This is a genomic window from Sinomonas mesophila (genome assembly GCF_001999765.1).
Taxonomy (GTDB): domain Bacteria; phylum Actinomycetota; class Actinomycetes; order Actinomycetales; family Micrococcaceae; genus Sinomonas; species Sinomonas mesophila.
In genome coordinates this window covers 341,077-398,747 of record NZ_KV908323.1, presented here as the reverse complement: position 1 = coordinate 398,747, position 57,671 = coordinate 341,077, and the positions used below count along the sequence as shown (strand labels likewise).

At 72.5% G+C, this 57,671-nt stretch carries 42 protein-coding genes and 1 tRNA gene (2 of these 43 only partly in view); 14 read left to right on the top strand and 29 right to left on the bottom strand.

The window, feature by feature from the left end; genetic code table 11:
* Window positions 1-13,664, bottom strand: partial view of a hypothetical protein gene (locus BV907_RS03710; protein ID WP_139346584.1) — the 5' end (the start) only. Its footprint begins 18,421 nt before the window's first position; 13,664 of the gene's 32,085 nt are visible here — the first part of the coding sequence; the start codon lies at window positions 13,662-13,664; the stop codon falls past the left edge of the window.
* Between the two features lie 579 nt (window positions 13,665-14,243).
* On the opposite strand from BV907_RS03710, the gene BV907_RS03705 reads away from it, so the two are divergent.
* Window positions 14,244-14,813, top strand: coding sequence for an AMIN-like domain-containing (lipo)protein (locus BV907_RS03705; protein ID WP_077488327.1), 570 nt, complete (start codon window positions 14,244-14,246; stop codon window positions 14,811-14,813).
* Between the two features lie 86 nt (window positions 14,814-14,899).
* On the opposite strand, the gene arfA is transcribed toward BV907_RS03705, so the two are convergent.
* Window positions 14,900-16,441: an arabinosylfuranosidase ArfA gene (gene arfA, locus BV907_RS03700; protein WP_077488325.1), complete on the bottom strand. Its 1,542-nt coding sequence runs from the start codon at window positions 16,439-16,441 to the stop codon at window positions 14,900-14,902.
* A gap of 212 nt (window positions 16,442-16,653) precedes the next feature.
* Between arfA and BV907_RS03695 the strand changes: the two genes are divergently transcribed.
* On the top strand, window positions 16,654-17,550 hold the full coding sequence (locus tag BV907_RS03695) for an arginase family protein (RefSeq protein ID WP_077488323.1): 897 nt from the start codon (window positions 16,654-16,656) through the stop codon (window positions 17,548-17,550).
* A 199-nt stretch (window positions 17,551-17,749) separates the two neighbouring features.
* Here the strand turns inward: BV907_RS03695 and BV907_RS03690 are convergent, their stop codons facing one another.
* Window positions 17,750-18,820 (bottom strand): LacI family DNA-binding transcriptional regulator, encoded by a 1,071-nt coding sequence (locus tag BV907_RS03690; RefSeq protein WP_245827771.1) that lies wholly within the window; start codon window positions 18,818-18,820, stop codon window positions 17,750-17,752.
* 81 nt (window positions 18,821-18,901) lie between these two features.
* On the bottom strand, window positions 18,902-19,294 hold the full coding sequence (locus BV907_RS03685) for an isochorismatase family protein (protein WP_077488321.1): 393 nt from the start codon (window positions 19,292-19,294) through the stop codon (window positions 18,902-18,904).
* Window positions 19,295-19,508: 214 nt separating this feature from the next.
* On the opposite strand from BV907_RS03685, the gene BV907_RS03680 reads away from it, so the two are divergent.
* From BV907_RS03680 to BV907_RS03670, 3 genes are read left to right on the top strand one after another with little or no spacing between them, the layout of a single operon-like run.
* Window positions 19,509-20,966 carry a glycogen synthase gene (locus BV907_RS03680; RefSeq protein ID WP_245827783.1) on the top strand — a complete coding sequence of 486 codons (1,458 nt, stop codon included), beginning with the start codon at window positions 19,509-19,511 and terminating at the stop codon, window positions 20,964-20,966.
* A gap of 23 nt (window positions 20,967-20,989) precedes the next feature.
* Window positions 20,990-22,438: a glycosyl hydrolase family 57 gene (locus BV907_RS03675; RefSeq protein WP_077488319.1), complete on the top strand. Its 1,449-nt coding sequence runs from the start codon at window positions 20,990-20,992 to the stop codon at window positions 22,436-22,438.
* Entirely contained in the window at window positions 22,438-23,589 is a 1,152-nt protein-coding gene (locus BV907_RS03670; protein ID WP_077488317.1) for a polysaccharide deacetylase family protein, read from the top strand. Before BV907_RS03675 ends, BV907_RS03670 begins: the two co-directional genes overlap by 1 nt.
* Before the next feature lie 65 nt (window positions 23,590-23,654).
* On the opposite strand, the gene BV907_RS03665 is transcribed toward BV907_RS03670, so the two are convergent.
* A tRNA-Lys gene (locus BV907_RS03665) sits at window positions 23,655-23,727 on the bottom strand.
* Between the two features lie 162 nt (window positions 23,728-23,889).
* Between BV907_RS03665 and BV907_RS03660 the strand changes: the two genes are divergently transcribed.
* The 3 genes from BV907_RS03660 (at window position 23,890) to BV907_RS03650 (ending at window position 26,560) form a co-directional block, all read left to right on the top strand.
* Window positions 23,890-24,546: a hypothetical protein gene (locus tag BV907_RS03660; protein WP_077488315.1), complete on the top strand. Its 657-nt coding sequence runs from the start codon at window positions 23,890-23,892 to the stop codon at window positions 24,544-24,546.
* 388 nt (window positions 24,547-24,934) lie between these two features.
* Entirely contained in the window at window positions 24,935-25,552 is a 618-nt protein-coding gene (locus BV907_RS03655) for a nuclease PIN (protein ID WP_077488314.1), read from the top strand.
* On the top strand, window positions 25,553-26,560 hold the full coding sequence (locus BV907_RS03650; RefSeq protein ID WP_077488312.1) for an inorganic phosphate transporter: 1,008 nt from the start codon (window positions 25,553-25,555) through the stop codon (window positions 26,558-26,560).
* A gap of 191 nt (window positions 26,561-26,751) precedes the next feature.
* On the opposite strand, the gene pstB is transcribed toward BV907_RS03650, so the two are convergent.
* From pstB to pstS, 4 genes are all read right to left on the bottom strand, one after another.
* Window positions 26,752-27,531, bottom strand: a complete 780-nt coding sequence (gene pstB, locus BV907_RS03645; protein WP_077488311.1) for a phosphate ABC transporter ATP-binding protein PstB — start codon at window positions 27,529-27,531, stop codon at window positions 26,752-26,754.
* Window positions 27,532-27,574: 43 nt separating this feature from the next.
* Window positions 27,575-28,681, bottom strand: coding sequence for a phosphate ABC transporter permease PstA (gene pstA, locus BV907_RS03640; protein ID WP_077488310.1), 1,107 nt, complete (start codon window positions 28,679-28,681; stop codon window positions 27,575-27,577).
* A gap of 1 nt (window position 28,682) precedes the next feature.
* On the bottom strand, window positions 28,683-29,594 hold the full coding sequence (gene pstC / locus BV907_RS03635) for a phosphate ABC transporter permease subunit PstC (protein ID WP_077488416.1): 912 nt from the start codon (window positions 29,592-29,594) through the stop codon (window positions 28,683-28,685).
* Between the two features lie 253 nt (window positions 29,595-29,847).
* Complete coding sequence (pstS, locus tag BV907_RS03630; protein WP_077488308.1) at window positions 29,848-30,963, bottom strand: phosphate ABC transporter substrate-binding protein PstS; 1,116 nt, start codon at window positions 30,961-30,963, stop codon at window positions 29,848-29,850.
* 237 nt (window positions 30,964-31,200) lie between these two features.
* Here pstS and BV907_RS03625 point away from each other — a divergent pair, with 237 nt between their 5' ends.
* The 3 genes from BV907_RS03625 (at window position 31,201) to disA (ending at window position 35,083) form a co-directional block, all read left to right on the top strand.
* A complete protein-coding gene (locus tag BV907_RS03625; protein ID WP_425441597.1) occupies window positions 31,201-32,343 on the top strand; it encodes an FUSC family protein in 1,143 nt (380 codons plus the stop codon).
* Window positions 32,344-32,433: 90 nt separating this feature from the next.
* Complete coding sequence (gene radA / locus BV907_RS03620; protein WP_077488305.1) at window positions 32,434-33,852, top strand: DNA repair protein RadA; 1,419 nt, start codon at window positions 32,434-32,436, stop codon at window positions 33,850-33,852.
* Between the two features lie 154 nt (window positions 33,853-34,006).
* Window positions 34,007-35,083, top strand: a complete 1,077-nt coding sequence (disA, locus tag BV907_RS03615) for a DNA integrity scanning diadenylate cyclase DisA (RefSeq protein WP_077488303.1) — start codon at window positions 34,007-34,009, stop codon at window positions 35,081-35,083.
* Window positions 35,084-35,132: 49 nt separating this feature from the next.
* Here disA and BV907_RS03610 read toward each other — a convergent pair whose 3' ends face one another.
* A complete protein-coding gene (locus BV907_RS03610; protein ID WP_077488302.1) occupies window positions 35,133-35,876 on the bottom strand; it encodes a hypothetical protein in 744 nt (247 codons plus the stop codon).
* 200 nt (window positions 35,877-36,076) lie between these two features.
* Between BV907_RS03610 and BV907_RS03605 the strand changes: the two genes are divergently transcribed.
* Entirely contained in the window at window positions 36,077-37,069 is a 993-nt protein-coding gene (locus BV907_RS03605; RefSeq protein WP_245827781.1) for an HhH-GPD family protein, read from the top strand.
* A 361-nt stretch (window positions 37,070-37,430) separates the two neighbouring features.
* Entirely contained in the window at window positions 37,431-37,901 is a 471-nt protein-coding gene (locus BV907_RS03600; protein ID WP_077488298.1) for a hypothetical protein, read from the top strand.
* Between the two features lie 63 nt (window positions 37,902-37,964).
* Here the strand turns inward: BV907_RS03600 and BV907_RS03595 are convergent, their stop codons facing one another.
* The 12 genes from BV907_RS03595 to lysS all read right to left on the bottom strand — a co-directional run bounded on the left by BV907_RS03595 (window position 37,965) and on the right by lysS (window position 51,067).
* Complete coding sequence (locus BV907_RS03595; RefSeq protein WP_077488296.1) at window positions 37,965-38,540, bottom strand: amino-acid N-acetyltransferase; 576 nt, start codon at window positions 38,538-38,540, stop codon at window positions 37,965-37,967.
* Between the two features lie 9 nt (window positions 38,541-38,549).
* Window positions 38,550-39,137 carry a GNAT family N-acetyltransferase gene (locus BV907_RS03590; RefSeq protein WP_077488295.1) on the bottom strand — a complete coding sequence of 196 codons (588 nt, stop codon included), beginning with the start codon at window positions 39,135-39,137 and terminating at the stop codon, window positions 38,550-38,552.
* 153 nt (window positions 39,138-39,290) lie between these two features.
* A complete protein-coding gene (locus BV907_RS03585; protein ID WP_077488294.1) occupies window positions 39,291-41,471 on the bottom strand; it encodes a S9 family peptidase in 2,181 nt (726 codons plus the stop codon).
* Between the two features lie 138 nt (window positions 41,472-41,609).
* Window positions 41,610-42,284 carry a dihydroxyacetone kinase phosphoryl donor subunit DhaM gene (dhaM, locus tag BV907_RS03580; protein ID WP_245827770.1) on the bottom strand — a complete coding sequence of 225 codons (675 nt, stop codon included), beginning with the start codon at window positions 42,282-42,284 and terminating at the stop codon, window positions 41,610-41,612.
* Window positions 42,281-42,940 carry a dihydroxyacetone kinase subunit DhaL gene (dhaL, locus tag BV907_RS03575; RefSeq protein WP_077488292.1) on the bottom strand — a complete coding sequence of 220 codons (660 nt, stop codon included), beginning with the start codon at window positions 42,938-42,940 and terminating at the stop codon, window positions 42,281-42,283. The genes dhaM and dhaL overlap by 4 nt, the downstream gene beginning before the upstream one ends.
* Window positions 42,937-43,938 carry a dihydroxyacetone kinase subunit DhaK gene (gene dhaK, locus BV907_RS03570; RefSeq protein ID WP_077488290.1) on the bottom strand — a complete coding sequence of 334 codons (1,002 nt, stop codon included), beginning with the start codon at window positions 43,936-43,938 and terminating at the stop codon, window positions 42,937-42,939. The genes dhaL and dhaK overlap by 4 nt, the downstream gene beginning before the upstream one ends.
* A gap of 117 nt (window positions 43,939-44,055) precedes the next feature.
* On the bottom strand, window positions 44,056-44,394 hold the full coding sequence (locus tag BV907_RS03565) for a hypothetical protein (protein ID WP_077488288.1): 339 nt from the start codon (window positions 44,392-44,394) through the stop codon (window positions 44,056-44,058).
* Between the two features lie 224 nt (window positions 44,395-44,618).
* Window positions 44,619-45,965 carry an FAD-binding oxidoreductase gene (locus tag BV907_RS03560; RefSeq protein WP_077488287.1) on the bottom strand — a complete coding sequence of 449 codons (1,347 nt, stop codon included), beginning with the start codon at window positions 45,963-45,965 and terminating at the stop codon, window positions 44,619-44,621.
* Between the two features lie 162 nt (window positions 45,966-46,127).
* On the bottom strand, window positions 46,128-48,644 hold the full coding sequence (locus tag BV907_RS03555; protein ID WP_077488286.1) for an ATP-dependent Clp protease ATP-binding subunit: 2,517 nt from the start codon (window positions 48,642-48,644) through the stop codon (window positions 46,128-46,130).
* Between the two features lie 241 nt (window positions 48,645-48,885).
* Window positions 48,886-49,230, bottom strand: coding sequence for a histone-like nucleoid-structuring protein Lsr2 (locus tag BV907_RS03550; RefSeq protein WP_077488284.1), 345 nt, complete (start codon window positions 49,228-49,230; stop codon window positions 48,886-48,888).
* A gap of 242 nt (window positions 49,231-49,472) precedes the next feature.
* Window positions 49,473-49,613, bottom strand: a complete 141-nt coding sequence (locus tag BV907_RS18680) for a hypothetical protein (protein ID WP_175637353.1) — start codon at window positions 49,611-49,613, stop codon at window positions 49,473-49,475.
* Window positions 49,613-51,067: a lysine--tRNA ligase gene (lysS, locus tag BV907_RS03545; protein WP_077488414.1), complete on the bottom strand. Its 1,455-nt coding sequence runs from the start codon at window positions 51,065-51,067 to the stop codon at window positions 49,613-49,615. The genes BV907_RS18680 and lysS overlap by 1 nt, the downstream gene beginning before the upstream one ends.
* A gap of 180 nt (window positions 51,068-51,247) precedes the next feature.
* On the opposite strand from lysS, the gene BV907_RS03540 reads away from it, so the two are divergent.
* Window positions 51,248-52,096 (top strand): alpha/beta fold hydrolase, encoded by an 849-nt coding sequence (locus tag BV907_RS03540; RefSeq protein ID WP_077488282.1) that lies wholly within the window; start codon window positions 51,248-51,250, stop codon window positions 52,094-52,096.
* Between the two features lie 366 nt (window positions 52,097-52,462).
* Here the strand turns inward: BV907_RS03540 and panC are convergent, their stop codons facing one another.
* The 7 genes in view from panC to folB are tightly spaced (at most 1 nt apart) and all read right to left on the bottom strand, a layout consistent with a single transcriptional unit that may run on beyond the window.
* Window positions 52,463-53,413: a pantoate--beta-alanine ligase gene (gene panC / locus BV907_RS03535; protein WP_245827769.1), complete on the bottom strand. Its 951-nt coding sequence runs from the start codon at window positions 53,411-53,413 to the stop codon at window positions 52,463-52,465.
* Entirely contained in the window at window positions 53,414-54,388 is a 975-nt protein-coding gene (locus BV907_RS03530; protein ID WP_077488280.1) for a Rossmann-like and DUF2520 domain-containing protein, read from the bottom strand.
* Window positions 54,385-56,034, bottom strand: coding sequence for a PH domain-containing protein (locus BV907_RS03525; RefSeq protein ID WP_139346583.1), 1,650 nt, complete (start codon window positions 56,032-56,034; stop codon window positions 54,385-54,387). The genes BV907_RS03530 and BV907_RS03525 overlap by 4 nt, the downstream gene beginning before the upstream one ends.
* Window positions 56,031-56,549 carry a PH domain-containing protein gene (locus tag BV907_RS03520; RefSeq protein WP_077488278.1) on the bottom strand — a complete coding sequence of 173 codons (519 nt, stop codon included), beginning with the start codon at window positions 56,547-56,549 and terminating at the stop codon, window positions 56,031-56,033. The genes BV907_RS03525 and BV907_RS03520 overlap by 4 nt, the downstream gene beginning before the upstream one ends.
* The gene (locus tag BV907_RS03515) at window positions 56,542-57,054 is read right to left on the bottom strand and encodes a DUF3180 domain-containing protein (protein ID WP_077488277.1); all 513 of its coding nucleotides are present in this window, start codon (window positions 57,052-57,054) and stop codon (window positions 56,542-56,544) included. Before BV907_RS03515 ends, BV907_RS03520 begins: the two co-directional genes overlap by 8 nt.
* Window positions 57,051-57,578, bottom strand: a complete 528-nt coding sequence (gene folK, locus BV907_RS03510) for a 2-amino-4-hydroxy-6-hydroxymethyldihydropteridine diphosphokinase (RefSeq protein ID WP_077488276.1) — start codon at window positions 57,576-57,578, stop codon at window positions 57,051-57,053. Before folK ends, BV907_RS03515 begins: the two co-directional genes overlap by 4 nt.
* A gap of 1 nt (window position 57,579) precedes the next feature.
* Window positions 57,580-57,671: the 3' end of a dihydroneopterin aldolase gene (gene folB, locus BV907_RS03505; protein WP_077488274.1), read on the bottom strand. It continues 304 nt past the right edge of the window; 92 of the gene's 396 nt are visible here — the last part of the coding sequence; the start codon falls outside the window, past its right edge — the gene reads right to left on this strand; its stop codon occupies window positions 57,580-57,582.

Genomic DNA, 57,671 nt, shown 5'->3' with positions numbered 1-57,671 from the left:
ACGAAGGTCGAGTCGGCGTCGGCCAGCATCGTCGCGTCGGCGTTGATCGTGATCGATCCGGAGCCCGCGACGGCGCCGTTGAGCTTCGCCCTGACGGAGCCCGAGACGGTGGCGTCGACCAGGACGAGGCCGCCCGAGATGCTGCCGGCGGCGATGCCGTAGACGGCGCCGAGGGCGTAGTTCTGCTGGCCGTTGTCCGGGTTGGCGGTGAGCTGCGCGTCGATCGTGATCGCGCCCGAGACGTCGACGCCCGCGCTGGAGCCGACGACGGCGTCGAGGCTTCCGCTCACGGTCGCGTCGGCCACGACGGCCGTGCCCGCGAGGCCGATGGCCGCGGAGGCGACCTTGGTGTCCGTGATGGCCTGGCCGTAGCCGCGCGCCCGGACCGTGAGGCCGCCCGTCTTGGTGGTCGTGGCGGGGATGTCGCCGTCGAACTGCGCGCTCGTGGGCCCCGCCGCGGTCGCGGTGCTGCGCTGGACGGTCACGGTGGCCCCGGCGCTGAGCCCGACGGAGGTCGACGTGGCACGGGCGACGTTCGCGCTCGTGGCGGCCACGAGGACGACGCCGGAGGGGGCGCTCACGACGGCGTTCGGCCGGACGAGGGCGTTCGTCGCCGCGGCGGCGGTCACCTCGGCCTCGGCGACGTTGACGCCGACGCCCGCGAGGCCGCCGACGCTCACGACGACGACGTCGTTCGTCGCCCGGTTCGAGCTCGTCGCCGTGACGGTCACGCCGGCCGCGCCGGCCGTCGCGTTGCCCTCGAGGGAGGCCTCGGTCGCCCCGGCGACGCGCGCCGTCGGCACGGACACCGCGACGCCGGCGAGGCCGCCGCCGGCCGCCATGCCCGTCGTCGTGATGGCGCGGTTCGACGACTCGGCCTGAAGGGTGATGCCGCCGGCGCTGGCGATGGCCTGGTTGTTGTCCGGGTCCGCCGAGCGCGCCCGGACGACGGCGGACGGGGTCACCTGGGCGTCCGCGACGCTCACGGCGATGCCGGCGAGGCCGCCGCCTGCGACGACGATGAGGTCGCCCTTGGCGTAGTTGGCACCCTTGGCCTTGACGAGGATGGACGACGACGCCGTCACGTTCCCGTCGAGGTCGGCCGTCACGGCCCCGCCCACGGTGGCCTGCGCGGCGAAGACGGCGGCCGTCCCGAAGAGCGCGGCGGCGACGTTCTCGCCCTCGGCGATCGCCTCGTTGCGGAGGTTCGCGCCCTTCATCTCGGCCGTGACGTTCACGGCGCCGGTCGACGTGATGGACGCGCCCGCTGCCACGCGCGCCGCGATGTCGGCCCCGGCGGAGACCTCGGCGCGGGCGACGGCGACGCTCACGCCCGCGCCGGAGATGCCGACGACGAGGACGTCCGCCCGGGCGTGGCTTGCGCCGATCGCGTGGACCGTCGTCGACGAGGAACCGCCGACCGTGCCGGTGACCGTCGCCGTCGTGTGCCCGGACACGGTCGCGATCGGGATCATGGCGGAGATGGCGGCGAGGCCGACCGTGACGCCCGGCGTGCTGGCCGTGGCGGCGTTGAGGGCGTCCGCCTCGACGAGGACCGCGCCGCTGGTCGTGACCGATCCGCCGAGGGCGGCCTCCGTGTCGCGGTCGCTCGTGGCCATGGAGAGGGTGAAGCCGACGGAGGCGCCGCCCCCCACCGCGACGTTGAGCGTATCGCCGTGGATCGTGTCGCGGTCGCCGACGGCCTTGACCGTGACGCCGGTGCCGCCGACGACGACCGTTCCGGTCGCGGAGGACGCCGCCCGGGTGAGGCCGCGGTACTCGATGACCGCGACGACGCCGCTCAGGGCCAGGCCCGCGCCTCCCACGACGCCGACGGCGAGCGAGGTCGGGTGGAAGTGGTCCGTCGCGACGACGCTGATGCCGCCGACCGGCCCGTCGGCGCCGATCGCGACGGCGCCCACGAGGGCCTTCGTGTCGCCGCTGACCCTGATGACGGAGACGGCCGCGCCGAGGGCGCCGGCGGCGAGCGTGATGCCCACCGCGTAGCCCGCGATCGTCTTGTCGGCCTCGGCCGTGACGTCGATCAACGTGCCGGCGCGCGTGATGGCAGCCCCGTCGTCGATGTGCGCCGTCTGCCTCGACGTGTCCGTGACGACGAGGACCTGCCCTGCGATCGCGACGGCGCCGACGGAGCCGGTCACGGCGATGACCGTGACGTCCTCGTCGAGGTCCGCGTGGACCCCGACCGTCCCGGCGGCGCTCACGGTGGCCGTGCCGTAGATGCCGGCGTCGACGGTGCCGGCGATGGTCAGGATCGCGATGCCCGCGCCGATGGCCCCGGCACCGCCGGCGACGGCGCCGGCCAGGACGAAGACCTCGACCTCCTCGTTCGCGCGGACCCTGACGCTCCCGAGCTTCGAGTGGACGGCGCCGTAGACCCCGGCGGAGGTCCCCGACGGCGGGGCGGGCTGCGTGAACTGGTCGGATGCCGGGCTCGTGGCGCTGTAGGAGCCGCCGACGCTCGCGTCGGAGCCGGCCGCGCCCGAGAACACGCGGAAGCGGTAGTCGTTGTCGGCGTTGGCCCAGTGGGCGGTGTCGACGCTCGGGTTGGCGCCCGAGACGAACGTGCCCGTGGCGCGGTAGTAGTGCCCGTTGAAGGTCACGTAGTCGCCCGCGGTGTAGGCGGCACCGGAGACGAAGGCCGGCGTCGAGTCGGCGGGCGCGCCGTCGAGGGCAGACTTCCAGCCGTCCTTGACGGCGTACCACGTCGTGCTGCTCTCCGGGTCGGCGGCCCCCGCGACGATGTCCGCCGTCGCCTGGTACCGGACGCCGTTGAACGTGACCTGGTCGCCCTTGGAGTAGGCGACGGCGTTGCTCCACGCCGGGGCCGGGGCATCGCTGCCGTTGCCCGAGGCCACCTGGTCGGCCTGGTGCTGGCCGTTCGTGCCCTCGCCGTTGGTCGCCGTCGTCGGGACGTCCTTCTTCCATGCGAGGGGGCTCGTGTCGGGCTGCGCCCCGGTGCTGTTGGACCGGGCGACGTACGTGTCGCCGGCGTGGGTGACGACGTCGCCCGTGGTGTACGGGGTTCCGGCGTTCCACGCGCCCCGGTTCGGGCCGGTTGTGTCCGTCGAGTAGCCGGCGGTCGGGGCTGTGCCGATCGACCAGACGGAGACGGCGCCCGCGACCCCGACGAACCCGCCGCCGATGCTCACGGCGTAGGACTGGACGTTCTTGACGGCGAGGGCGTTCACCGAGACGTCGGACTGGGCCCAGACGTCCGTGCCAGCCGCGAGGTAGGCCGTGACGCTGATCGAGGCCACGCCGATGTCGATGCCGCCCGAGGCCCCCACGAACCCGCCGGCCACGCCGCCGGCGAACGTGAGCGAGTCGAAGAGGTCCGTGGCGGTGACGGACACGCCCTGCGCCGCGTTCACGCCCGCGACTATGTCCCCCGCGTCCTTGTTCACGGTGGTCCCGAGGTCGAGGTAGGCGAGGGTCGTGACGGTGAAGATGTTGACGCCGATGTTTGCCGTGACGCCGACGAACCCGGCGCCGATGCCGGCGACGAGGCCGAAGAGGCGCTCGGTCGAGTCGGCCTGGACGGCCAGGCCCCTGACGACGGCGGTCGGGAACTGGCCCCCGGTGATCGCGCCGGTGCGGACGCCCGCGAGGCCGGTGCCCTGGGCCCTGACGATCACGGTGTTGTTCGCGCCGAGGTAGGCCTTGGTCTCCTTGGTCACGACGGCGACGCCGACCCCCACGCCGACCCCGACGTAGCCGGCGGCGATCGAGGCCGTGATGAGCAGGAGCTTGGAGTCGGAGTTCGCAAAGACGCCGACGTTGCCGTCCGCGCGGAGGGTCACACCGGTCCCAGTGCGGGCGTAGGTGTACTCGTCGATGACGGTCACGCCGACCGTTCCCGCGACGCCGACGGTGCCGCCGCCCGCTGCGGCGTTGACCGAGATGACGGCGTCGGCCGCGCCCGAGCGGATCTCGATGCTGCCACGGGCGTTGACGACGGCGCCGCTGCCGACGGACGCGTCCGTCGTGAGGTCGACGACGCGGACCGCCGCGGATGCGCCGACGCCGGCGGTCCCTGCCACGGCGACCGAGGCGGCGATGCCGAGGGTGCGGAAGCTGTTGACGGCCGAGACGAGGACCGACTGCGACGCCGAGGCCGACGGGTCGTTGGCGGCGCAGGCCGCGTCGCCGTCCGCGCAGTTGATCCTCGCCCCGGAGCCGATCGTCGCCGTCGTCTGCACCGTGACGACGGCGACCGAGCCGGACAGGCTCACGGCTGCAGTCCCGGCGCCGCCGGCGGCGATGCCGATCGAGCCGAGGTAGTCGCTGTTGGTCGCTGCGACGGCGACGCCGCCGAAGCCCGTGCGGCTCGGCGCGGTGACGGTCTGCGGCCCGGTCTCGGCGGCGTTGCCGGCGGGGAGCATCCCTGAGGGGACGAAGCTGTGGGAGCGGCCGGTGCCCGTCGACGTGAGGTCGATGGGGGTCACGGGCTGCACGCCATCGGGGCAGTCCGCCGCGAGGCCCGTGGCCTGGCACTTGGTGGCCGCGACCTGGAAGTGCGAGGGGTTGGCGTCGACGACGTAGTACGTGGCACCGTCGACGAGCCCGCCGATGGCCGTCCCGCCGCCCGCGCTGTAGACGACGGGGTCTCCGACCGCGGGGACATGGCCGGCGGGGAAGGTGTACGGCAGGACGAGGTGGTTGCCGCCCACGTGGACCGCGTAGTCCGCGGTGAAGCGCAGCGACGCATCGGCGGCGACCCCCGGCTGGGTCGTGGCGACGAAGCGGTGGTTCTCGCCCATGACCGCGCCGGCGGGCAGCGTCAGCCCGCACACGAGGTCCGGGTCGGCGCAGGTCGGGCTCGCCGGCGGGCCGCGCTTCCGGTACAGGCGGATGTCGGTGGCCGAGACCGGGATGACGTAGTACGTCCCGCCGTCGGCGAGGCCCGCGATGGGCGTGCCGCCGCCGGCGTCGTAGATGACCTGCTGGCCGAGCTCGAAGCCGTGGCTGTAGCCGAGGCGGATCGTCATGCCGTCGGCCTGGAGGCCCGAGGTGCCGAGCGGGAAGGGATTCGGGAACGGCGTGGGCCAGCCGCCGAGAGATCCGCGCGGATCGAAGCGGATGTCCGTCCCCGTCACGGTGTACCCGCCCGCGTTGACCGTCGAGTGGTTGATGTGGCCGGGCAGCGCGAGGGCGGTGACGCGCGCGCCGGCGCCGATGAGGGCCGACGTCGTCTTCGTCACGACCGGCACGGCCACGCCGGCGCCGACCGCGGCGGTGCCCGCGACCGAGATGTTGCCGGCCACCGTGAACAGCGTCAGGGACTCGTCCGCCGAGACGATGACGTTGCCGCCGGCCCGCACGTCCGCGCCTGCGCCGATCGTCGCCGTCGTCGTGATGTCGATGACGGGGACGGCGACGTTGACGTTCACGGCCGCGGTTCCCCCACCGCCGCCGCCAACCGAGATGGACGTGAAGTCCTCCGTCGAGACCGCCTCGACCACGACGTCGCCGTTGGCCCGGACCGTCGCGCCGTCGCCGATCGACGCCGCCGTGGTCTTGTGGATCGATTCGACGTCGACGCCGACGCCGACGCCGGCGGTGCCGCCGACCGCGAGGACGCCCGCGAGGGCGAGCAGCTCGGTCGCGTCGGTGGCCCGGACCACGACGTCCTGGGTCGGCTCGCTGCTCGCGTTGGTGCAGGACGGGCCGGCGCAGTTGACCGCCGCGGAGGCGCCGACTCGCGCCGTCGTGTGGTCCGAGAGGACGGTGACGGTCACCGAGCCGCCGACGCCCGCGGACTGCCCGCCGGCGCCGCCGACCGCGAGGAGCATGAGGTCGGACGTCTGCGCGGCCTCGATCAGGAGGTCGTCGCCCACACGGACGTCGGCCGCATCGGCGATCGACGCTTCGACGTCGCTGTCGCGCACGACCACGGTCGCGGAGGCGCCGACACCGGCGGAGCTCGTGGAGATGGCCAGGTTGCCCGACGAGAGGTCCGCGTGGGACGTGCGGGTGGCACGAAGGGTCGCGTCGCCGGCGACGTCGAGGACGCCGTCGCCCACGTGCGCGAGGACCTTCGGGGATCCGCCGCCCTGGTTGGCCACGAGGACGAGGACCGCGCCCGTCGCCGCGACGGATCCCGCGCTCGCCCCGCCCGCGACGGCAAGGACGAACAGGTCCTCGGCGGACGTGGCCTCGACGGTCACGTTCCCGCCGGCCCGGACCTGGGCGTCGTCCCCGATCCAGGCCCGGACGTTCGAGTTCGAGACCACGACGACGGCCGTGATGCCCACGCTGGCCGAGTCCTTGCTCGCCGCGAGCGCGCCTCCGATGTCGACGAGCCGGAGCGCGTCCGTTGCCCGGACCGTGACGGCCTGGCCGGAGCCGCCGATCGCGCCCTCCTGGTTCACGAGCGCGCCCTCGGCGATCCAGGCCCTCGTGTCGAGGCTCAGGATCTCGACGACGAACCCGCCGGTGACGGCCGCGCCGCCCGAGCTCGCGCCGCCCGCGATCGCGACGGACGAGAGCTTGAGCCATCCGACCTTGCCGGCCAGAGGCTTGGGGAGGTCCGGGACGAGCGGGTTGACGCTCGTGCGGGCCGTGACCGAGGTTGCGCCCGAGGCGTCGGTGCGGGTCTGGGCCATGGCGGCCGAGTCGATCCACGCCGTCGTGTCCACCTCGACCCAGTTGACCGAGAACGCGCCGCCGACGGCCGTGCCGCTGTTCGTGGAGAGGGCGCCGACGATCGCGAGGTTCTGGAAGCGGATCGGGGCATAGGCGCCGACGGCGATGCCGCCCGCGGGTGCGTCGAGCTCGGCGCCCGCGCCGACCCACGCGTTCGAGGAGATGAGCAGGATCTGGACGGCGGCGCTGCCCGCGACGGACGTGCTCTTGCCGCCCGCGGCGGAGAGCGACCAGACGATGAAGTCGTTGTAGTCGCCGTCGCCCGGGTTGAACGGGTCGTCGTCGGCGTCGGGGGTCGGGACGCTGGCCTCGACGGTGATGCCGGTCTGGCCCGTGACGTGGGCCCCGGCGCCGATGCCTGCCTGGTTCGTCAGGTCCTGGACGTTGAGGCCGATCGTCGCGGCGACGCGCGTGCCGTCCTTCTGCAGGTCGATCGCGGAGCCGAGGGCGAGGGCGCTGGCGCGCGCGAGGAGGGTCGAGCGGACGGTGACGGCGCCCGCCGTCGCGGTGACGGTGCGGTTCGCCGCGATGCGCGCGTCCGAGGTCGCGACGACCCAGTTGACCGCGAGGGCCGCGGCGACGCCCGTGCTCGAGCCGGACGTCCCGGACTGGCCGCTCTGCTGTGAGTTCGCGCCGTTCGCGCCGTTGGAGCCGTTCGTGCCGCCACTCGAGCTCGGCATCGACGAGGTGGAGGACTGGGTCCCGGCAGTGTTCGGGTTGGAGCCGTTGACCTGGCCGTTGGCCTTCGAGTCGCCGCTCGAGTCGCCCTCGTCGGAGCCCTTCGCGCTCGCAACCGACTTCGCCTCGGTCGTGACCGCAGAGACGGCGAGGACCTCGACGGCGGTCCCGTGGGTGTCGCGGGCGATCTCGGCGAGCGTGTCCCAGCCCACGACGGCGTTGATCGCGAGGTCGATGCCGACGGCGGTCGACGTGCCGGCGGCATCGGCGTTGCCCTCGGTGAGGATGCGGCCCGCGTGGGCGGCGCGGACGGTCACGGCGCCGGTCCCGGCGTACCCTGTGGCGGCCGTGCCGAGGCGAGCCGTGACGGCGTCGTCCACGCTGACCACCATCGCGAGGACCGGGGTCACGCCCGTCTTGCCCTCGGAGCCGCCCTCGGCCTTCGTGAGCATCTCGCGGAAGCCCACGGCCAGGAGGGTGAGCGAGGTCCCACCGGTCAGCAGGGCCGTGTCCTCGGCCTCGGCCCGGACTGCATTGGCTGTGCCTCCGGCACCGACGATCTGGATCGCGACGGACGCCCCCACGCCCGTCGCGGAGCCCACCTCGGCCTTCGCGGTCGCCGTCGCGCGGTCGAGCTCGTTGGCCCTCGCGGAGATCTCGACGGCGGCGGAGGAGAGTGTCGCGGACGCGCCGGCTTCGAGCACCGCCCGGGTCGTGCTGCTGAGGATGTTGAGGGCGAGGGCGCCGGCGATCCCGACGCTCGTGGACTTGCTCGCGCCGGCCCGGGCCGTCGCGACGACCTCGTGCTCCCAGAGCCGGAACATCTGGTCCGCGACCGGGCTCGCGGGGAGGGCATCACCGTCGGTGAGTGTCGCTGCGGCGGCCTTGAACTCCCACGTGTGGTCGTCCTTGCGGCGGTAGAAGCCCGCGGCAAGGGAGCCGTCGGCCTCGGTGAGGTGGAACCAGATCCCCTCATCGATCGTGTCCCGCGGCAGCTCGACCTTCTGCTTGACCGCGTAGCGCGTGACGAAGGCCCAGGCCCCGGACTCGCGCTTCCAGATGCTGCCGGCGGGCTTGCCGTCCTTCACGGCGGCGAGCCAGTAGTAGTCGCCGTCGGATGCCGAGCCGGGGAGCGCGGCGACGGGCTTGGTCTTGTCCGCCTGGGCGAGGGAGATGTCGGTCGTGAGGTTCCAGGTCGTGCCGTCGAATGTGTAGAGGCCGTCGTTTCCGTCGGCGGTGCCGTCGCCGTCAGAGTCGCCGCCGTTGGTCGTCACGAAGTACACGTCGTTCTTGGTCGGCCCGGGGAGCTGCTTGCCCTCCTCGACGATGACCCATTCCTTCGCGGCGTCGTCCCAGCGGCGGATGACGTCGTTCGTGTCGCCGCCGCGAAGACCCGCCGCGAGCACGAGGCCTGTGCCCGTGATGGTGGCGGTGCCCGTGAGGGCCTCGTTGACGATCGTCACGCGGTTGGCGGCGACGCCCGCACCCACGCCCACGGAACCGTCCGTGGCGGAGTCGCCCTTCGCCTCGGCCTTGACGTCCGTGTTCGCCAGGCTCTTGACGGTCACGACACCGCCGGAGGCGATCGTCGTGCCGTCGCCGAGCCAGGCCCGGGCAGTGCTCGTGACGAGGTTGATCGCGATGGCGCCGGCGATCGAGACCGAGTTGCCGCCGTCGTCGTTCGTCGCGGCCTTCGGGGTCGAGGACTCGGTGGTCGAGCCGCCGTTCGCGTTGCGGGAGGCGTTGGCCTTGCCGAGGTTCGCGTCGGCCTTCTGGTTGACGTCCTTGCCGCCGCCGTCCTTGCCCTCGGAGGGCGAGGCGCCCTTCGTGGCGGCCTCGGCGAGGGTTGCCGCGTCGACGCTCTGCGTCGCGGTGAAGCTCACGGCCCCCGTGGCGGTGATGCTGCGTGCGCTGCCCGAGTCGGCGACGACGTTGTCGAGGACTGCGAGGGCGAGCGAGACGCCGATGCCCGCGGTGCTGCCTGCCTGGGTCGAGCCCTTCGCGGTCGTGCTCGCGGTGACGGTCTGGGTGGCCGCGGCGGTGACGCTCGCGGCGGTGAGGGGCGCCGTGCCCGCGGGCGCGGTGCTCGCGCCGAGGGAGGCGCTGGCGGTGAGGGTCGCGAGGGTGATCGCGACGGCGGGGACGATCGTGACGCTTCCGGACTTTCCGCCGGCCTCCGCCTCCGTGGTCAGCGTCGCGACCTGGGTGGCGGTGATGCTGAGTGCGCCGACGCCGATGAGCGGGGGGCCGCGGGTCGGGTCGAGGACCTGGTCGATGCCCGCGTAGACGCGCGAGGTGATGAGGTTGAGGCCGAACGCCGCGCCGATGCCGGCCGTGCCGGTGCCGGACTGGCTCGCCTTGCCCGAGGCCTTGTGCGTTGCGGCCGACGCCGCCGTGAGGGCGACCGCGCCGCTGCCCAGGATCTCGATCCAGGGGACGGGTGACGGCGCGGGGCCGGGCGTCTGGTCGGCGTGGATGACGGCGAGGGTCCTCTCGTCGACGAGGTTGAGCGCGAACGCGCCGGCGATGCCGAGGGTTCCGCTGCCGTCCGTCGCGCCGGCCTTCGCGGTCGCCTCGAAGGCGTGGACCGTGTCCGCGGCGACGGGCTTGACGGTGGCCGAGAGCGTGAGGCCGCCGGCCTTGACGGACGCGCCGACGCCGACGCTCGCCTCGTTCACGAGCGTGACCCGGTTGACGGCCAGGCCCGCCCCGACGCCGACGCTCGTCGCGCCGGTCGAGGTGCCGTCAGCGACGGCCTTCGCGTCGGTGTTGTTCGTCGTCGTGAACGAGACGGGGCCGGTCGCCTCGAGCGCGGCCGCCGGGGCCAGGAGCGCCGTCGTGACGCTCGTGACGAGGTTGAAGGCGATTGCGGCGGCGACGGTGACGGCGGTGCCGTCCTCGTTCTGCGCGGCCGGGGTGCTCGAGTCTCCGGAACCGCCGCTCGAGCGCGAGGAGGCGTTGCCCAGATGGCCGTCGGACTTCTGGTTCGCGGTCTTGCCCGTGCTGTCGCCGCCCTCGTCGGGCGCGCCCGCGGCGGAGGCGGTCGCCGTCGTCGACGTCGTGGAGACGCCGTGCGCCGCCATCGTGACCGAGCCCATGACGTCCGCGTCGCGGTAGAGGGAGGCATCGGCCTCGTGCGTGGCGGAGGTGAGCGCGAACGAGACGGTCGCCCCGAGGCTCGCGCCGGCGCCGGCGGTCGTGGCTCCGGTGGCGGTCGTCGTGGCCTTGGCCGTCTGGTCGGCCGTCGCGGTGAGGGCGCCCGCCGTCGTGAGCTTGGGGCCCGCCAGGATCGAGGCGATGGTGCTGACGTTGTGGATCGCGATGCTCGCAACGCCCGTGAGCGATGCGGAGGAGCCGCCGCCCGCGCCGCCCTCGGTCTCGGTCGTCGTCTCGTCCACCCCCGTCGCGGCGAGAGTCAGGTTCCGGATGCCCGTCGCGGCCGCGTCGGCGGCGAGGCCCGCGCGGACGCTGACGTTGACGATGCTCAGGGCGACCGACGCGCCGACGCCGACCGAGCCGGCCTCCTGCTTCGCGCTCGCCTTGGCGTGGTTCTTCTGGCTGCCCCGCGCGGTGAGGGCGACGTCCGCGGCATTGAGCGTGGTGCCCGCTCCGCGCAGCTCGGCGGCCGTGTCGGCGGTGACGGCGGTGACGGCCAGCGAGCCAGCGATCGAGGCGCTCCCGCTGTTCTTCTTGCCGGAGACGGCGGTGGCAGTGAAGGAGGAATCGCCTGCGGCCGGCCCCGTGGCCTCGACCGTGAGGCCCGAGGTCTCGAGGCCGGTCCCCGCGCCGATGAACGCCTCGGTGAGCAGATCGACGATGTTCACGGCCACGCCGATCGCGAGGCCGAACCCGGTCGAGCCGCCGCTGCCGTCGGTCGTGCCGGCATCCGCCGTCGTGGCCACGGTGTTCTTCGCGGTGGCCTTGACAGACTGGGCGCCGGTCGTGTGGATCTTCGCGCCGGAGACGTGGGCCGTAGTGCCGGTGCTGAGTGCGGAGACGGCGAGGGCGCCGGCGACGCCGATCGCGCCGTCCGCCGTCGACGACTGCCCGTTGGCGCGATCCGGATCGTTCGCGTCCTTGTTGTTCTGGGTCGCGCCGCCCTTGCCGGCGTTCGAGCCCGCCGTGAGGTTCGCCTCCTGCTCGGCGAGCACGGCCAGGGAGGCGGCTGTCGTCGGCGTCGTGCTCGCCGAGTCGATCGAGGCGCGGGTGGTCTGGTCGAGGTGGACGACGGCGATGCCCGCGCCCGCCGCGGCATCCTTCGCGTCGGCGACCCCCTTGAGGGTCGCGGCGTTCTTGGCCAGGACCTCGAGGGCGCCGGTGACCGCCAGCCGAGCGGTGCCGGTCACGGCGCTGATCGCCGTCGCGGTGACGGTCAGGAGGGCGACGGCGGCATCGAAGCTCGCGCTGCCGTCCGAGCCGGCGGTGCCCTCGTCCTTCGCGGCGTCCGAACCGGGGGTCGCGGCGGCGTCGACCGCCGACGTCGAGGTGATCGTGGCCTTGCCTCCCGCGGTGACGACGGCCGAGCCGCCGACCGTGACCGTCGCGTCCGAGGTGATGACTGCGGCGTCGCCGTACTTCTTCGACAGGGTCACGGGGCCGACGGTCGAGGTCGCGGACAGGAGCGCGTCGGCGGTCGTCGCCGTGACCTGGGCGGCGCCGAGGATCGAGACGGCGGCCTTCGCGTCGACGACGACGGCATACGCCGTCGCGTGCGATGCATCCGGCGTGACGGTCGCGGTGGCCGTGAGGGCCAGCGTGTCCGCCGTGATGCTCCCGCCGTCGACCGTGACCGAGGCGTCCGCGCAGTGCGTCGCGAGAGTGAGGACGCAGCCGAGGCTCGGCCCGCCCGTCGCGGAGGCCGCGGCGGTGAGCGTGACCTCGGCTGCCGTCACCGCGGCGCCCGAGGCGACCGTGATCTTCTCGACGTTGATCACGAGCTTCGCGCCGAGGAGCGTGATCGCGCCCGTGAGCGTGATCGTGTCCGCGCCGTCACCGCCGTTGATGGTCAGCGAAGCCGACGGCGCCGTGAAGTCCGTCTGCTCGAAGCTGCCATTGAGGCTGCGCAGCCGCAAGCCGCCGACGATCTCCTCCAGCACGGCCTCGTCGTCGGTCCCGCTGAGGGTGAAGACGATGTCCGTGGCCGTTCCGGCGTTCGTGATCGGCTCGATGTTCGCGTAGACGACCGTCGTCGCGCCGAGGTGCAGGGTGCCCGAGCTGCCGTTGACCGGGAGCGAGTGGATGCTCCCGCTGCCGACCGTGACGAGCGTGTCGAAGCCCGCGGCCCCGTCGAACGAGACCGTGAGTGCCGCGTCCGCGCCGCTGCGGTCGAGCGTGAAGACGTCGTCCCCGGCCGAGCCCAGGACCTCGATGGCCGTGAGCCCCGCGAGCGCGCGGGTCGTGTACCCGGTCGCGTCGGAGCCGAAGCTCGCGGTGCCGTCCGCGTGGAAGGCGAGGGTCGCCGTCGTCCCCGGCATGGCGAGCTGCCAGACGGTGGTGGGAACGGCGGACGCCGTGGCAGCGGACTCACTGGACCCAGCGGACTCACTGGACGGGGCCCCCGTCGCAGATCCCTGCGCCGAGATGGGGGCCTGTGCCGCCGAAGCGGGGGCCTGTGCCGCCGAAGCGGGGGCCTGTGCCGCCGAAGTGGGGGCCTGTGCCGCCGAGGTGGGGGCATCGAGCGCGGGCGCAGGCTCAGCGGCCGGCTCGACGGCGGGCGCCGGCTCGGTCACCACCGGCTCGTTCGCCACGGGCTCCGCCGCGGGGGCGGGCTCGGCGAGCTCTGCCGGGGCCGGGGTGAGGCTCGTCGCGTAGCGCTGCTCGCCGGGGAAGAGCACCCGGCTCATGAGGTCGCTGCCGCCCTCGAGGTCCGGCAGCCCGAGGACGTGCCCGAGTTCGTGGGCCACGACGGTCTGCAGGTCCATGCGGTTCGGCTCGGCGCTCCCGACGCTCCAACCCCAGCCCGCGGCCGTGGCGTCCACGGTGACGGTCGTGCCGGACGTGATGGCGAGAGTCGTGCCGGGGAGGTCCGCGAGGACGAAAACGGCGGCATCCACATTCTGGCCTGGCCAGAGTGCGGCTGCCGCCGGGAGGACTGCCTGGATGTCGCCGTACCCGATCGGGGTGCCGTCCGGCACCGCCGGGAGCGACCCCGCGTCCTGATGCTCGCCCACGGGGTCCAGCTGCGGGTACCCCATGGTGGCCGTGCGCGCGGCTTCCGCCGCCGTGGATCCCGGGGCCGTGAACGTCAGGACCATGCACAACGACGCGGCGGCGGCGATGAGCCGCCTAAGCGTCCGTTGCAGCACAGTCCAGAGCACGCGATCACTGTCCCCTCAAGCGCGCCGAGGCGCGCCGAATCGCGGAGCAGGCCAGAGCCAAAGAGGTATCGATCGCAGGCCTGAGACAGCGGCCGCGAGAGCGATGTGCGGATCTCATGCCGGACGTGCCGACGGTGCGAGCCGAGCGGGGCGGCCACAGGCCGCATTCCCTTCCAGCCGCCGGCTGTCCGGCGGTTTCCCCCTGGTTGGGATGAGACCCCGTCGGGGGTCTCGAGCATGACGGTAAACCCGGCCCCGAAGCTCGGTCAACGGGTTCGAATTACTTTGTACAGACGTTTTTTCCGACGATGGACAAAACGAGCGTGCTATCTCGACAGCTGCACAACCCGAGTTAATAACCACGCCTGCGATCCGCCCGTAATGACTACCACCGAGTAGGTCTCTAGAACTGCCTTGGCCGTGACCTGAATCGCCCGCTTTCCACCCCGTTCCGCGACGTCCTTCACGGTTGGGGAGCAATGGCCGCAACCCCATTCCAGCGCCTGCGAGGCCGGCCCTACGATCGGCTCATTCCCGCAGAATTCCGCGGGTCCAGCACCGCACCCTCAGGAACCAACCATGAACAAGACCCTCGCGGCGCTCGGCGCCGCAGCCCTCCTCATCGGCGGGCTCGGCGCAGCCGCCCCCGCCACCGCCGCCACCTCCAGCACGACGCCGTACTGCGGCATCACGTGGGGATCGCTCCCCAAGGTCGACGAGGAGTACTCGCAAGCCGCCCTCACCAACGTCCGAGCGGGCCGGCACGAGTGCTTCGACCGCCTCGTCCTGGACTTCTCGGGCGCCGTCGACGGCTACCGCATCGAGTACGTCGACGCCGTCGCCATGGACGGCAGCGGCCAGCTCGTCCCGCTGGCCGGCGGGGCCCGCCTGCGCATCGTGGCGCTGTCCCCGGCCCACGACACGAACTACCAGCCCACGTACTCCCCCGCCGACCCGGCCAACCTCGTCGACGTCAGCTGCTTCTCGACCTTCCGCCAGGTCGCCTGGGCCGGGAGCTTCGAGGGCCAGACGACGATCGGCCTCGGCGTCCGGGCGCGCCTGCCGTTCCGCGCCTTCATCCTCGACGGCGGGCCCGGCGGCACGGCGGGCGGCTCGCGCCTCATCGTGGACGTCGCGCACCGCTGGTGACGGTCAAGCGAACCGGTCGGCCCGCGCGGCACGAGCCTGAACGCCCGCTCGTGCCGCGCGGGCTGGCGGGTTGGGGGTCGGCGGCTCTACCCCAGGCGGAACATCGTCCAGCTCACGCGTGGCAGGACGGCGGTGAGCGTCCCGCCGTCGAGCGCCACGCCGTCGAGCGGGGCGGGCAGGACTGACGTCGCGTCCTCCTCGCTCGCGTGCCACAGCGGGTCCGGCCCCGTGTACGTGACGGCCTCGACGAGCCCGAGCCCGGCGAACGCTGTGAGGTCCACCGTGAGCGAGAGCGCCGCCTCGGTGCCGCGGTTCACGGCGAAGACGGTCACGGCCCCGGTCTCGGCGTCGTGCGTCGCGACGGCGGAGAGCGCGGGCACCTCGCCGTGCGCCGGAGAGGCGAACGACGGCGACTGGACCGCGACCTGGAGCACCTCGCCGCTCGCGTGGGCTGAGGTGAGCGCGAAGGGGTGGAACGTCGTCTGCCTCCACGCCGGCCCGTCCGGGGCCGTCATGATCGGCGCGATGACGTTGACGAGCTGGGCGAGCGAGGCCGAGTGGACGCGGTCCGTATGGCGCAGGAGCGTGATGAGCAGGTCGCCCACGACGACCGCGTCCGCGACCGTGTAGAGGTCCTCGAGCAAGGCGGGGGCCTCGGGCCAGTCGGAGCCGGTGGGCCCGGGGACGCGCGGGGAGGACATGTGCCAGACGTTCCACTCGTCGAAGGAGATGTGCACGTCCTTGTCGGACTTCTTGACGCTCTTGACGTGGTCGATGTGGGCGACGATGTCCCGGATGAACTGGTCCATGACGGCGCCCGCGGCAAGGTGGTCCTCGAGCGGGCCGCTGTGGTCAAAGTACTGGTGGGCCGAGATGTAGTCCACGACCTCGTAGGTCTCGGCCAGGACGGCGCGCTCCCACTCTCCGAAAGTGGGCATGGCGGGGCTCGAGCTGCCGCACGCGACGAGCCGGAGCTCATCCCCTCCCGCGAGGCGCATGGCCCGGGCCGTCTCGGCGGCGAGCCGGCCGTACACCTCGGCGGGCTTGTGGCCGATCTGCCACGGGCCGTCCATCTCGTTCCCGAGGCACCAGAACGTGACGCCATGCGGCTCCTCGGCGCCGTTCTTGCGGCGGAGGTCGGAGAGGGCGGTGCCGCGCGGGTGGTTGCAGTATTCGAGGATGTCGAGGGCCTCCTGGACGCCACGCGTGCCGAGGTTCACGGCCATCATCGGCTCGACGCCAGCCTTCGCGCACCAGCGCACGAAGTCGTCGAGACCCACCTGGTTCGTCTCGGTCGAATGCCAAGCAAGGTCGAGCCGTACGGGCCGCTCGACTTTGGGGCCGATCCCGTCCTCCCAGCGGTAGCCGGAGACGAAGTTGCCGCCGGGGTACCGGACCGTGCTCACGCCGAGCTCGCGCGTGAGCTCGAGGACGTCGCCACGCCAGCCGTCCTCGTCCGCCGTCGCGTGGCCGGGCTCGTAGATGCCGCCGTAGACACAGCGGCCGAGATGCTCGACGAACGCTCCGAACGTCTCGCGGCGCACGGGTCCGACGGCGAACGCGGGATTCACGGTGATCGTCGCCGTGATGATTGCCGCGGCGCCGGCCGGGCGGGGCGAGGGTGCCATGGGATCTCCTGTAAGCCTTGATCTGAGAATTTACAACGGGCCTGGGCTGGGGTGCACGCGACGGACAGTCGGCGTCGCCGTCTCGCACGACGGCGGGGCGGTTCTCCCCCCGGGACCCCGGCATCCGCTCCGAGTCCCCCTTGCCCTCACTCGGAGGCCTGCGTTTGAGTGGGTGGCGGGCCCACCACGCCCACGCCCAGGAGGAGGCACGCATGACCCGCACACACCCGTCCCCCAGCGCGCATCTTCGCCTCGTGTGGCCCCAGTGGCAGGGCGCCGGGACGTCGAGCGTGCGCGATCTCGCGCCGGAGTTCCCGTTCGACGACGCCCGCCGGGGCTACACGGTGGGCACGAGGGTGCTGCAGGCGGTGCTCCCCGAGCATGAGGGGCCGACCGCCGTCGTGCCCGTCGAGTTCGGCGACTCCGGCCTCGAGGAGCGGGACGGGGTCGAGGCCAAGGCCGCCATTCTGGAGCAGCTCGAGGCGGCCCTCTCGATCATCCGCCAGTACCGGCCGGAGCGGATCACGACCCTGGGCGGCGACTGCGGGGTCAGCGTGGCCCCCTTCTCCGCGCTCGCCGAGAGGCACGGCGACGATCTTGCCGTGCTGTGGGTCGACTCCCACCCGGACATCGGCACGGGCGATGGCGCGTACCCCGGGTACCACGCGATGGCCGTCTCGGCGCTCACGGGCCATGGCGATCCCGACGTCCTCCGCCGGCTCCCGGCGACGATCCCGCCGAGCCGCGTCGCTCTTGTCGGGATGCACGACTGGACAGACCGGTCCCTGCCCGCGGTCGCCGAGGCGTGGGGCCTGTCCGTCTTCCCGCCGGACGCGCTGCGCTCGGACAGCTCCGCGCTCCTCGACTGGCTGCGGGGCACCGCCGCCTCGCGCGTGGCCATCCACTTCGACGTCGACACGATCGACGCCGACGAGGTCCGGCTCGGCCTCGGCGCGGACCGCGGGGGGCTGACGAGCGCCCAGGTCCGCCGTGTCGTCGCCGAAGTCAGCGCCGAGGCGGAGGTCGTGGGCCTCACCGTCGCCGAGTTCTTCCCGCGTCAGGTGATGCACCTGAAGCAGATCCTCGCTGGCTTCCCCCTCCTCGGCTGAGCCGCCGCCCGGATGGCCTCGGCCGTCGGCCCCGGAGTCGGCGTGGGGGTAGGTCAGGTATCGCGTGCCGGAGGGCCGGTCCATTCCAGGGTTCCGGGTGGGGCGACCATCGACTCCATGCCTGCTGGTGGGCTGTCGCCAGTCGCGTTGTCAGTGCCGGCCTTGGCCGCGTCTGGTGCGCGTGTCCCGAGGAGTCGTGTCAGCCCCCGGGCGGTGCCGTCGTCTCGCGCACGACGAGCTCGGCGGGCACGGTCGCACCTGCGCCGTCCGCCGCGCCGTCCACCGCCCCGGCGCCGCCGTCTTCCTCCGCACGCGGTCCGGAGGCGCCCTCGATCTCCGCGAGGAGGACGGCGAGCGCGCGGCGGCCGAGCTCGGCGAAGTCCTGCCGCACGGTGGTCAGGGGCGGGATGAAGAAGGCCGCCTCGGGGAGGTCGTCGAAGCCCACGACCGAGAGCCGCCCGGGGACGTTGACCCCGCGCTCGCTCAGAGCGCGGAGGACGCCGAGGGCCATCTGGTCGTTCGCGACGAACACGGCCGTCGGCGCGTCCGGCCCGTCCAGCGCCTCGGCGAGCTCGAGTCCGATCCGGTACCCATCCGCCGCCGTCCAGTCCCCCTCGCGGCGCCACTGGTGCGCCGGTGCGCCGGCCTCGGCCAGCGCGTCCCGCCACCCGGCCTCGCGGGCGGCGGCGTCGATCCAGCCTGCCGGGCCCGCGACGTGCCCGATGCGGCGGTGACCGAGCCCCGCGAGATGCGCGACGGCGTCGTGCGCGCCCTGCTCCTGGTCGACGCGTGCGCCCGCGAGGCCCGGCTGGCCGTGCGCGCCGACGGCGACGAGCGGGACGCCGACGTCGAGCCCGCGCAGCGTCTCGAACGTGCCGGGGTGGGGCACGACGACGACGATCCCGTCCACCGCCTGGTCGCCGAAGTGCGCGAGGGCGTCGGCGATGTTCGAGGCCGTGACGTCGCGCAGCCCGGCGATGCTGACGAAGTAGCCGGCCTCGTGGGCCGCCTGCTCGACGCCCCAGAGCGTGCTCGAGGGGCCGAAGGCCGTGACCTCGCTGCCGAGCACGCCGATCGTCTGCGAGCGCCGTGTCACGAGGCTGCGGGCGGCCGTGTTGCGCCTGTAGCCGAGCTCGCGGATCGCGGCCTCGACGGCGGTCCGCGCCGCCTCGCTCACGTAGGGGTGCCCGTTGAGCACGCGCGAGACCGTCTGGTGCGAGACCCCGGCGGCCCGGGCGACGTCCTGCATGGTGGCGTGGCGCTGGGTCATGCCTCAACCCTAGCCGCGGGGCCAGCGGCGGCAGGGCCGAGGGAGTGGCAGCGAGCGTCCGTGAGCGTCAGGTCTCGCGCGTCAGCTCCCCCGCAGTCGCGCGATCGCCGCGGGCTGTGTGAGCTTCTCCTGGCGGTACTCCTCGAGGACGACGGCGAGCATCGCGTCCGCGCTCTCCGGCACGTCCGCGCCCATCGCCTCATCGGCGAAGGCGGCCCGGAGGTTGTACGCGTAGGCGTCCACCGCGGTCTGGGCGAGGCACAGGTGCGTCGAGACGCCCGCGAGCAGGACCGCGTCGGCACCCCACGTCTGCAGGCGCTGCAGCAGATCCGTCCCGGCGAAGGCGCTGTCGCGGTGCTTGACGAGCTGGGCAGGCCGTCGGCGTCGAGTTCGGGGAGCAGCCGCGCCTGCTCGGTGCCGCGGAACGCGAAGCCCTGCTCGTCGTCGAGCATGGACAGCGTCCAGGTCGAGCATGCCGACACACTATGCGGTGGGCCCGGTGGGCGAACCCTCAACCTGTTCACTACGTGGCCACCGGGCGTGTGACGTTGCCAGGTAGAACGTCGAGTGAATGATCGATGACCGGAAAGTCTCATCGGTCCTCGTGACGTCCAGCTCGTCTAAGGTGCCTAGTGTGACGATTGAGCTTTGACACAGAGTGCGGCGGGGGTGAGGCATGTACGTGGTGATGGTGGCGAGCGAGTGCGCGCCAGTGGCCAAGGCAGGGGGCCTGGGCGATGTGGTTTTCGGCCTGAGTCGTGAGCTGGAGCTCCGGGGCCACGCGGTGGAGATCGTGCTGCCCAAGTACGCAGGCATGCGGCATGAGGATGTCTACGGGTTGACCATCGACTACCACGACCTGTGGGTGCCGTGGCATGGGACGACGGTCCACTGCAGCGTGTGGTTCGGCTACGTGCATGGGCGGAAGTGCTTCTTCATCGAGCCGCATTCGGGCGAGGGGTTCTTCGACCGGGAGCTCCTGTACGGCTACCCCGATGACGTGGACCGCTTCACGTTCTTTTCCAAGGCCGCCTTGGAATACCTGTACAAGGCGGGGAAGCGCCCGGATGTGATCCATTGCCACGACTGGCAGACCGGTCTCGTCCCGGTGCTCTTGTATGAGCAGTACGGGCATGTGATGCCCGAGCAGCGCGTGTGCTACACGATCCACAACTTCCGCCACCAGGGCTTGACTGGCCCCCACGTGCTGTGGAGCACCCAGCTGGGCCGGCCTGACGATTTCCTGGACCGTGACCGCCTCGGCGACGACCAGGAGTTCCGGGCGGTGAACCTGATGAAGGGCGGGGTGGTGTACTCCAACTTCACCACCACGGTCTCACCCAACCATGCCGGCGAGGCCCGCTTCGGCGACGGCGGTGACGGGCTGGGACCAACTCTGGGGACGCATCAGGTCAAGTTCGGCGGGGTGCTCAACGGGGTGGACTATGACATCTGGAACCCTGAGATCGACCCCTTCCTCCCTGCCCGCTATTCGGCGGAGCAGCTCGAGGGCAAGTACGAGGCGAAGAGACGGCTGCGGGAACGGCTCTGGATGCGGGACACGTACAGCCCGATCGTGGCCTATGTGGGGCGCCTCGACGAGCAGAAGGGGATGCACCAGGTGCACCACGCCCTGTTCTACGCCCTGGAGAGGGGGGCGCAGTTCGTGCTCCTTGGAGACGGACTGCACCAAGGGATCAACGGGCACTTCCGGCATCTCAAGCACTACCTCAACGACAACCCGGATTGCCACCTGGAGATCGGATACGACGAGGAACTCGCGCACCTGATCTACGCGGGGGCGGACATGCTGGTGGTGCCCTCGATGTTCGAGCCCTGCGGGCTGACCCCCCTGATCGCCATGCGCTACGGGACCATCCCGGTGGTGCGGGCGGTGGGCGGCATGGTCGACACGGTCTTCGATCGGGACTTCTCGGACCGCCCGCACTGGCAGCGCAACGGATACACGTTCCACCAGAGCGACAACACCGCCATCGAGTCGGCGCTGGAACGTGCGTTCGGGCTGTGGTTCGACTACCCCGGCGAGTTCCGCCAGCTGATGCACAACGCGATGCGCAGCGACTACTCCTGGGCCCGCCCGGGTCAGGACTATGTCAACATCTACGACCACATCCGCCACAAGTAGCCCCGCCCAGGGGAGGGAAGCCAATGGACGCCATGGATGAGTACGTGGACGGCCTGCCGAACATCTGCGGTCAGGAGGACGTGGTCGCCCAGGCGATCGCGGCCGGCCGCGAGCCGCGGGCGTTCGACGGCGTGGACCTCGCCCACGCGGGCAGCGGCTTCGCCGTCGCACTGCATATGCACCAACCCCTGATTCCGGCCGGCGGGCAGGACCTGCAGAGCGCGGCGGTGATCTCGAACCTCGCGTGGATGATGGACCACCCCGACCAGGGCGACAACCACAACGCCCCGGTGTTCGCGGAGTGCTACAAGCGGATGGGCGAGTTCGTCCCCCAGCTCCTGGAGCGGGGGCTGGCGCCCCGGGTGATGCTGGACTACTCGGGCACCCTGCTGCACGGGATGCGCCAGATGGGCCGGCATGACGTGTTCGACGCGCTGGTCCGGATCACCCGCGACGACCCCTGGCGGGGCGCGGTGGAATGGCTGGGATCGACCTGGGGGCACGCGGTGGCCCCCTCCACCCCCGTCCAGGACTTCCGCCTGCATGTCCGCGCGTGGCAGCATCACTTCGCCGCCATCTTCGGCACCGAGGCCCTCGGCCGGGTCCGGGGCTTCTCCCCCGCCGAGATGGCCCTGCCGAACCAGCCCGATGTCGCCTACGAGTTCGTGCGGACGCTCGTCGAGTGCGGCTACGAGTGGGTCCTGGTCCAGGAGCACACCGTCGAGCGCCCCGACGGCTCCGCCGTCGACCGCCCGCATCTTCCGCACCGGCTCACCTGCACGAGCTCCCGCGGCGAAACCGCCACGATCACCGCGATCGTCAAGACCCAGGGCAGCGACACCAAGCTGGTCGGCCAGATGCAGCCCTACTACGAGGCCAAGGGCCTCGCACCCCTGCAGCTCGGCGGCCGGATGGTCCCGCCGCTCGTCACCCAGATTGCCGACGGCGAGAACGGGGGCGTGATGATGAACGAGTTCCCCCCCAAGTACTTCGACGTCATCGCCGAGTCCTCCGGCTCGTCCACGCCCGCTCTCAACGTCTCGGAGTATCTCGAGGGCCTCGCCGCCCTCGGCGTCGCCCCGGCAGACCTGCCGCCGATCCAGCCGGCGGGCCAGCACCGGGTGTGGGATCGGCTCACCCCGGGCGAGGGGCCCGAGCGGCTCAGGGAAGTCATCGACCAGCTCTCCGGCGAGGACGGCGGGTTCCACATGGACGGGGGCAGCTGGACCAACAACATCTCCTGGGTGTCCGGCTACGACAGCGTCCTCGCCCCGATGCAGCGGGCCAGCGCCCTCTTCAACGAGCGGTTCCTCACCGCCGGTGTGCCCAGCAGCGACCCCGCCTACAGGCGGGCCCTGTTCTACCTGCTGGCCTGCGAGACCAGCTGCTACCGCTACTGGGGCCAGGGCATCTGGACCGACTACGGCGCCGAGCTGGCCCGCCGCGCCATCGAAGCCTGCGAGGTGGCCTGATGGCCGGGCAGATCGACTTCGCCTCGGTGCTCAACTTGCACCAGCCGCCCGGCAACCTCGAGCACCTGCTCGAGACCGATCCGTGGGCCGCCCGGGAGATCCTCTACGCCCTCGACCGCATCCCCCGGTCCCTCTGGCCGTACGAGGACATCGGCCGAGTCCACCTCTCGATCTCGGGGACCCTGCTCGAGACGCTCGCGGATCCGGCCTTCCAGTCCCGCGTGTACGGGATCGTGGACTGCGGATCGCTGCTTTGGCACTGGCAGAACACGGCAATCATCGACGTCCTGGCCACCGCTCACTACCACCCCGTGCTCCCCCTCATTCCGGCCGAGGACTGGCCCGACCAGCTCCACGCGTGGCGCCGGGCGGCCGGACGGCTCTTCCCCCGCCCCCACACCGGCGGGTTCTGGCCGCCCGAGATGGGCTTCACCATGGAGCTCATCCCCCTCCTCCAGGCCATGGGCTACCGGTACGTGCTCGTCGACTCCGAGAACGTCGAGGCCGTCGACCCCATGCGCTGGGACGAGCTGCGCTACCGGCCCCATGTGGCGCGCCACGGCGGCGGCGAGATCATCGTCGTCGTGCGCGACCGGGAACTCTCCGACGCCCAGGAATCCGGAATGGATCCCGAGTGGTTCATCCGCGAGGTCACGGCCCGCACCCGGCACTGCGAGTTCACGCCCCTGGTCACCACCGCGACCGACGGCGACAACGGCGGATGGTTCAGGAACACGACCGCCGGCACCAACTTCTGGACCGGCTTCTACCAGCCCCTCCTCGACCGCGCCCGGAGCGGCACGGCAGGCGGCATCGCGCCCACCTTCATCACTGACCACCTCGCCAGCCACCCGCCCTATGGCGAGGTACGAGTGCGTGACGGGGCGTGGAACACCGGCTGGCACGACGGCCGCGGCTTCACGCAGTGGACCGGCGGCCCCGCCCAGCGCGACGCCCTCGCGCGCGTGCGGCAGGTCAGCCGGCAGCTTCACGCCGCCGCCACCCGGATCGGCCCGTCCGACCCCGGCCTCGAACTGGCCCGCCGCCATCTCCTCCAAGCCCAGACCAGCTGCAACTTCTTCTGGGGCGACGCCTGGCTCGGCCGTTGCCATGGCGAACTCGACGAAGCGACCGCCATCATGCCAACCTGATCGCAGCCAGCTCCGCTTTCCGACCAGGCATCACTCGAGCCTCGCTCGTTGCCCGCAGATCCCGGTGGGCCCCGTGGGCCTCGAACCCACGACCCGCGGATTAAAAGTCCGCTGCTCTACCAACTGAGCTAGAGGCCCGGCCCGGCGCATAGCCGGACACCAGTACTCTAGCGCAGCAGCCCGGTCTCCCGGGCCCCGGCCCCGCTCCCTGGGCCCGCCAAGGCTCGCTGCCCGCCGGGACGGTCCGTGCGCGGGACCCTTCGCGTGGGCAGCCACGGGCAACAGGAGTACCGTACTGGCATGAGCGAGCAAGGCATGTCACCCGCCGGCGGACCGGTCAGGCACCACAAGCCCAAGCCGTTCGCGCCGATCGACTTCGAGCCCTTCGCCGGGGGTGCCGATCCCGCCCGCGTCTCGGAGGCGGCGCACCTTGCGGCCCAGGCCCTCGTGCACCGCGGCCGCGAGAGCGAGGACCCCGAGGTCACCCGGCGGCTCGTCCGCCTCGCCGACGAGCAGGGCCTCGAGGCCATCGCCGAGATGTGGGCCGAGAGCCCGGCCCGCTCCCTCCCCGGCGCGCTGTGGCGCCTCTACGCCCTCCGGGCCGCGACGAAGAAGGACCCGGAGCGCGTCTCCGTCTACTTCAAGGCCGGCAAGGACACCGCCCAGGTCTCGCACGTTGTTGCCGGCGTGGCCGAGCCGCCCGGCGCGGACGAACTCACGACGATGGCGGACGCGATCCTCTCCGGGGCGTTCGACGGCGACTTCGACGTCGCGCTCGAACGCTCGGCGGCGTTCTGCCGCGTCGTCGCGCTCGGCCAGGCGACCCTCGCCGACAGCGCCGAGTGGGCCAACTCGCAGCACGCGACCAAGCTCACCAAGAGCGCCCACCAGCTGGTCAAGACGGCCGAAGACCTCGAAGCCTCGGCCAAGGCGTGGCGCCGGGGCCAGCTCGACTGAGGCGCCCGCGGGCCCTGCCCTAGCCTCCGGGCCCGGAATCGTCAAGGTTGACTCGACCCCGGGGCGAGAGGAAGACTGAAGGTGGCGTCGGACCGTGGCAGCCCCGGGCTCCAACTTTTAGCCGCCTAGAGCGGCCTTCCGCCGAGAGGCGCTCCCGGTTCGGCGCCTTAGCTTTGCCCTCGGGGGCTCGTGTGCCGGCTGCGCCGTATCGTCCCGGCTCCGCCGTATCGTCCCGGCTCCGCCGTATCGTCCCGGCTCCGCCGGGGTGCATTCATCCTCGTCCCGTAAGATGCACATGCCGGCGGCCCGCCGGACGGGCGGCGTCGCACTTGCCGTCCGCGAGAGAACCGGCCCCCGCGGCCCTGCTGCACGGAGTTCGATAAGTTCCATGAAGTTTCGGCTCTTTCCCCAGGAGACGGCGGGGCTCGAGCTGCTCTCCTCCATGGCGCAGCAGTCCCTCCTGGCGGTCCAGGCGCTCTCCGAGATGTTCGGGGCCCGCCGTTCCGACTACGGGAGCCTCGTCGACGAGCTCACCGCGATCGACACCCGCACTACGGAGCTGGCCCGCTCGCTCCTGACCCAGCTGCGCACGAGCTTCGTCAACCCGCTCCCCCGCGAGGACCTCCTGGTCCTCTCCGAGAACCTTCAGCTCACGGTCGAACGGCTCGGCGGCGTCGGCGAACTCGTCGTCCTGCACGGGCTCGACCGGCTCCCCCGCGAGGCCGCCGACCTGCTCGAGATCGTCACGCGCGAGGCCGAGCTGACCGTCACCGCAATGCACCAGCTCAACAACCTCGAGGACCTCGAGGACTACTGGCTCGACATGACGCGGCTGGCCAAGCGGGCCGAGCACACGCACCGCGTCTGGAGCAGTTCGGCGTTGCGCGAGCTCTCGATCACGTCCTTCGCCCGCACCGTCGAGGTCGGCCGGGAGCTCCTGGCCGCCAGCCGGGCACTGCGTGACGTCGCCACGCACGTGGGCCGGATCATCGTCAGGGAAGCCTGAGTGGGATTCGTGCTCGCGGCAACGGTCGTCGTCTTCACGGCCGCCTTCGGCTTCCTCAACGGCTTCCGCGACGCCTCCGCGGCCATCGGCCTCACGGTCCGCACCCGGGCCCTGGCCCCGAGCATCGCCGCGGCCCTCGCGACGCTCTTCAATGTGGCCGGCGCGGTCACGAGCGCATGGCTCCTGGCCTACTTCGGCGGCTTCTGGCTCACCACGCCCGAGGGCAGCGGGGGGCTCATCATGCTCCTCGCCACGCTCGCGAGCGCGATCCTGTGGAACACCTACGCGTGGTGGCTCGGCTACCCCTCGTCGTCGACGCACGCCCTCGTGGGCGGGCTCGTCGGCTCGTCGGCCGCCGCGGGCCTCGTGGGCCACGAGGGGGTCGCGCAGCTCGACCGGGTGTTCTGGGTCCAGGTCGGCCTGCCGCTCCTCCTGTCGCCCCTGCTCGCGTTCGGGGCGGCGTTCTTCCTGACCGCCGGCGTGACGTGGGCCGTGCGGTACGCCCAGCCGAGCCACGCGCACGCGGGCCTTCGGGCCGCGCAGTCGGTGGGGACGAGCGCCGTCGCCTTCGCGCACGGGCTCCAGGACGGCCAGCGCATCATCGCCGTGCTCATGATCGCGGCCCTCGGCTCGGGCGCCGACTACACCAGCATCCCCGCCTGGACCACGGCCTTCGCGGCCGCCGTCCTCGGCGCCGGAACGCTCGCCGGCGGCTGGAGGATCACGTACACGCTCAGCCACCGGCTCGTGCGCGTGGACCCGCTGCGCGGCTTCGTCTCGCAGCTCGTGACCTCGGGGATGCTGTTCTTCGGCGCGCTCGGGCTGCACTGGCCGCTCTCGACGACGCACACGGTCGTCTCGTCCGTGCTCGGCGCGGGCTCGAACCAGGACTACGCGGCCGTCAACGGCCGCCTCGTGATCCGGCTCGTCCGGTTCTGGCTCGTCACCCCGCTCACGACGGCGGCGCTCGGCGCCATCTTCGCGCTCGCCCTCTCGCCGCTCGGCTGAGCGGCGAGAGGGCCATGGCCCCGGGGCATCAGCGCCTCGGCACACGAGCGCAGCAGCCACACGCCGCAAAGCAAGACGGCGGCTGCCGAGCCCCCAAGGTTCGGCAGCCGCCGTCGTCCCCCCATCCCCGATGCCCGCCCGCCGAGGCGGCACCGAGGAGGCCTATGTGCGCCCTAGGGCGCGCCTCGCGATCACCCGAAGCGGCCCGAGACGTAGTCCTCGGTCGCCTTCTCGCTCGGGTTGTTGAAGATCACCGAGGTGTCCGCGTACTCGATGAGCTTGCCCGGCTTGCCCGTGCCCGCGATGTTGAAGAACGCCGTCTTGTCCGAGACGCGCGCAGCCTGCTGCATGTTGTGCGTCACGATCACGACCGTGTAGTTCTCCTTGAGCTCGTTGATGAGGTCCTCGACGGCGAGGGTGGAGATCGGGTCGAGGGCCGAGCACGGCTCGTCCATGAGGATCACGTCCGGCTTGACCGCGATCGCGCGCGCGATGCACAGGCGCTGCTGCTGGCCGCCCGAGAGGCCCGAGCCGGGCTTGTCGAGGCGGTCCTTGACCTCGTTCCAGAGGTTCGCGCCGCGCAGCGAGGACTCGAGGAGCTCGTCGGCGTCGGACTTCGAGAGGCGCTTGCTGTTGAGCTTCACGCCGGCCAGGACGTTGTCCCGGATGGACATGGTCGGGAACGGGTTGGGGCGCTGGAAGACCATGCCCACGTGGCTGCGGACGGCGACGGGGTCGACGCCGGGGCCGTAGAGGTCGTCCCCGTCGAGGAGCACCTGACCCTCGACGCGGGCGCCCGGGAGCACCTCGTGCATGCGGTTGAGGGTGCGCAGGAAGGTGGACTTGCCGCAGCCCGACGGGCCGATGAAGGCGGTGACGGACCTGGGGGCGACGCTGATGTTGACGCCCTCCACGGCGCGGAAGTCGCCGTAGTAGACGTTCAGGTCCTTGACGTCGATTCGCTTGGACATGGTTCCTCAGTTCGTGAGTTCAGGGGTGGTCTGCTGGGGCCGCTCAGCGGCCGGTCTTCGGCGCGAAGGCCTTGGCCACGATCCGGGCCACGAGGTTCAGCAGCATGACGAGGATGATGAGGACGAGGGCTGCGCCCCACGCGCGCTGGTCCGACGGCGCCGGGTTGGACGGCGAGGTCGGGTTGAGGATCTGCGTGTAGATGAAGGTCGGCAGCGAGGCCATCCAGCCCGCGAAGGGGCTGTTGTTGATGGTCGTCGCGAAGCCCGCGGTCACGAGGATCGGGGCGGTCTCGCCGATCACGCGGGCGATCGCGAGGGTCACGCCCGAGGCGATGCCGGAGATCGCCGTCGGGATGACGACCTTGAGGATCGTGCGCCACTTGCGGACGCCGAGGGCGTAGGAGGCCTCGCGCAGCTCGTTCGGGACGATCTTCAGCATCTCCTCGCTCGAGCGCACGACCACGGGGATCATGAGCACGGACAGCGCGACAGCCGCCACGAAGCCCGTCTTCGTGCCGGGGCCGACGACGAGGAAGAAGAACGCCGCCGCGAAGAGGCCCGCGACGATCGAGGGGATGCCGGTCATGACGTCGACGAAGAACGTGATGGCCCGGGCGAGCGGCTTGTCCTGGCCGTACTCCACGAGGTAGATCGACGTGAGCAGGCCGACGGGGACCGAGATGAGCGTCGCGAGGAGCGTGATCATGAGGGTGCCGAGCAGTGCGTGGTAGATGCCGCCGATCACCGGCCCGCCCTCCTCGACGGCGCGGTTGTCGAACACGCCCGTGACGCCATTCATGGAGGTCGTGAAGAACCCGGGCGTGAGGAGGCCGGGGATGCCGGCCACGAGCACGGTCCAGATCACCGAGACGAGCGGCAGGAGCGCGACGAGGAAGGCGCCGACCACGAGGCACGTGGCGAGCTTGTCGGCCGCCTTGCGGCCGCCCTCGACCGCCCGGCTCCAGGCCACGTACACGATCGCGAAGATGATCGCCGAGGCGATGCCCCACCCGAAGGGGGTGAAGCCCGGGACGGCGACAGCGGCGGCGCCCAGCACGAGGGCGACGGCGAGGGAGACCCAGGGGGCGAAGCCGGGGAGACGGCCGCGGGTCAGCTTGGAACGGCCGGGCGCAACGTCGGTGGTCGTCATGTCAGTTCGCTCCCGAGAATTCCTTGTGGCGGCTGATGATCCAGCGGGCCACCATGTTCACCGCAAGGGTGATGACGAACAGCACGAGGCCCGCCGCGATGAGCGTCGCGACCTTGAGTCCAGACGCCTCGGGGAAGTTGAGCGCGATCTCGGCCGCGATGGTCTGGTTGCCGGACTGGACGAGGCTCACCGTGAGTGCACCGGAGGAGAGCACGAGCGCGACCGCCATGGTCTCGCCGAGCGCTCGGCCGAGGCCGAGCATGATCGCGCTGACGACTCCGGGTCGGGCAAACGGGAACACGGCCATCTTGATCATCTCCCAGCGCGTCGCGCCGAGGGCCAGCGCGGCCTCCTCATGCAGCTTGGGCGTCTGGAGGAAGATCTCGCGCGAGAGCGAGGTGATGATGGGCAGGACCATGACGGAAAGCACGATGCCCGCCGTGAGGATGGTCTTGCCTGTCGCCGAGGCGGGACCCGAGAAGATCGGGATCCAGCCGGCGTTCTCGGCCAGCCACACGTAGGCCGGGGAGATCTCCCTCGCGAGGAAGGACGCGCCCCACGCCCCGTAGATGACCGAGGGGATCGCGGCGAGGAGGTCGATGACGTAGCCGAGGGCCGAGGCGATCCGGCGGGGCGCGAAATGCGTGATGAAGAGGGCGACGCCGATCGAGATCGGCGTGGCAATCACGAGCGCGATGGCCGCGGCGATGACGGTGCCGATGACAATCGGGGCGATGTAGGCGAGGAAGCCCTTCCCGCCTTGGATGTCGGCCGGGTCGGCGGTGAAGGCCGGAATGGCCTGGACGACGAGGAAGACGGCGACGCCGAAGAGGACGGCGAGGATGAGGCAGCCCGCCGTGAGGGCGAGCGTGGAGAACACCTTGTCGCCGCGCGGGCTGTCCTGCGCCGCAATCGCGGCGGGGACGCCGGCCCGTTCGGCCTGGCGTGGTGGCGCTGTGGTCACTGGGGACCCTTCCTTCTGGCTGCAGGCAACGGCGGCGCCTGCATGAGTGGAACGGCTGGCCCGGAACGGCTTGGGGGAACGCTCCGAACATGGGCAGGTTCCCCGCCCCGCCGCGGCTGCTGCGCTGTGCGCGGCAGTGGCGTCCGGGCGGGACGGGGAACCGGAGAATCTCGGTCAGTCAGGCTCTCGGCCTGGACTCAGGCTAGGCCTTGACCTTGATGGCGTCGATGGCCTTCTTGGCCTTCGCGCGCAGGTCGGAGGACAGCGGGGCCGACTTGGCGGCGTCCTGGGCGTCCTTCTGGCCCTTCTCCGAGACGACGTAGCTCTCGAACGCCTTCACGAGGTCCACGGTCTTCTGGTCGGCGTAGGTCGAGCAGACGATGTGGTACGAGACGAGGACGATCGGGTAGACACCCTCGGTCTTGGTGCTGCGGTCGAGCTTGAGCGAGACGTCGCTCGCGTTGCGGCCCGCGACCGGGGTGGAGGCGTCGGCAGCCTTGGCGGCGGCCTCGGCGGAGATGGTCGTGAAGGACTCGCCGACCTTGATCTGGGCCGTGCCGAGCTTGCCGGAGACGGCCGAGTCGTCCGCGTAGGTCACGGCACCCGGGGTGTCGGTGACGACCTTGACGACGCCGGAGGTGCCCTTGGCGTTCTCGCCCTGGAGCGAGGACGGCCACACGCCCGAGGCCTTGTCGGTCCAGACCGACGGAGCGGCGGCGGCGAGGTACTCGGTGAAGTTCGTCGTGGTGCCCGAGTCGTCGGAGCGGTTCACCGGGGTGACCTTGAGGTCCGGCAGCGTCACGCCCGGGTTGAGGGCGGCGATGGCCGGGTCGTTCCACGTGGCGATCTCGCCGCGGAAGATGTTGGCGAGCGTCTCGGCGTCGAGCTTGAGCTCCTTGACCTCCGGGAGGTTGAACGCGACCGCGATCGGGGAGATGTAGACCGGGATGTTGAGGGCTCCGTCGGGGCCGCACTGGGCCTTGGCGCTCTCGTACTCCTCGTCCTTCAGGTAGGCGTCGGAGCCGCCGAACTGGGCCGAGCCGTCGATAAGGGCCTTGCGGCCGGCGCCGGAGCCGTCCGGCGAGTACTGGACCGTGGCGCCGGAGTTGGCGGAGCCGAACGCGGTCTTCCAGGCGTCCATGGCCGCGCCCTGGGCCGAGGAGCCGATGCCCGTGAGCGTGCCGCTGACAGCGGCGCCCGTGGCGCCTGGGGACTGGTTGCTGCCGGTCGGGTTGTCGGTGCCGCATGCCGAGAGAGCAAGCGCGCCGGCGGCGACGACAGCAACGGCCGAGAGGCGGCCGAAACGGATAGCCTTCACGAAAAGAACCCCTTCCAGGGTGGTGTGGGTGCGTACGAGCCGTACTGTTGTCGACGGTAGGCCTGTCAGGTAAAGACTCTCCGCGGCGATAGTGAACGGAAGGTGAACGACACGCGGATTCCTCGTAACGTGGCCGGGGCCTGCTTGCCATCTGCGTCACATCTGAGTAGCGGAACGCGCAGGACGCCGGCAGCGGCGGCGCCGTGGGCATCCTGATCGCTCCCTAGACTTCCCTGTATGGACAAGAAGGCGCAGGCAGACCGAGGTCTCCGCGGCGCCGCGGGCGCCTACATGCGGGACCTCGCGACCACCGGGATGACGCGGGTCCGCCGCTCCATCATCCCCGCAGTCGGAATGACGGTCGGCGCGGTCCTCGCGTACGTGATCGCCGAGCAGGTCCTCGGGCACACAGGCCCCATCTTCGCCGCGACGAGCGCGCTCATAGCCCTCGGCTTCGGCCGGGACCTCGCGGTCAGGAAGGTCCTCGAGGTGGCGCTGGGCTGCACGCTCGGCATCGCCGTGGGCGACCTCCTCATGCACTTCCTCGGCACCGGCCTGTGGCAGGCCGCGGTCATCCTCTTTGTCTCCCTGCTCGTGGCGCGGTTCCTCGACCGAGGCGTCATCTTCGCGACGCAGCTCGGGCTGCAGTCGCTCCTCGTCGTCCTGCTGCCGGCCCCCGCGGGCGGGCCGTTCACGCGCAGCCTCGACGCCGTCGTCGGCGGTGTCATCGCGCTCGTGCTCACGGCCCTGCTCCCCCGCGACCCGCGCGTCGAGCCGCGGCGGGACCTCAGGAAGCTCGTCGGCGCGTTCTCCACCATGCTGCGCGAGTGCGGGGCGGCGCTGGCGGACGCCGATTCGACCCGGGCGTGGCACGCCCTCGTCCGCGGGCGCAGCTCGCAGGCGCTCGTGGACACGATCCGCGCGAGCCTCAAGTCGTCGTCGGAGGTGGCCACCATCGCCCCCGCGTACCGGCGGCACCGGGGCGAGCTCGAGGAGGTCGAGCACGCCGTCGAGTACCTCGACCTCGCGCTGCGGAACGGGCGCGTCGTCGCGCGCCGGCTCACCTCCGTCATCAACAACGCCGCGCTGACGCAGGACGCGGCCGAGAACATCGCGGGGCTGCTCGAGGACACGGCGGACGCGCTCGACGACGTCGGGCTGGGCCTCGTCGCGGAGCGGCGGGAGGAGCGCGAGGCGCAGATGCGCACGGCCCGGCTCGAGCTTGCGGACATCGCCTCCCGCGCGCACCCCCGGCAGCTCGAGGTCGAACGGCTCGAGGGAGAGGCGCTCGTGATCCTCCTGCGGCCCATGCTCGTGGACCTGCTCGAGGCCACGGGCCACGCGCACGACGAGGCCGTGGCGCTCCTGCCGCGGCTCTGAACGCCGGTGCGCTGCGGCCCTGCGCCGCCCCTCACCGCGCCGCGCTGTCCAGCGCGAAGACTGTCGGAGCCCTCCCGTAGCCTTGGGGGCATGGCGACGAAGACCTCCCCCCGCAGCACCTCACGGTCCGGCAAGGCCCCGGGCTACCGCTGCGCCGAGTGCGGCTGGACCACGGCCAAGTGGGTCGGCCGCTGCGGCGAGTGCCAGGCGTGGGGAACGGTCGAGGAGGTCGGCGCCGTCGTCGCGCGCACGACGGCTGCTGCAACAGTCCTCGAGCCGGCCCGCCCGATCGCCGATGTCGACGCGACGGACGCCGCGTTCCTGCCCACGGGGGTCGGCGAGCTCGACCGCGTCCTGGGCGGCGGACTCGTGCCCGGCGCCGTGATCCTGCTCGCCGGGGAGCCCGGCGTCGGCAAGTCGACGCTCCTGCTCGACGTCGCGGCGAAGGTCGGGGCGGGAACAGGGGGCGCCGGGGAGGGCACCGCCGCCCGCGACGTCCTCTACGTCACGGGCGAGGAGTCCGCGGCGCAGGTGAAGCTGCGCGCGGAGCGGATCGGCGCCGTCGCCCCGCGGCTGTTCCTCGCCGCGGAGACGGACCTAGCGCAGGCGCTCGGCCACGTCGAGAAGGTCCAGCCGCAGCTCCTCATCGTGGACTCGGTCCAGACGCTCTCGAGCCCGGAGGTGGACGGGAGCGCGGGCGGGGTCTCGCAGGTGCGCGAGGTCGCGGCCTCGATCATCGCGGCCGCCAAGCGGCGGAACATGACCACGCTGCTCGTCGGGCACGTGACGAAGGACGGCTCGATCGCGGGCCCGCGCCTGCTCGAGCACCTCGTCGACGTCGTGTGCCAGTTCGAGGGCGAGCGGCACTCGCGGCTGAGGCTCCTGCGGGCCGTGAAGAACCGCTACGGCCCCACGGACGAGGTGGGCTGCTTCGACCTCGCCGAGACGGGGATCGTGAGCGTCGCGGACCCGTCCGGGCTGTTCGTCTCGCGCACGCGTGAGCCCGTCTCCGGCACGTGCATCACCGTGACGCTCGAGGGCCGGAGGCCGCTCCTGGCCGAGGTCCAGTCGCTCCTCGCCGAGAGCGCGGCCGGGCAGCCGCGCCGGGCCACGAGCGGGCTCGACTCCTCGCGCGTGGCCATGCTGCTCGCCGTCCTCCAGCAGCGGGCGGGGTGCCTCCTGCACAAGGACGACTCCTACGTCGCGACCGTCGGCGGAGTGAAGCTCAGCGAGCCCGCGACCGACCTCGCCGTGGCCCTCGCGGTCGCGTCGGCGAAGACCCGCACCGCCCTCCCCCAGCGGCTCATCGCGTTCGGCGAGGTGGGCCTCGCGGGCGAGGTGCGGCCGGTGCCGGGCATCAACCGCCGCATCCAGGAGGCCCACAGGCTCGGGTTCACCCACGCCGTCGTGCCCGCGAGCCCTGCCGGGCCCGGCGACGTGCCGGAAGGGTTCAAGGTGCGCGAGGTGGCGCACGTCGCGGAGGCGCTCGAGCTGCTCATCCCCGGCTGAGTCCCGGCCCGCCCTCTGGGAGGGGTGCATTCTTGCCCGAATCGTTGTACTCTTTCGCCCTCCAGAGGCGGAAAACCGCAGGATCCCGGGCCTCGCGCCGCTAGCATGGGGTTCGGTGCCTGCGCAGGCACGCGGCCGCGTGAAGGGACATCGAATGGCTCGGACCCCCGAGGAAGTGCTCAAAGCCACCTTGGCCCGAGTCGCACCCGGAACCGGCCTCCGCGATGGGCTCGAGCGGATCCTCAAGGGCCGCACGGGCGCCCTCATCGTCCTCGGGTTCGACCGCACGGTCGAGTCGCTGTGCTCGGGCGGCTTCGAGATCGGCATCGACTTCTCCCCCACGCGCCTGCGCGAGCTCGCGAAGATGGACGGCGCGATCGTCACGGACCGGGACGCGAGGACGATCGTCCGCGCGGCCGTTCACCTCGTCCCCGACTCGACGATCGAGACCCACGAGTCCGGCACGCGTCACCGCACCGCGGAGCGCGTCGCGATCCAGACGGGGCTGCCGGTCATCTCGGTGAGCCAGTCCATGCAGACCATCGCCCTCTACGTCCAGGGCATCCGGCACGTCATCGAGGGCTCCGAACGGGTCCTGGCCCGAGCGGACCAGGCCCTCGCGACGCTCGAGCGGTACCGCGCGAGGCTGGACCAGGTCACGAACTCGCTCTCGGCCCTCGAGATCGAGGCCATGGTGACCGTGCGGGACGTGGCGCAGACGCTCCAGCGGCAGGAGATGGTGCGCCGCATCTCCGAGGAGATCGCCCAGTACGTCCTCGAGCTCGGCGACGACGGCCGGCTCCTGGCCCTCCAGCTCGAGGAGCTCACCGCGGGCCTCGGCGCGGGCAGCGACGTCGTCCTGCGCGACTACGCCGGCGACGACGCGACGCCCGAGACGATCGAATCCGCACTGCAGGCCCTCATGGACCTCACGAGCGTGGACCTCATCGACCTCAACAGGATCGCCGGGATCCTCGGCTACGCGGGCGGCGCCGAGACGCTCGACGCCGTCGTCCAGCCGCGCGGCTACCGCCTCATCTCGGGGCTCAAGCCCGTCCCGCGGGCCGTCGCCGACCGGCTCGTGGACCACTTCGGCGGCCTGCAGAATCTCATGGCCGCGACGATCGAGGACCTCATGATCGTCGACGGCATCGGCGAGCAGCGCGCAAGGACCGTCCGCGAGGGCCTCTCCCGCATGGCCGAGGCGAGCCTCCTCGACCGCTTCCTCTAGGCCGCAGCCCCCGAGCCGAGGCCGCAGACGCCCCGCGCTGCCACCCGCCTCAGCCGAGCGAGAAGACGGCCTTGCTGCTCGTCGTCGTGCCCAGGGAGGTGGTCAGGACGTAAACGCCCGGGCGGGGCTGCACCGGCACGGCGGTGCAGCCCGCGACGCTGCGCACGCGGGACCAGGGGAAGTTGGCGGTCTCGGAGCCGCCCGCCGGGAGCGTCTTGACGAGGTCCGCGGCCTCCGCCTGGCAGTCCTTCGACGAGAAGATCCGGTCGACGCCGCTGACCACGAGGAATTCCATCTGCGTTGTGCCCACGTTGATGTCGCAGGGGACGGGGTTGCCATTGGTGACCTTGAGGGAGAACACGGGGTTCTCGCCCGCGGCGTAGGCGGGCTTGTCCGTCGCGGCGCTCACCGTGATGAGCTGCCAGTCGCACGCCGGGGGCGCGGGGGCGCTCGGCGAGGCGCTCTGCGAGGCGGCAGCACCGCCCGTGGAGGTCGCGGCTGGACTCGCGGTGGCGGACGACGGCGCACCGGGCGTCGCGGGCACCGCACCGTCGGTGGCACCAGGCTCGGGCGAGGCCGGCGGGCCGGCCGGCGCGGCCTCCGGGCCGACGGCGCGGGCGATCCCCCAGGCACCCAGGCCGATGGCGCCGAGGACGGCCAGGAGCAGGACGAGCACGACGAGCCGGCGACGGCGGTAGACGGCCGGGCTCTGGCGGCGTGTCCCCGGGCGGCCCCCTGTCCCCCGCGCTGCCGTGCCGCGCGCCGCCGTGCCGCCCCTGCCTGTTTTTGACATGCCTGTTGCCCCCCTGCCCTGCCGTGCCATGACTCTAGGCTAGGATTCGCCGCGGCCCGGCCCGGCGCGGCGCGCCGCCGGTACAGTGAACCTGTCCCGCCAGAAAGGCTCCCGTGACCCTCAGCCCCACCGCCCCGGCCTCCCGGGCCGCCGTCGGCAGCGCGACCCCGCCCCCCGTCGACCGCCAACGCCTCGAGCATCTGCACCACACGGTCTCGGGCTGGTTCACCGCGGAGTCCCGCGACCTGCCGTGGCGCGACCCGGACCGGACCCCGTGGGGCGTCCTCGTGAGCGAGGTCATGCTCCAGCAGACGCCCGTCGTGCGCGTGCTGCCCGTGTGGCACGAGTGGATGGAGCGCTGGCCCGAGCCCGCGCTCCTCGCGGCGGAGCCGCCGGGCGAGGCCGTGCGCGCGTGGGGCCGGCTCGGCTACCCCCGCCGGGCCCTGCGCCTGCACGCCGCCGCGACCGTCATCGCCGCCGAGCATGGCGGTCGGGTCCCCGACACGGAGGAGGGCCTGCTCGCGCTCCCCGGCGTCGGCTCCTACACGGCCGCGGCCGTCGCGGCGTTCGCTTTCGGCCGGCGCGCCACGGTCGTGGACACGAACATCCGCCGCGTCCATGCCCGGCTCGTCGGCGGCGAGGCCCTGCCGGCGCCTGCGCTCACGGCCGCCGAACAGCGCCGGGCCGCGGAGCTCCTGCCTGAGGACGCGGCACTCTCCGTTGCCTGGAACGCCTCGACCATGGAGCTTGGTGCACTCGTCTGCACGGCCCGCTCGCCGAGGTGCGCCGAGTGCCCTGTCGCGGCGGACTGCGCCTGGCGCGCCGCCGGCGAGCCCCCGCCGTCGTACACTCCGAAGGGCCAGGCCTGGCATGGCACCGACCGCCAGGTGCGCGGGGCCGTCATGGCCGTCCTGCGCGCGGCCGAGCATCCTGTGGCCTTGGAACTGTTCACGGGGCCCGCCCCAGAGCCCGAGCTCGTGTCCGAAACCGCGCCTGAGCCCGTGCCCGGGCCCGGCGCTGGGCTCGTGTCCGGGCCCGGCGGCGCCGTGAGCCGAGCGCGCTCGCCGCACGCCATGGCCCTCGCGCGTCTGCACGCCCTGCGCACCGGCCCGGAGCAGCTCGAACGGGCCATCGCCGGTCTCGTCGCGGACGGCCTCGCGGTGGACGACGGCGGGCGGCTCGCCCTGCCCTGACCGCTCCCGCTCGGGCGGCGGCCCCGCTAGCCCGGGCACATGCTGTCACGAGACCGGTCCTCCCCCGCGAGACCGGTCCCGCCATCCCCGGTCTCGCAGCGAGCCACCGGTCTCAGCACGAGACCGGCCCTTCCCCGCCAGACCGGTCCCGCCAGACCTGTCCCAACATCCCTGGTCCCGACATCCCCGATCTCGCACCCGTCAGCCGGGCATTCGCCGTCGTCCGCCGGGTGCGAGCCCGCCGCGTTGCCGACCCATGCCCTGACCGTGACCGGGCCGGGCACCGACGAGACCGGACTGTGGCCGGATCGTCGCCGCCGCGGGCCTGTGCCCGGGGGGCGGCCGGGCCTAGCGTGGGGGCATGAGGATCCTCGCGCGCGGGACCGGCGCTCTGGCCGCGGCCGCGGCGGCCGCCATTCTCCTGACCGGCTGCCAGTTCTTCCCCTCCCCGTACCCGCCACCATGCCCGGCAATCGCGGCGGCGCCGTTCGTGAGCATCGAGATCAGCCCGGAGCTCGCGGCCACGATCGCGACTCTCCATGGCCGCGGCTGCCAGGCCGGGTCCTGCCACGAGGCGGACCTCGAGCTCCTCTCGCTCCCGGGCACGCCCGGCCGAACGGCCCAGCTCGACATGGTCGTCCTCACCGAGGACCCGATCGAGCTGACCCTCACCGCCACCGGCCCAGGCCCGGGGCCCACGGGCAGGGTGACCCAGACGACGGCGCAGCTCACCTTCACCCCGATCGCCGAGTACCCCTTCGGGCAGCACTGCGGGAAGTTCGTCCGGGCCGTCGTCGAATGGGACGCGCAGGGGCTGCGGCCGAAGCCGTGAGTCAACCCCGACGCGAGCCCCGAGGAACTGGCCGACAAGGTCCAGCAGGCGCACCGCCTCGCCCTACTCGCGCGCCCGTCCCGCGATCCACTTGATCATGCGCGTGTTCCCGAGCGTGTTCGGCTTGACCCGGGCCAGGTCGAGGAACTCCGCGACGCCCTCGTCGTGCGAGCGCAGGAGCTCGGAGTACACCTCGGGATCGACGCCGGTCTGGTCGGCCATGACCTCGAAGCCGTGCCGCTCGAAGAACCCCACCTCGAAAGTGAGGCAGAAGACCCGCTGCACGCCGACGTCGTCCGCGTCCGCGAGCAGCTGCTCGACGAGCGCGTGCCCGACGCCGCGGCCGCGCCAGGAATCCGCCGCCGCGAGCGTGCGGATCTCGGCGAGGTCCTCCCACATGACGTGCAGGGCGCCGCAGCCGACGAGCTCGCCGTCCGGCGTCTCCGCGACGCGGAACTCCTGGATGGCCTCGTAGTAGGCCACCGACTCCTTGGAGATGAGGATGCGCCGGTCCGCCAGAGGGGCCACGAGGCGCCGGATCCCCGCGACGTCCGAGGTGCGGGCGCGGCGCAGGGTGAACGGCGGCGCGTCGGTCGCTGATGTCGCGGCTTTCTCTGAGGTCGTCTCGGCGGCTGTCATGGGCCAATCCTAGTGGGGGTCGCCCGCCCCTCCCGTGCCCGGACTGGTGGCGTCTGGCCCGCCCAGCCCGCCGAGCTCACGCGAGTAGTAGAGCTGGGGCTCGTCCTGCCCTGGGTTCCCGGTGGCGTAGCCGTGGCGCTCGTAGAAGCGCCGCGCGTCGACGTCCTCGCCGTCGACGGTGATCTCGAGCAGCTCGGCACCCGCGGCGACGCACTGGCGTTCGACGGCGCGCAGCAGCGCAGTGCCGAGCCCGCCGCCGCGCTTCTCGGGCACGACATAGAGCTCATCGAGCAGCGCGACGGGTCCGTCGTACCAGACGTTGGGGCGCAGGGTCACGAGGGCCACCCCCGACGCGGGGTCCCCGATGACGACGGCGAACGTGCTCCCCTCCTCGAGCAGCCCGGCCAGCCGCCGGGCGATCGCCGGCACTCCCGGGGTCGCGTCTCCGAACTCGCGATTGAACGCGTCGAGGAGGCGGGCGACGACGGGCGCCTCGCCGGGCGCGGCGAGGCGGGGCGTCCCGAGGCGGGGCGTTCCGCCGTCGTCCGGCTCGGCGCCTGCAGTGCCCGGCCCCGTACCAGTCCCCGTGCCAGCCATGTGGCCAAGCGTACCGACGAGGGCAGGGAGCGGACAGGGTCGCGGGCGCCGGGCGAGACCGGTGCCAAGCTGCCAGACCGGCGTTGCGCCGACCGGTCTCGCGAGGGGGGACCGGTCTCACGATGAGACCGGTCCTCACCTGCGGCGCCGGCCCTAGAGCCCGAGCTCGGCGGGCAGCCCGCGGCTCTCGCCGAGGACGTGCTCGGCGAGGAACGCCTCCACAACCCCGTACCAGACCTTGGCGTGCTGCGGCTGCAGGATCCAGTGGTTCTCGTCCGGGAAGTAGAGGAAGCGGTGCGGGGTTGAGCCGTCCTCGCCCACGGCGAGCTGCGAGCGCGAGAGGAGCTCGTACCAGAGCCGCAGCCCCTCCCCGATCGGCACGCGGTAGTCCTTGTCGCCGTGGATGACGAGCATCGGAGTGCGGATCCGGTCGACGAACCGGTGCGGCGAGTGCTCGGCCGTCATGGCCTCGTCCATCTCCTTGGCCCAGTACAGGGCCATGTCGGTCGTCGGGCCGAAGCCCTCGAGCGCCCAGAGGCTCGCGTGGGTCACGATCGCCCGGAAGCGGTCCGTGTGCCCCGCGACCCAGTTGGCCATGTACCCGCCGAACGAGCCGCCCATCGCGGCCGTGCGCTCCGGGTCGAGGTCGCCCCGGGCCAGGGCGGCGTCGGTGATCGCCATGAGGTCCGTGAACGGCTCGGCGCCCCAGCGGCCCCAGCCGCGCTGGATGAAGTCCTGCCCGTAGCCGGTCGAGAGGGCTGGATCCGGGAGCAGGACGGCGTAGCCCTGCGCGGCAAGCAGCCACGGGTTCCACCGCCACGTCCACGCGTTCCACGACGCGATCGGGCCGCCGTGGATCCACAGGAGGAGGGGATGCCTGGCGGGCCCGTCGCCCGGGGCCGCGGGCTCCCCCTCCCCGGGCTCCGCCGGCAGCGCCAGCCACGCGCGCAGCGGCGTGCCGTCCTCGGCGGTCGCGGTGACCTCTTCGAGCCGGCCGGGGATCTGCGGCCGCTCGGCCGGGTTGGGCAGGCGCACCGCCTCGCCCGTCGCGAGGTCGATCCGCACCGCCTCGGGCGGGAAAAGGTACGAGCTGCGCAGCGCGTACGCGCTCGCCCCGTCCGGCGCGACGACAACGTCGGTGTACGCGGCGTCGTCGTGCGTCACCCGGGCCACCTCCCCGCTCGCGGCGTCGACGCGGAACACGGGCGAGCGCCCGCCGTCGTCCGCCGTGACGAGCAGCGCCGAGCCGTCGGGGACCCACTCGGCAGGGTGCGGGTGGCGGTCCCACGCCGTGCCCGCGCGGCGCAGCTCCCCGCCGCCGAGGTCGAGGAGGTGCAGCTCCGAGCGGAAGGACTGAGTCGGCGTCGTGTGCGGCTCGACGACGACGGCGAGCGTCCGCCCGTCGGGGCTCACCGGCCCGGGGTGGAAGTCGGTGCGGTCCGCCGAGAGGAGGGTGCGCGTCTCGCCGGTCGCGGCGTCGATCGCGACGAGCTCCGTGCGCAGGTCCGCCTTGGCGAGCGGCTTGGCGACGGAGGCGTAGAGCGTCGCGCCATCGGGACTCGGCGAGACCGCGCCGAAGCGCAGGCCCGCGCCGAGGTGCGGGGCGAGCGGCCGCAGCTCGAGGTCCGGGCCCTCGTCGACCGTGGACGGGCGGCCCGGCTCGGGGGCCGTGCGGGAGCGCTCGACGGCGAACAGGCGCGGCTCCGCGGGGCCGAGGTCCGCGTCCCAGTACCGGACGGGGTAGGCCGAGTGCAGGATCGCGGCGACCTTTCCGTCCTTGCGCGCGGTGCGGCGCGTCTCGTCGTCGGCCTCGTCGGCGCTGCCGGGCAGGACGGGTGCCTGGACGAAGGCGGCGTCCGCCGCGCGGGCCGCGAGGACGCGCTCGACGCCGCCGGCCCGGGAGAGCACGACGCGCGCCTCCCCGCCGGGCCGGGGCAGGAGCCAGAGGGCGTTGACGGGGTCCTCGTCCGGCTTCTCGGGGTCCGGGCGGGCGGAGGTGAAGTAGAGGTCGCCGTTGGCGGCGAACGCGGCGCCGGCCTCGCCCTTCGCGCTGCGCGTGATGCGGCGGGCGGGGCGCTCGCCTGCCGGGTCGATCTCCCACAGGGCCGTGCCGTACTCCGTCCCTTTGCCGTTGAGGGTCGCGACGGTCGTGACGAGCCGCGAGCCGTCCGGGCTCAGGGCCAGGCCCGAGATCCGGGGGATGGCGACGTAGTGGTCGAGGTCGTGGAACGGCGTCTCCGGGCGGGGCTCGGAGGCCGGCGTGGAGTCGGTGCCGGAGGGGGCGGCGCCCGCCTGCCCGCCCGAGGCGCCGAGGGTCTGGGGCTCTGCACTCATGTCCCCGATTCAACCCCCACTCCGACGCCGGGGACAGGGCCGTTCACTGCTGGTGAAACACTCCTTTCACACCTCTCCTCTCAACGCGTGGGATATGACCCCTCAACGCGGGGGACATGACCCCTCAAGGATGGGGGGCTAGATCTCGCCGAAGCCGGTCTCGATCTGGTGGCGGACGAAGGCCACGGCCCTCGCGGCGTCCGGTCCCGAGGCCTCCACGACGAGCTGGGCGCCGTGGCCTGCACCCAGCGCCATGAGCGCCATGACCGACTGGCCGTCGACGCCGTTGACGGTCACCTCGACGTCGAAGGCCGAGAGCCGTCCGGCCAGGACGGCGGCCGGTCGGGCGTGCAGGCCCATGGGGTTCACGAGTGTCAGGGCCGCGGATTCGATGGGCTCCCGGAGCTCGGGCGGCTCCTCCGTGGGGGCTGCGGGCACGGCCTCCTCGGCGGCCCGGACGACCGCCTCCAACCCGGCCCCCGCCTCCGCGGCCACCGCCGCAGCGACGGCGCCCTCGACGAGGGCCGCATCGGCGAGCCGGACCCGGGACCGCTGCGCCTCGTCAAGAAACTCGAGCACCGACTCCGCGGTCATGACGGCGGAGCCGAGGTCGGTCAGGACGACGACACCCTCCCCGGTGTCCACCGCCCCGACACCGTCCATGACCTTCGCGAACGAGGTGCCCACCCCGCCATCGTCCGTGCCGCCCGCTGCCATGAGCGGGACCGAGGCGGCCATCTGCTGCGCGACCTCGACGACGCCCTCCGCGAGCCGCGCGCTGTGCGAGACGATGAGCAGGCCGACCGGGCTCACCGGCCGCCCCCTGCCCCGCCGGCGCCGATCTCGCTCATCGCGGCGGTGACGGCGGCGCGGAGGATGAGCGAGGTCGAGACCGCGCCAGGGTCGAGGTGGCCCGCGCTCCGCTGCCCGAGGTAGCTCGCGCGGCCCTTGCGCGCCACGAGCGGCTTCGTCGCCTCGGCGCCTGCCTCGGCGGCATCGGCGGCCGCACCCAGGGCTGCCTCGCCGTCGCCCGCCCTCCCGGCGGCGTCCACGGCGGGCGACCACGCGTCGACCATCGTCTTGTCTCCCAGCTCGGCCCGCCCGCGCGCGACGATCCCGTCCCGGGCCGCGGCGAGCATCGCGGCGACCTCCGTGCCGTTGAGCGCCTCGGCCTCGCCCACAGAGGTCGCTGCGCGCAGGAAGGCCGTGCCGTAGAGCGGACCGGCAGCCCCGCCGACCTTGCTCATGAGCATCATCGCCGCCATCTTGAGCGCCGCGCCGACGGAGGCTGGCGCCTCCTCGTCGAGCTGGGCGACGATCGCGCCGAAGCCGCGGTCCATGTTCTCGCCGTGGTCGCCGTCGCCGATGGCCCGGTCGAGCTCGATGAGCTCCTCGCGGTGCAGCGCAATCACCCGCGCCGACTCGCGGAGCCACCGCTCGGCCCACGCGGTGTCCAGGTCCGTCATCATGCGCCCCAGCGGAGGGCCGGAGTGTGCACGGGGGCGTCCCAGAGCTCGAGGAGCTCGTCGTCGAGCCGCAGGACGGTCACCGAGCAGCCCTGCATGTCGAGCGAGGTGATGTAGTTCCCCACGAGGCTGCGCCGCACGGCCACGCCGCGCTCGGCGAGCAGCTGCGCGGCGCGGCGGTAGACGATGTACAGCTCGGCCAGGGGCGTGCCGCCCATGCCGTTGACGAAGAGCAGCACCTGCTCGCCCTCCCCGACGCCGAGGTCCTCGGCGATGGGCGAGAGCAGGGCCTCCGTGAGCGCGTCGGCCGGCTCGAGGCCCACGCGCTGCCGGCCGGGCTCGCCGTGGATGCCGATGCCGATCTCGATCTCGTCGCCCGCGAGCTCGAAGCTCGGCCTGCCCGCGTGCGGGACGGTGCAGGGCGCGAGGGCGAGGCCCATCGAGCGGACGTTGGCCGCGACCCGCGTCGCAATGGCCTCGACCGCGTCGATCGAATCGCCGCGCTCGGCGGCCGCCCCGGCGATCTTCTCGACCAGGACCGTTCCGGCGACGCCGCGTCGCCCCGCGGTGTACAGCGAGTCCTCGACCGCGACGTCGTCGTTGACGAGGACCGTGCGCACGTCAATGCCCTCCGCCGCGCACAGCTCGCCGGCGGTCTCGAAGTTCAGGACGTCGCCCGTGTAGTTCTTGACGATGTGGACGACGCCGGCGCCTCCGTCCGCTGCCTGGGTCGCCGGGACGATCGCGTCGGGAGTCGGCGAGGTGAAGACGGCGCCGGGGACGGCGGCGTCGAGCATCCCGAGGCCGACGTAGCCGGCGTGAAGCGGCTCGTGCCCGCTGCCGCCGCCGGAGACGAGGCCGACCTTGCCGGGGACGGCGCCGCCCGCGCGGGCGACGAAGAGCGGATCGGGGTGGACGCTCACGAGGTCCGGATGGGCCATGCCGAAGCCCTCCAGCGATTCGTCCACGACCGCCTTCGGGTCATTGATGAGCTTCTTCACATGGCGCTCCTTCGCACGTACGTCGCACGCATGGCAGTGCTGCTTCGGAGCCTACCGGCCGCGCCGGGGCTTGGACAGGCGGACGCGGCGCCCCGGCGGGCCCCGCCAGCGCCCCCCTCAGTCGGGCGGCTCCGTCGGCTGCGGGGCGGCGCGGTCGGTCCCGGGATCGCGTTCCTCCGCGGCGAGCTCGTCAGCGTCCGCGCGCTGGCCGTACTCGCCTGCGGGATCCTCGCCCTCGCCCTGGCCGGCGGATTGCTCGCCCTCGCCGGCGGGTTGCTCGCCCTCGCCGGCGGGTTCCTTCGCGGGCCCCTGGCCCGCGGCGTCCCCGGCGGCACCCTGGCCGAGCTCCTGCTCGAGCGTCGGCTCGCCGTAGCCGCCCCCGCCGATGCTGCCCGCGGCGCCCTCGGCACCCTGGGCGGTCGTGTCGTCGGTGTTCTCGGGAGTGTCGTTGCCCATGGACTTCCCTTCCACTCAGCACCCGCCTGCCGGGAGCCCGCGGGGACGGGCACGCGGCGGTCCGGCCCAGGACGGGCCGGATCCCTCGACAGTACGCGCAGTGGATCGCGCGGCGCCACGCCCCGCGGCGCGCGCTCGGGCCGCGCCGGAACCGTGGCACGCCAACCCGGCGGCGAACGCCCGGACACCCCCGCGAGACCTTGACGGGCGTGTCCGCCGATGGGTCACGCGCGGCCCGCACCCCCGCGCAGGAGCCCCTGCGGGTCGAGCTCCGCGCGCGCCTCCTCGAGCCGCGCGCCGACCTCGTCGGCCCACGCCGCCGAGGCGTCCTCGAGGTCCCCGAGGACGTTCCGCGGCGCGCGGCCGTTGCCGAACGGGGCCAGCGCCCCCAGCACGTCCTGGATCGCGCCCGGGACCGCCTCGGCGATCGGCGGGGCCAGGACCCCGACGGCGTGCACCGCGTAGCCGAGCCCGTGCGCCGATGCCGCGCGGCCGTCGTCGGACGTCATCGCCCCGCCGAGCAGGCGGATGTCGACGAGTGGGAGCAGGCACTGGGCCTGGGGGCCGGCGACGGCGAGGAGCGCCTGGATCGCGCCCTCGCCGAGCCCGACGAGACCCGCGCCGCCGCTCAGATACGGCATGGGAGCCTCGGGGTCGGAGAACACGCGGTCCACGTCGCTGTACGGCATGAGTCCGACGGCGTCGATGAGCACGGGCGCGGCGGCGCGCATCGGCGCCAGGGCCGCCTCGCCGCCCCGGCCCACGTGTGCGAAGGCGATGTGCACCGTGAGCCGGCCGGCGAGCTCGCGCGGAACGTCCGGCGCGTCGGGGGCGCGGAGGAAGCGGATCGCGGCGTTCGAGGCGTCCCGTAGCCGGGGCGCCCACGAGGCGAAGGCGCGCAGCACGGCCTCGGCGTGCTCGCCGTCGAACACGAGGGCCCCGCCGTACACCTCGGCGACGCGGTAGAGGCGGAAGGTCACGGCGGTGACGACGGCGAGCCCCGCCCCGCCGCCGCAGAGCAGGTCGAAGAGGGCCGGCTCGTGGGTGCGGCTCACGGTCCGCGCGTCGCCGTCCATGGTCACGATGTCGAAGCCCAGAACCGAGTCGGCGGCGAAGCCGAAGGTCCGGCCGAGGACGGGCAGGCCGCCGCCGAGCGTGTAGCCGACGACGCCGACGTCCGAGCTCGAGCCGTTGAGCGGCGCGAGGCCGTGCGCGGCCGCCGCGTCGATGACCTCGCGCCAGCGCGTCCCGGCGCCGACGGTCGCGGTCCGCGCCAACGGGTCGACGACGACCGAGCGCAGCCGAGTCGTGCTCAGGAGGATGCCGCCGGCAAGGGAGCGCTCGGCGCCGTGGCCCGTGGCCTGCACGGCGAGCGGGACCTCGTTGAGGGAGGCCCAGCGGACCGTGGCCACGATGTCCGCCGCGTCGAGGGCCGCGACGACGACGTCGGGCCGATGGACGACGGCGGCGTTGAAGCCCGCGGCCTCGGCCGCGTACCCCGCGTCGCCGGGGTCGAGGACCTCGCCGCGCACAAGGTCCTGCAGGGTGATGAATTCGAGCTGGAGGGTCATGGCATCTCTCTGGACGTGGGATGGATCACAACGAGACCAACAGAGACAGTACGCTCGGTTCGGGAGTTTGTCTAGGAATTGGATAAAACAGGAGTGGGCACAACGAGGCGGCCCCCCACCTGCATCAGGTGAGGGGCCGCCGTCGTGCGCGCGGGGCTCAGACTAGGCGCCGAGCTCCTTGCCGCCCTTGGCCAGGGAGACGACCTCGGGGACCTGCGGGCGCGGGGTGCCGGTGAAGGTGAACTTCGCCTCGTCCCCCTCGCCCTCGACGTCCACCACGACGATGTCGCCCGCGGACAGGTCGCCGAAGAGGATCTTCTCGGAGAGCTGGTCCTCGATCTGCGACTGGATGGTACGGCGCAGCGGTCGGGCGCCCATGGCCGGGTCGTAGCCGCGGGTGGCGAGCAGGATCTTGGCCGCGGGCGTGAGCTCGATGCCCATGTCCTTGTCCTTGAGGCGCTGCTCCAGGCGGGCGATCATCAGGTCGACGATCTCGACGATCTCCTCCTGCGTCAGCTGCGGGAACACCACGATGTCGTCCACGCGGTTGAGGAACTCGGGGCGGAAGTGCTGCTTGAGCTCCTCCGTCACACGCGCCTTGATCCGCTCGTAGCCGGTCTTGGTGTCGGTGCCGGACTGGAAGCCCGTCATGACGCCCTTCGAGATGTCCCGGGTGCCGAGGTTCGTGGTCATGATGATCACGGTGTTCTTGAAGTCCACGACGCGGCCCTGGGAGTCCGTGAGACGGCCGTCCTCGAGGATCTGCAGGAGCGAGTTGAAGAGGTCCGCGTGGGCCTTCTCCACCTCGTCGAACAGCACGACCGAGAACGGGCGGCGGCGGACCTTCTCGGTGAGCTGGCCGCCCTCTTCGTAGCCCACGTAGCCCGGAGGGGCGCCGAAGAGCCGCGAGACCGTGTGCTTCTCGGAGAACTCGGACATGTCGAGGGTGATGAGCGCGTCCTCCTCGCCGAAGAGGAACTCCGCGAGGGCCTTGGCGAGCTCGGTCTTGCCGACGCCGGTCGGGCCGGCGAAGATGAACGACCCACCCGGGCGCTTCGGGTCCTTGAGGCCCGCCCGCGTGCGGCGGATGGACCGGGAGAGCGCCTTGATGGCATCGTCCTGGCCGATGACGCGCTTGTGCAGCTCGGCCTCCATGTGGAGCAGCCGGCTCGACTCCTCCTCGGTGAGCTTGAACACCGGGATGCCCGTCGAGTTGGCGAGCACCTCGGCGATCAGGTCCTCGTCCACCTCGGCGATGCCGTCCATGTCGCCGGACTTCCAGGCCCGCTCGCGCTCGGCGCGCTCTGCGATGAGCCTCTGCTCCTTGTCGCGCAGCGACGCGGCGCCCTCGAAGTCCTGTGCGTCTATCGCCGACTCCTTCTCCAGCTTGAGGCCGGCGATGCGCTCGTCGAGCTCCTTGAGCTCCGGCGGAGCGGTCATGCGGCGGATGCGCAGGCGCGCCCCCGCCTCGTCGATGAGGTCGATCGCCTTGTCCGGCAGGAACCGGTCCGAGATGTAGCGCTCGGCGAGGTGCGCCGCTGCGGAGAGGGCGCCGTCGGTGATCGTCACCCGGTGGTGCGCCTCGTAGCGGTCGCGCAGGCCCTTGAGGATCTCGATCGCGAGGGCCACGGACGGCTCCGAGACCTGGATCGGCTGGAAGCGGCGCTCGAGCGCAGCGTCCTTCTCGATGTGCTTGCGGTACTCGTCGAGCGTCGTCGCGCCGATCGTCTGGAGCTCGCCGCGGGCGAGCATCGGCTTGAGGATGCTCGCGGCGTCGATCGCGCCCTCGGCGGCGCCCGCCCCGACGAGGGTGTGGATCTCGTCGATGAACAGGATGATGTCGCCGCGCGTGCGGATCTCCTTGAGGACCTTCTTCAGGCGCTCCTCGAAGTCGCCGCGGTAGCGGGAGCCGGCCACGAGGGAGCCGAGGTCGAGCGTGTAGAGCTGCTTGTCCTTGATGGTCTCGGGCACGTCGCCGCGCACGATCGCCTGGGCGAGGCCCTCGACGACGGCGGTCTTGCCGACTCCGGGCTCGCCGATGAGGACGGGGTTGTTCTTGGTGCGGCGCGAGAGGACCTGCATGACGCGCTCCATCTCGTGCTCGCGCCCGATCACCGGGTCGAGCTTGTTCTCGCGCGCCGCCTGCGTGAGGTTGCGGCCGAACTGGTCGAGCACCACCGAGCCGGCCGGCGTGCCCTCGGGCTGGCCGGAGCTGGAGCCCGCCGACGCCGCCTCCTTGCCCTGGTAGCCGGAGAGGAGCTGGATGACCTGCTGGCGGACGCGGTTGAGGTCGGCGCCGAGCTTGACGAGCACCTGGGCGGCGACGCCCTCGCCCTCGCGGATGAGGCCGAGGAGGATGTGTTCGGTGCCGATGTAGTTGTGGCCGAGCTGGAGGGCCTCGCGCAGTGACAGCTCGAGGACCTTCTTGGCCCGCGGCGTGAACGGGATGTGCCCGCTCGGGGCCTGCTGCCCCTGGCCGATGATCTCCTGCACCTGCTCCCGGACGCCGTCCAGCGAGATGCTCAGGGATTCGAGTGCCTTGGCCGCGACCCCTTCACCCTCGTGGATCAGGCCCAGGAGGATGTGCTCGGTACCGATGTAGTTGTGGTTGAGCATGCGGGCCTCTTCTTGGGCCAGCACGACCACGCGGCGGGCGCGGTCTGTGAATCTCTCGAACATTGCTCGAACTCCCCGGTTTAGCTTGGGTGCGGTTATGCGTAGTTCGATGCTACGTGCCGGTCGCCCTCCGGCAGAGGGCTGTTCGCCACAGGGTGAACAGCGGACGACGGCGCGTGTTCCGCGCCGTCGTCCCTGTCACACCTACCGTGTCCCCGCCGCCGGCATGGCCGGCGGCGGGGAAAAGCGCGCTCTCGAAACGGGATATCCCCCATGGAATCCCGATCAATTGCGTTTGACTGGATCAGCCGTTGGCCTTGTGGTAGGCCTCTTGGATCTCTGCCTGGATGCGGCCTCGCGCATTCACGTTGTAGCCATTGTCACGGGCCCACTGGCGGATCTTGGCGGAATCCGAATTGCGCGCCGAAGAAGCGCCCGCGCGGGCCTTCTGAGCGGCAGCGGAACGCGCCGCCGCCGACGCCTTCCGGCCGGCCGAAATGTACCCCGAGAGCGAGTCGCGGAGCTTGGCGGCGTTAGCCGCAGAAAGATCGATCTCGTAACTGGTCCCGTCGAGCCCGAACCGGACGGTCTCCTCGGCGGATCCGCCGTCGACGTCGTCCACGAGGATGATCTTGACCTTCTGTGCCATATTGGGGTTCTCTTCCCTGTCAGTGCTGGGGGTAGGCATTTAACAGTTCAAGCACTCGGCTGCCCCGGGCCGCGTTCCTTGCTGCGTTCACCGTGGACTTCAGGCGTGAACTAGACGCGAGAACTGCACGCATGAACTTCAGCAGTTGAACGGCCGTTTGCCGAACAAGTTCATTATGTCGCCGCTAAAGGGCATGCGTCAAAAAGAACACACCCGCACTGGGGAAAAGGAGATCAATTGGCTCAATCGTTATCCGTTGATTCCCGCTCGGCCTGAGCAAGGGCGTCCCTCTCGGCCTTGTCGGCGTTGAAGATCGCCCTCATCGCAAACCAGAAAATGGCGCCGACGACGGCCGAGGGGAGCAGGACGAGGACGTATTCCATCAGTTCGCCTCCGGCTTCAGCAGGGGGAAGAGGATGGTCTCGCGGATGCCGGCCTGCGTGAAGAGCATCACGAGGCGGTCGATGCCGAGGCCGATGCCGCCCATGGGCGGCGCACCGTACTCGAGGGCGCGGAGGAAGTCGTCGTCGAGCTGCATGGCCTCGTCGTCGCCCTCCGCCGAGAGCCGCGACTGCTCGGCGAGCCGCTCGCGCTGGATGACGGGGTCGATGAGCTCGGAGAACGCCGTGCCGCGCTCCATGCCGCCGATGATGAGGTCCCACGCCTCGATGAGGCGCGGATCGTCGCGGTGCGGGCGCGCGAGCGGCTGGGCCGACGGCGGGTAGTCGTAGACGAAGGTCGGGTTGAGCAGCGTGGGCTCGACGATCTCGCCGAAGAGTTCGACGACGGCCTTCTCCTGGGTCCAGAGCGCGTCCGTCTTGACCCCATGCGCGTCGCCGATCTCGAGCAGCCGCTCGAGCGGCGTGTCCGGGGTGACCTCCTCCCCCACGGCCTCGGACAGGCCGGGGTAGACGCCGACCCACGCCCACTCGCCATCGAGGTCGATCGTCCCGGCCTCGGTCTCGATCTGGCGCGTGCCGACGACGTCGGCGACATTGAGGATGATCTCCTTCATTCGCTCGGCCATCGTGAACTGGTCGGCGTAGGCCTCGTAGCACTCGAGCGTCGTGAACTCCGGGCTGTGCGTCGAGTCGACGCCCTCGTTGCGGAACACCCGGCCGATCTCGTAGACCCGCTCGATCCCGCCGACGACGGCGCGCTTGAGGTACAGCTCGGTGGCGATGCGCAGGGTCATGCTCTGGTCGAACGCGTTGAGGTGCGTCTGGAACGGGCGCGCGGTCGCACCGCCGTGGATGAGGTTGAGCATCGGCGTCTCGACCTCGACGTAGCCGTGCGAGTCGAGCGTGTCGCGGACCGCCTTCGTGATCTTGGAACGCGTGTAGACCATCTGCCGGGCCTCCTCGCGCACGAGGAGGTCGACGTAGCGCTGGCGTACACGGGTCTCCTCGCTGAGGCCGGCGTGCAGGGTCGGGAGCGGGCGCAGGGCCTTGGACGCCATCTGCCAGGACTCGACCATGACCGAGAGCTCTCCGCGGCGGGAGGAGATGACCTCGCCCGTGACGAAGACGTGGTCGCCGAGGTCCACGAGCGACTTCCAGTCCGAGAGGCGCGCTTCGCCGACGTTCGCGAGGGAGAGCATCGCCTGCAGACGCGTGCCGTCCCCCTCCTGGAGGGTCGCGAAGCAGAGCTTGCCGGTGTTGCGCACGAACACGACGCGGCCGGCGACGCCGACGGTCTCCCCGGTGGCCGTGTCCGGCTCGAGCTCGGGGTACTTCGCGCGGACCTCGGCGAGCGAGTGCGTGCGCGGGAGCTTGACCGGGTACGGCTGTTCGCCGTTGGCAAGCAGCTTCTCCCGCTTGTCCCGGCGGATATGCATCTGTTCGCTGGCGTCGGCAGGCCGGGGCTCGGCGGCGGGGTTTTCTGCAGTCACAATCTTCCATTCTAAGCCAGCGTTCCCAGGCCCCGAATGGCGGGCCGGCAGGGCCCGCTGGCGGGCCGCTCCCCCAGCCGGCGGCCGGGCGTGGGGCGCCGGGCAGATTGCGGCTAGGCTCGGTTCATGGCCGCCACGCAGCTCTCAGCCTCGACCGTGACCACGCCGGACGGCGCCGTCCTCGAGCTCTTCACCGCGCCCAACGGCAAGGATGCCACGGAGGCGGGGGTCGTCGTCGTCCACGGCTCCATGGTGACCGCGGAGCTCTACAAGGAGTTCGCCCAGCGCCTGTCTGACGCGGTGCACGCCCCCGTCCACGTGTACAACCGGCGCGGCCGCGGCGGCTCGTCGCCGCAGCCGACGGGCTACTCGCTCGCGACGGAAATCGAGGACCTCGGCGCCGTCCTGGAGCACACGGGGACGCAGGCCGTCTTCGGGCACAACTATGGCGGATGCATCGCGCTGCACGCGGGCCGCACGCTCGAGATCAGCCAGCTCGCGGTCTACGACCCGATCATCTCCTTCGAGGGCAGCATCAAGGCCGTCTGGCTCAGGGAGTTCGAGGAGTCCCTCGCCGCGGGCGACGACGACAAGGCCCTCGCCGTGCTCCTGCGGGGGCTCCAGACCGCCGGGCCGGTGTCGAAGCTCCCGCTGCCGATCCTGACCGTGCTCAACCGCATCGGGAGCCGTACGCCCCTCGGCAAGGAGCTCTCGCGGCTCCTTCCCACCGGCCCCCGGGAGATCCGCGCGGTCGTGGCCGCCGACGCCGCGGCGCGCGGCTTCGACGAGCTGCCGCTCGAGTCCCTCTTCCTCGTGGGCGGGGCGAGCCCCGAGTACTTCGCCGAGGCCTCGCAGAAGCTCGACGGCGTGCTGCCGGCGTCGGACTTCGACGTCCTCCCCAAGCTCGCCCACGACGCCCCGACGCGGCCCGCGAAGGCCCTCATCGACCGGCTCGCGGACTTCTTCAAGAGCTGAGGCCTAACCCGCCGAAATGGGGTCCCGGGACGCCGAGGTGGGGTCCTGAGACGCCCAGATGGGGACGTGATACGCGAAATGGGGTCTAGTCCTGCCCTCTGGCCGAACCTCCCCAGCATTCCTGAGTCTCCCATTGCAGCGCAGGTGCGCTCAGCTCGAAATTTCGCCGATTCCCGACCCAGACTTCAATGCTTGAGCTCTAAAGTTGGGGACTTCGGTACGGCGAATAAGAGCCTTCAGGATCGACGGAGGCTTACCCTGAGCGATTCAATCTGACGCCCCACCTCGCGTTCCTGGACCCCCATCTCGCGGTCACAGGCCCCCATTTCGGCGTCCTACGCCGACGGTTCCCCAACACCACGTCGGTTATTGCGCGGCGAGGGGCATGTTGTCGATGAGGCGCACGGGGCCGACCTTCGCGGCGACGATCGCGAGCGCCTCCCCCGCGAAGGGCGTCTCGCGGCACGGGAAGGCGAGCGGCTCGAGCGTTTCCGGATCCACGACGTCCAAGTAGTCCAGCTCGACGAGCGGCTGCGAGCGCACGAGCGCCTCGGCGTCGTCCGGCAGGAGCGGTTCCCGGGCCGCGGCGCGCCCGGACAGGAGCCGCAGCGCGCGGGACAGGACGAGGGCGGCCTCGCGCTCCTCGTCGGACAGGAAGCGATTGCGGCTCGAGAGGGCCAGCCCGTCCTCGGCGCGCACGGTCGGGACGGCGACGACCTCGACCGGGAAGTCCAGGTCTCTGACCATGCGCCGCACGACGGCGACCTGCTGTGCGTCCTTCTGCCCGAAGTACGCCCGGTAGGGCGCCCTGCGCCCGTCGAAGCCGCCGGGCAGGGCGAGGTGGAAGAGCTTGGACACGACCGTGCAGACGCCGTCGAAGTGCCCGGGCCGGGACGCGCCCTCCCACTTGCCGGCGAGCGGCCCCGCGGTGACGCGGACCTCGGGCTGCCCGCCCGGGTACATCTCGTCGGCGTCGGGCGCGAAGACGAGGTCGACGCCGGCCTCTTCGAGGAGCGCGGCGTCCGCCTCAAGGGTGCGCGGGTAGCGATCCAGATCGGTCTGGTCGCCGAACTGGAGGGGGTTGACGAAGACGCTCGCGACGACGACGTCGTCCCGGGCGACCGCGGCGTCCGCGAGTGCCCGGTGCCCCTCGTGCAGCGCGCCCATGGTGGGGACGAGCCCGAGCGACGGCCCGCCGTCGGAACCGGCGCCGGCCTTCTCGCCGAGCAGCCGCGCCGTGTGCTCGCGCAGCTCCGCGCGCGTGTGCACGATCTGGATCGGCCGGGTGGGCCGGGTGGGCATGGGCTGGGTGGGCATCTAGCGGTCTCCTCCTGCCTCGCTGGGGGCCGCCTCGCCGGGGCCCCGGCCCGGCCCGAGCGCACGCTCGAGCTGGGCGCGCACGTCGGCGGGCCACAGGCGCCGGCGCTCGGAGCGCACGGCCGTAACCCTGGCCATCGCGCGGTACGCGTCAAGGATATCGGCGGCCGCGCCGGCGCCCTCGAGCTCGGCGAGGGCGCCCACGTGCGCCTCGACGGTGCCGACGTCGCCGCGCGCCACAGGGCCCGTGAGCGCGCCCTCCCCCGCCGAGAGCGCGTTGTCGAGGGACGCACGCAGGAGCGGGCCGAGGACGGCGGCGGGGTTCTCGATCCCGATCCGGCCGAGCACCTCCGCGGCCTGCGACGCGAGCGTCACGAGGTGGTTCGAGCCGTGGGCGAGCGCCGCGTGGTAGACGACCCTGTCGGCCTCCGCCACGACGACGGGTTCGGCCCCCATCTCGACGACGAGCGCCTGCGCGATCGGCAGCATCGCAGGGTCCGCGGTGACCCCGAAGCAGCAGTCCGGGAGCCGGCCGAGGTCCAGGCTCAGGCCCGTGAAGGTCATGGCGGGGTGGATCGCGAGCGGGATCGCGCCCGCGGCCCGGACAGGGGCGAGGATCCCGACGCCGTGCCGCCCCGACGTGTGCACGACGAGCTGGCCCGGCTGCCACGCCCCGAGCGTCGCGAGGCCCTCGACGAGGGGGCCGAGCGCGTCGTCCGGGACGGCCAGGAGCACGAGCTCGGAGCGCTCGACGATCTCGGGGATCTCGAGGACGGGCACCCCGGGGAGCAGGAGCTCCGCGCGGTCGCGGCTCGCCTCCGAGACGGCCGAGACCCCCACGATGGCGTGCTCGGCCGCGCGCAGGGCCGCGCCGAGCACGGCCCCGACCTTCCCTGCCCCGATCACGCCGATGCCGAGCCGGCCGGGGCGGCGCGGCCCCCGCTGGGGGCCCTCGGGTCCGGCGGCGGTGCTCATGGTCGCTCTCCTCGGTCGTCGGTCGGCCCGTCGGAGGCCGGATTCGGTTCTGGATTCGGTTCAGGATGGGGTTCCGGCGGCTGGCCGGGCGGACGACGGCGCGCTGCCGCGGCACGGGCGGCCTGCTCGGCGAAGAGCCGCTCGGCCGCCTCCACGGACAGGTGCCTCACCGACGGCCGGACGGGCCCCGGCGTCGAGTGCAGCTCGACGCCCGCGAGGCCGAGGCTGCGCTCGAGCGGCCCCTGCCGCAGGGCCAGGGATTGGGTGCGCTCGTGCGGGACGAGGGACAGCTCGCGCGTCAGAACGCCGCTCCTGCACAGGAGCGCGGTGCGCGTCGCGCGGACCCCGGTGCGCCGCCACGCGAACGGATCGAGCCAGCGCGCGGCGGGCGGCGGCGTCGTGAACCCGTGCATGGGTCCGGACCCGGCGAGCCCCGCGAGGACCACGTCACGGGCGGACTCGCCCTCGGTCCCTGGATCGGGCAGGACGAGGCTGAGCACGCGGAACACGTCCTCGGCCCCGCCGACGGGCAGGACCATCGACTTGCCCTGCGCCTGCCGCGAGGCCCCGCCGTAGCCGGCGACGTTGACCCGCACGCTCCACCAGCCGGCCGGCCGCCACAGGAGCGGCTGCCGGATGCTGATGGCCTGGATGCGGCCCTCGGGGACAGTCTGGCTGCGCGCCTCGAGCAGGCCGTAGCGCAGCCGCAGCCCCTCCCGCGTGGCGAGCACGCGGAAGTTCCAGGACTCGGTCACGCGTCCCCACGCGGAGGCGACGGCGGCAAGGGCCGCCGGGACGATCATGACCGGGACGAACGGCACCCCGGTCAGCGCCTGGGCAGCGGCGGCGGCGCCCGCGGCGAGGACCGAGCCGACGACGCCGGCGCTCAGCGCTGTCGAGGCGAGCACGCGGGCCACGGGCACGGCGACGACGAGGGCCTCGTCGTGGTCGGCAGCAGCGGCAGCCGCCGAGGCGGCAGCCGCCGAGGGGACAGCCGCCGAGGGGACAGCCGCCGGGAGGGTGGGGACAGACCCGCCGTGGCCGGGGGCTCCCGGGACGGGAGCGCCCCGCCTCGCGCGCGCCGCGGCGGCCATGACGGCCTCCCGCAGATGCTCGGCCTCCGAGAGGCGGAGGAACGCGAGCCGCAGGGCGCTCTCGCCGGCGTCGGCTACCTCGATCCGCAGCTCGGCGAGGCCGAAGAGCCTGGCCAGGAGCGGCTGGGCGAGGTCCACGGCCTGGACCCTGTCGAGCCGGGCCTGGCGGTGCTGGCGGAAGACGATGCCCGTGCGCACGCGCACCGTGTCGTGCCCGACCTGGAAGCGCGTGGTCCACCACGAGAGCAGGAAGCCCGCGCCGACGAGCACGACGACGGCGGCGCCCGCCGCGCCGAGCAGAGGCGGTGGCACGCGCTCCCACCAGCCCTGTGCGGGGCGGCCGCTCAGGACCGCCTCGAACCAGTCGCGGCCGATCCCGATGAACAGCGCGAGGAGCAGGATCCAGCCCCGCACGAACGGCGAGAGCGGGTGCACGCGCCGCCAGGCGCCGTCGTGCGTCGGCTCGAGCCTGCCCGGCGCATCCGGCCCGCCGGCCGCAGGATCCCGCCCGCCCATCTCGGGGTCCGGCCCGCCCGCCGGCTGCCCGGTCACAGGCCCGCCAGGCGCGCCTCGCCGCGCGCGCTCAGCTGCTCGCGCAGCCGCGCGGCCTCGGCCTCCGGGAGGCCGGGGATGGCGGCCTGCGTCGCGGCAGCCGCGGTATGCAGGCGCACGGTCGCGAGACCGAGCGCGCCCTCGATCGGGCCGACCGTGACGTCGACGTACTGCATGCGCCCGTACGGCACGACGCTCACGCGGCGCACGAGGAGGCCCGAGCGCACGAGCAGGTCGTCGGCCCGTTCGGCGTAGCCCATCGCGCGGACCCGGCGCGGCGTGAGGGCCAGGAGGACGAGGTTGAGCGCCGCCACGGCGGCGGGGAGGGCGAGGACGAACCACCAAGGGAGCGCTGCGAAGAGTCCGAACCCGATGCTGCGGGCGCCGAGGGGCAGGCACGCGATCGACGTCCAGACGGCCGTTCCGATCGCGCCGGAGACGAGGCGCAGGGTGAGGTAGCGGGGCGAGAGCCGCCGCCACTCGACCCCCTCGGGGTCCACCGCCCTGCTAGGCAAGCCCGCCCTCCGTGTCCGGGGCGCGGCGACCGGGCCCGTCCGGCGCGCCTTCGGCCTCCTCGCCCTCCTCCGGGGGGATGCGGCAGAACCGCTCGACGATGAAGCCGATCGCGATCATCGCGATGCCCCCGGCCATCATCCCGAAGGCCTGGCGCACGATCGGGTTGCCCGCGCGCGCGGCGAGAAACGGGATCTGGTCGGCGATGACGCCCGCATGCCAGCCGAGGAGCACGGCCCCGGCGTACGCGCACGCGTGGGCGAGGACGAGGGTACGGGCAGCGAAGATCGGGTCCAGCATGCGCTTGCGGTGGCCGGTGCGCCAGCGGAGCACGCGGATGCCCAGGGCGAGGGTCATGACGCCGATGAACGCCATCGAGCCGAGGGCGCTCAGCGGCAGAACGGCGGTCGGGGCCGAGGCGCGCTCGGTCAGAACGGTCGCGCCCATGCCGACGAGGCCCAGCACGACGACGATGATCCCGAGGACCCAGGGCTTGAGCGGCTTCACTGTGGCTCCTGGTCCAAGAGCATGTCGAAGTCCTCGATCCCGTCCGCGTCCGAGCAGTACTCGAGGAGCTCGACGACGGGGTGGCCCTCGAGCACCGCGAGCGGCTCGATCACGAGCCACGGGAACAGAACGAACGCCCGCTCTGCGGCGCGCGGGTGCGGGATCGTCAGCTCGGGGTCGTCGAGCTCGAGATCGCCGTACGTGATGATGTCGACGTCGAGCGTTCGCGGCCCCCAGCGGACCTCCCGCGTGCGGTGGTGCTTGGCCTCGACGGCGTGGCAGTGCTCGAGCAGCTCGTAGGGCCCGAGCGTGGTCTCGACGATCATGACCATGTTGAGGAAGTCCGGCTGGCCCGCCGGCCCGCCCACGGGTTTGGTCCGGATCACGGGCGAGACGTCCACGAGCCGGACCTCCGGCCGGTCGACGAGGTCCGCCGTGGCCTCGGCGAGGGTCTCGGCGCGGGCGCCGAGGTTGCTCCCGAGGGCAAGGACGGACCGTACCCAGTCATGACGCGTCGCACTCATCTCAGTCCCCCCGGCCCCGCTCCCTGAAGACGGTCACGGAGACATCGCCGAAGGGCACCGCAATCGGCGCCTTCGGCTTGTGCACCGTGATCT

Bases quoted from the DNA above. Each gene is read 5' to 3' on its own strand.
- BV907_RS03705 (WP_077488327.1), top strand. From the start codon at position 14,244: ATGAACAAGACCCTCGCGGCGCTCGGCGCCGCAGCCCTCCTCATCGGC.
- arfA (WP_077488325.1), bottom strand. From the start codon at position 16,441: ATGGCACCCTCGCCCCGCCCGGCCGGCGCCGCGGCAATCATCACGGCG.
- BV907_RS03695 (WP_077488323.1), top strand. From the start codon at position 16,654: ATGACCCGCACACACCCGTCCCCCAGCGCGCATCTTCGCCTCGTGTGG.
- BV907_RS03690 (WP_245827771.1), bottom strand. From the start codon at position 18,820: ATGACCCAGCGCCACGCCACCATGCAGGACGTCGCCCGGGCCGCCGGG.
- BV907_RS03685 (WP_077488321.1), bottom strand. From the start codon at position 19,294: ATGCTCGACCTGGACGCTGTCCATGCTCGACGACGAGCAGGGCTTCGC.
- BV907_RS03680 (WP_245827783.1), top strand. From the start codon at position 19,509: ATGGTGGCGAGCGAGTGCGCGCCAGTGGCCAAGGCAGGGGGCCTGGGC.
- BV907_RS03675 (WP_077488319.1), top strand. From the start codon at position 20,990: ATGGACGCCATGGATGAGTACGTGGACGGCCTGCCGAACATCTGCGGT.
- BV907_RS03670 (WP_077488317.1), top strand. From the start codon at position 22,438: ATGGCCGGGCAGATCGACTTCGCCTCGGTGCTCAACTTGCACCAGCCG.
- BV907_RS03660 (WP_077488315.1), top strand. From the start codon at position 23,890: ATGAGCGAGCAAGGCATGTCACCCGCCGGCGGACCGGTCAGGCACCAC.
- BV907_RS03655 (WP_077488314.1), top strand. From the start codon at position 24,935: ATGAAGTTTCGGCTCTTTCCCCAGGAGACGGCGGGGCTCGAGCTGCTC.
- pstB (WP_077488311.1), bottom strand. From the start codon at position 27,531: ATGTCCAAGCGAATCGACGTCAAGGACCTGAACGTCTACTACGGCGAC.
- pstA (WP_077488310.1), bottom strand. From the start codon at position 28,681: ATGACGACCACCGACGTTGCGCCCGGCCGTTCCAAGCTGACCCGCGGC.
- BV907_RS03625 (WP_425441597.1), top strand. From the start codon at position 31,201: ATGGACAAGAAGGCGCAGGCAGACCGAGGTCTCCGCGGCGCCGCGGGC.
- radA (WP_077488305.1), top strand. From the start codon at position 32,434: ATGGCGACGAAGACCTCCCCCCGCAGCACCTCACGGTCCGGCAAGGCC.
- disA (WP_077488303.1), top strand. From the start codon at position 34,007: ATGGCTCGGACCCCCGAGGAAGTGCTCAAAGCCACCTTGGCCCGAGTC.
- BV907_RS03610 (WP_077488302.1), bottom strand. From the start codon at position 35,876: ATGTCAAAAACAGGCAGGGGCGGCACGGCGGCGCGCGGCACGGCAGCG.
- BV907_RS03600 (WP_077488298.1), top strand. From the start codon at position 37,431: ATGAGGATCCTCGCGCGCGGGACCGGCGCTCTGGCCGCGGCCGCGGCG.
- BV907_RS03595 (WP_077488296.1), bottom strand. From the start codon at position 38,540: ATGACAGCCGCCGAGACGACCTCAGAGAAAGCCGCGACATCAGCGACC.
- BV907_RS03590 (WP_077488295.1), bottom strand. From the start codon at position 39,137: ATGGCTGGCACGGGGACTGGTACGGGGCCGGGCACTGCAGGCGCCGAG.
- BV907_RS03585 (WP_077488294.1), bottom strand. From the start codon at position 41,471: ATGAGTGCAGAGCCCCAGACCCTCGGCGCCTCGGGCGGGCAGGCGGGC.
- dhaL (WP_077488292.1), bottom strand. From the start codon at position 42,940: ATGATGACGGACCTGGACACCGCGTGGGCCGAGCGGTGGCTCCGCGAG.
- BV907_RS03565 (WP_077488288.1), bottom strand. From the start codon at position 44,394: ATGGGCAACGACACTCCCGAGAACACCGACGACACGACCGCCCAGGGT.
- BV907_RS03560 (WP_077488287.1), bottom strand. From the start codon at position 45,965: ATGACCCTCCAGCTCGAATTCATCACCCTGCAGGACCTTGTGCGCGGC.
- BV907_RS03555 (WP_077488286.1), bottom strand. From the start codon at position 48,644: ATGTTCGAGAGATTCACAGACCGCGCCCGCCGCGTGGTCGTGCTGGCC.
- BV907_RS03550 (WP_077488284.1), bottom strand. From the start codon at position 49,230: ATGGCACAGAAGGTCAAGATCATCCTCGTGGACGACGTCGACGGCGGA.
- BV907_RS18680 (WP_175637353.1), bottom strand. From the start codon at position 49,613: ATGGAATACGTCCTCGTCCTGCTCCCCTCGGCCGTCGTCGGCGCCATT.
- lysS (WP_077488414.1), bottom strand. From the start codon at position 51,067: ATGCATATCCGCCGGGACAAGCGGGAGAAGCTGCTTGCCAACGGCGAA.
- BV907_RS03540 (WP_077488282.1), top strand. From the start codon at position 51,248: ATGGCCGCCACGCAGCTCTCAGCCTCGACCGTGACCACGCCGGACGGC.
- panC (WP_245827769.1), bottom strand. From the start codon at position 53,413: ATGCCCACCCAGCCCATGCCCACCCGGCCCACCCGGCCGATCCAGATC.
- BV907_RS03530 (WP_077488280.1), bottom strand. From the start codon at position 54,388: ATGAGCACCGCCGCCGGACCCGAGGGCCCCCAGCGGGGGCCGCGCCGC.
- folK (WP_077488276.1), bottom strand. From the start codon at position 57,578: ATGAGTGCGACGCGTCATGACTGGGTACGGTCCGTCCTTGCCCTCGGG.